The sequence below is a fragment of the Ruegeria meonggei genome, from assembly GCF_900172215.1.
Taxonomy (GTDB): Bacteria; Pseudomonadota; Alphaproteobacteria; order Rhodobacterales; family Rhodobacteraceae; genus Ruegeria; species Ruegeria meonggei.
The window spans coordinates 113,240-168,985 of the sequence record NZ_FWFP01000008.1; the positions used below are offsets into that span (position 1 = coordinate 113,240).

The 55,746-nt window shown below is 58.1% G+C and carries 57 protein-coding genes (2 of these 57 only partly in view); 27 read left to right on the top strand and 30 right to left on the bottom strand.

Translation table 11 applies throughout. The features are described from left to right. Both RUM8411_RS14300 and RUM8411_RS14305 read right to left on the bottom strand, forming a co-directional pair. Positions 1-275, bottom strand: the 5' end (the start) of a protein-coding gene (locus RUM8411_RS14300; protein WP_085823388.1) for an exodeoxyribonuclease III. The gene continues 514 nt to the left of window position 1, outside the view; only the first 275 of its 789 coding nucleotides appear in the window; its start codon is at positions 273-275; the stop codon falls past the left edge of the window. A 199-nt stretch (positions 276-474) separates the two neighbouring features. Continuing rightward, a complete protein-coding gene (locus RUM8411_RS14305; protein WP_143534912.1) occupies positions 475-1,476 on the bottom strand; it encodes a helix-turn-helix domain-containing protein in 1,002 nt (333 codons plus the stop codon). Here RUM8411_RS14305 and RUM8411_RS14310 point away from each other — a divergent pair. The 3 genes from RUM8411_RS14310 to RUM8411_RS14320 all read left to right on the top strand — a co-directional run bounded on the left by RUM8411_RS14310 (position 1,466) and on the right by RUM8411_RS14320 (position 4,982). After that, positions 1,466-3,016, top strand: coding sequence for an amidohydrolase family protein (locus RUM8411_RS14310; RefSeq protein WP_234995243.1), 1,551 nt, complete (start codon positions 1,466-1,468; stop codon positions 3,014-3,016). The genes RUM8411_RS14305 and RUM8411_RS14310 overlap by 11 nt on opposite strands. Before the next feature lie 86 nt (positions 3,017-3,102). Continuing rightward, entirely contained in the window at positions 3,103-3,807 is a 705-nt protein-coding gene (locus tag RUM8411_RS14315) for a DUF3299 domain-containing protein (protein WP_234995244.1), read from the top strand. Then, on the top strand, positions 3,804-4,982 hold the full coding sequence (locus tag RUM8411_RS14320; RefSeq protein ID WP_085823392.1) for a carbohydrate porin: 1,179 nt from the start codon (positions 3,804-3,806) through the stop codon (positions 4,980-4,982). The genes RUM8411_RS14315 and RUM8411_RS14320 overlap by 4 nt, the downstream gene beginning before the upstream one ends. 294 nt (positions 4,983-5,276) lie before the next feature. On the opposite strand, the gene RUM8411_RS14325 is transcribed toward RUM8411_RS14320, so the two are convergent. Then, the gene (locus tag RUM8411_RS14325; RefSeq protein ID WP_068337060.1) at positions 5,277-5,963 is read right to left on the bottom strand and encodes a response regulator transcription factor; all 687 of its coding nucleotides are present in this window, start codon (positions 5,961-5,963) and stop codon (positions 5,277-5,279) included. Between the two features lie 162 nt (positions 5,964-6,125). On the opposite strand from RUM8411_RS14325, the gene ribA reads away from it, so the two are divergent. After that, positions 6,126-7,220 carry a GTP cyclohydrolase II gene (gene ribA, locus RUM8411_RS14330; protein ID WP_085823393.1) on the top strand — a complete coding sequence of 365 codons (1,095 nt, stop codon included), beginning with the start codon at positions 6,126-6,128 and terminating at the stop codon, positions 7,218-7,220. Then, complete coding sequence (locus RUM8411_RS14335) at positions 7,217-7,717, top strand: L,D-transpeptidase family protein (RefSeq protein WP_085823394.1); 501 nt, start codon at positions 7,217-7,219, stop codon at positions 7,715-7,717. Before ribA ends, RUM8411_RS14335 begins: the two co-directional genes overlap by 4 nt. On the opposite strand, the gene RUM8411_RS14340 is transcribed toward RUM8411_RS14335, so the two are convergent. Continuing rightward, entirely contained in the window at positions 7,701-8,360 is a 660-nt protein-coding gene (locus RUM8411_RS14340) for a YggS family pyridoxal phosphate-dependent enzyme (protein ID WP_085823395.1), read from the bottom strand. The two genes, RUM8411_RS14335 and RUM8411_RS14340, sit on opposite strands and share 17 nt — an antisense overlap. 102 nt (positions 8,361-8,462) lie before the next feature. Then, on the bottom strand, positions 8,463-9,473 hold the full coding sequence (locus tag RUM8411_RS14345; RefSeq protein ID WP_085823396.1) for a porin: 1,011 nt from the start codon (positions 9,471-9,473) through the stop codon (positions 8,463-8,465). 284 nt (positions 9,474-9,757) lie between these two features. On the opposite strand from RUM8411_RS14345, the gene RUM8411_RS14350 reads away from it, so the two are divergent. From RUM8411_RS14350 to holA, 4 genes are all read left to right on the top strand, one after another. Further along, entirely contained in the window at positions 9,758-10,243 is a 486-nt protein-coding gene (locus RUM8411_RS14350) for a DUF3576 domain-containing protein (protein WP_085823487.1), read from the top strand. Between the two features lie 72 nt (positions 10,244-10,315). Continuing rightward, positions 10,316-12,853, top strand: coding sequence for a leucine--tRNA ligase (gene leuS / locus RUM8411_RS14355; RefSeq protein ID WP_085823397.1), 2,538 nt, complete (start codon positions 10,316-10,318; stop codon positions 12,851-12,853). Beyond that, on the top strand, positions 12,840-13,331 hold the full coding sequence (lptE, locus tag RUM8411_RS14360; protein ID WP_085823398.1) for an LPS assembly lipoprotein LptE: 492 nt from the start codon (positions 12,840-12,842) through the stop codon (positions 13,329-13,331). The genes leuS and lptE overlap by 14 nt, the downstream gene beginning before the upstream one ends. Then, positions 13,328-14,356, top strand: a complete 1,029-nt coding sequence (gene holA, locus RUM8411_RS14365) for a DNA polymerase III subunit delta (RefSeq protein WP_085823399.1) — start codon at positions 13,328-13,330, stop codon at positions 14,354-14,356. Before lptE ends, holA begins: the two co-directional genes overlap by 4 nt. Here the strand turns inward: holA and RUM8411_RS14370 are convergent. After that, the gene (locus tag RUM8411_RS14370; protein ID WP_085823400.1) at positions 14,353-15,537 is read right to left on the bottom strand and encodes a TIGR03862 family flavoprotein; all 1,185 of its coding nucleotides are present in this window, start codon (positions 15,535-15,537) and stop codon (positions 14,353-14,355) included. The two genes, holA and RUM8411_RS14370, sit on opposite strands and share 4 nt — an antisense overlap. Positions 15,538-15,585: 48 nt before the next feature. Between RUM8411_RS14370 and RUM8411_RS14375 the strand changes: the two genes are divergently transcribed. Next, positions 15,586-15,882, top strand: a complete 297-nt coding sequence (locus RUM8411_RS14375) for a DUF72 domain-containing protein (protein ID WP_085823401.1) — start codon at positions 15,586-15,588, stop codon at positions 15,880-15,882. On the opposite strand, the gene RUM8411_RS14380 is transcribed toward RUM8411_RS14375, so the two are convergent. Genes RUM8411_RS14380 through RUM8411_RS14390 form a run of 3 tightly spaced genes read right to left on the bottom strand, consistent with a single transcriptional unit; the run spans position 15,883 to position 17,965 of the window. Further along, positions 15,883-16,620, bottom strand: a complete 738-nt coding sequence (locus tag RUM8411_RS14380) for a VOC family protein (RefSeq protein WP_085823402.1) — start codon at positions 16,618-16,620, stop codon at positions 15,883-15,885. Continuing rightward, positions 16,617-17,225 (bottom strand): enoyl-CoA hydratase/isomerase family protein, encoded by a 609-nt coding sequence (locus RUM8411_RS14385; protein ID WP_085823403.1) that lies wholly within the window; start codon positions 17,223-17,225, stop codon positions 16,617-16,619. Before RUM8411_RS14385 ends, RUM8411_RS14380 begins: the two co-directional genes overlap by 4 nt. Then, the gene (locus RUM8411_RS14390; protein WP_085823404.1) at positions 17,222-17,965 is read right to left on the bottom strand and encodes an SDR family oxidoreductase; all 744 of its coding nucleotides are present in this window, start codon (positions 17,963-17,965) and stop codon (positions 17,222-17,224) included. Before RUM8411_RS14390 ends, RUM8411_RS14385 begins: the two co-directional genes overlap by 4 nt. Positions 17,966-18,104: 139 nt before the next feature. On the opposite strand from RUM8411_RS14390, the gene RUM8411_RS14395 reads away from it, so the two are divergent. The 5 genes from RUM8411_RS14395 to lpxK all read left to right on the top strand — a co-directional run bounded on the left by RUM8411_RS14395 (position 18,105) and on the right by lpxK (position 24,134). Beyond that, on the top strand, positions 18,105-19,628 hold the full coding sequence (locus tag RUM8411_RS14395; RefSeq protein WP_085823488.1) for a DUF2125 domain-containing protein: 1,524 nt from the start codon (positions 18,105-18,107) through the stop codon (positions 19,626-19,628). Positions 19,629-19,783: 155 nt separating this feature from the next. After that, positions 19,784-21,130 carry a TldD/PmbA family protein gene (locus RUM8411_RS14400; RefSeq protein WP_085823405.1) on the top strand — a complete coding sequence of 449 codons (1,347 nt, stop codon included), beginning with the start codon at positions 19,784-19,786 and terminating at the stop codon, positions 21,128-21,130. Beyond that, positions 21,117-21,917, top strand: a complete 801-nt coding sequence (locus tag RUM8411_RS14405; RefSeq protein WP_085823406.1) for an inositol monophosphatase family protein — start codon at positions 21,117-21,119, stop codon at positions 21,915-21,917. The genes RUM8411_RS14400 and RUM8411_RS14405 overlap by 14 nt, the downstream gene beginning before the upstream one ends. Then, on the top strand, positions 21,914-23,149 hold the full coding sequence (locus tag RUM8411_RS14410) for a 3-deoxy-D-manno-octulosonic acid transferase (protein ID WP_085823407.1): 1,236 nt from the start codon (positions 21,914-21,916) through the stop codon (positions 23,147-23,149). The genes RUM8411_RS14405 and RUM8411_RS14410 overlap by 4 nt, the downstream gene beginning before the upstream one ends. After that, positions 23,136-24,134, top strand: coding sequence for a tetraacyldisaccharide 4'-kinase (gene lpxK, locus RUM8411_RS14415; RefSeq protein WP_085823489.1), 999 nt, complete (start codon positions 23,136-23,138; stop codon positions 24,132-24,134). Before RUM8411_RS14410 ends, lpxK begins: the two co-directional genes overlap by 14 nt. A 41-nt stretch (positions 24,135-24,175) precedes the next feature. On the opposite strand, the gene RUM8411_RS14420 is transcribed toward lpxK, so the two are convergent. Together RUM8411_RS14420 and RUM8411_RS14425 are read right to left on the bottom strand one after the other, a co-directional pair. Beyond that, positions 24,176-24,841 carry a DsbA family protein gene (locus tag RUM8411_RS14420; RefSeq protein ID WP_085823408.1) on the bottom strand — a complete coding sequence of 222 codons (666 nt, stop codon included), beginning with the start codon at positions 24,839-24,841 and terminating at the stop codon, positions 24,176-24,178. 14 nt (positions 24,842-24,855) lie between these two features. Further along, the gene (locus RUM8411_RS14425) at positions 24,856-25,362 is read right to left on the bottom strand and encodes a DUF721 domain-containing protein (protein WP_085823409.1); all 507 of its coding nucleotides are present in this window, start codon (positions 25,360-25,362) and stop codon (positions 24,856-24,858) included. Positions 25,363-25,443: 81 nt separating this feature from the next. Here RUM8411_RS14425 and mutY point away from each other — a divergent pair, with 81 nt between their 5' ends. Together mutY and RUM8411_RS14435 are read left to right on the top strand one after the other, a co-directional pair. Continuing rightward, positions 25,444-26,499 (top strand): A/G-specific adenine glycosylase, encoded by a 1,056-nt coding sequence (gene mutY, locus RUM8411_RS14430; protein ID WP_085823410.1) that lies wholly within the window; start codon positions 25,444-25,446, stop codon positions 26,497-26,499. Between the two features lie 58 nt (positions 26,500-26,557). After that, complete coding sequence (locus RUM8411_RS14435) at positions 26,558-27,694, top strand: alkane 1-monooxygenase (RefSeq protein ID WP_085823411.1); 1,137 nt, start codon at positions 26,558-26,560, stop codon at positions 27,692-27,694. 84 nt (positions 27,695-27,778) lie between these two features. On the opposite strand, the gene RUM8411_RS14440 is transcribed toward RUM8411_RS14435, so the two are convergent. From RUM8411_RS14440 to RUM8411_RS14455, 4 genes are all read right to left on the bottom strand, one after another. Then, on the bottom strand, positions 27,779-29,161 hold the full coding sequence (locus tag RUM8411_RS14440; protein ID WP_085823412.1) for an adenylate/guanylate cyclase domain-containing protein: 1,383 nt from the start codon (positions 29,159-29,161) through the stop codon (positions 27,779-27,781). A 145-nt stretch (positions 29,162-29,306) separates the two neighbouring features. After that, positions 29,307-30,410, bottom strand: a complete 1,104-nt coding sequence (locus RUM8411_RS14445; RefSeq protein WP_085823413.1) for a site-specific DNA-methyltransferase — start codon at positions 30,408-30,410, stop codon at positions 29,307-29,309. Between the two features lie 106 nt (positions 30,411-30,516). Next, a complete protein-coding gene (gene rnhB / locus RUM8411_RS14450; protein ID WP_085823414.1) occupies positions 30,517-31,134 on the bottom strand; it encodes a ribonuclease HII in 618 nt (205 codons plus the stop codon). A 109-nt stretch (positions 31,135-31,243) separates the two neighbouring features. Then, a complete protein-coding gene (locus tag RUM8411_RS14455; RefSeq protein WP_085823415.1) occupies positions 31,244-31,732 on the bottom strand; it encodes a hypothetical protein in 489 nt (162 codons plus the stop codon). Between the two features lie 177 nt (positions 31,733-31,909). Between RUM8411_RS14455 and RUM8411_RS14460 the strand changes: the two genes are divergently transcribed. The 3 genes from RUM8411_RS14460 (at position 31,910) to RUM8411_RS14470 (ending at position 34,538) form a co-directional block, all read left to right on the top strand. Continuing rightward, entirely contained in the window at positions 31,910-32,197 is a 288-nt protein-coding gene (locus RUM8411_RS14460) for a hypothetical protein (RefSeq protein WP_085823416.1), read from the top strand. Continuing rightward, positions 32,169-32,870 carry a winged helix-turn-helix domain-containing protein gene (locus RUM8411_RS14465; protein ID WP_085823417.1) on the top strand — a complete coding sequence of 234 codons (702 nt, stop codon included), beginning with the start codon at positions 32,169-32,171 and terminating at the stop codon, positions 32,868-32,870. The genes RUM8411_RS14460 and RUM8411_RS14465 overlap by 29 nt, the downstream gene beginning before the upstream one ends. 96 nt (positions 32,871-32,966) lie before the next feature. Continuing rightward, on the top strand, positions 32,967-34,538 hold the full coding sequence (locus RUM8411_RS14470; protein WP_085823418.1) for a DUF427 domain-containing protein: 1,572 nt from the start codon (positions 32,967-32,969) through the stop codon (positions 34,536-34,538). A 131-nt stretch (positions 34,539-34,669) separates the two neighbouring features. Here RUM8411_RS14470 and RUM8411_RS14475 read toward each other — a convergent pair whose 3' ends face one another. The 6 genes from RUM8411_RS14475 to RUM8411_RS14500 form a co-directional block, all read right to left on the bottom strand. Then, positions 34,670-35,461 carry a DUF1217 domain-containing protein gene (locus RUM8411_RS14475; protein ID WP_085823419.1) on the bottom strand — a complete coding sequence of 264 codons (792 nt, stop codon included), beginning with the start codon at positions 35,459-35,461 and terminating at the stop codon, positions 34,670-34,672. Then, positions 35,458-35,859, bottom strand: coding sequence for a flagellar biosynthesis repressor FlbT (gene flbT / locus RUM8411_RS14480; RefSeq protein WP_085823420.1), 402 nt, complete (start codon positions 35,857-35,859; stop codon positions 35,458-35,460). The genes RUM8411_RS14475 and flbT overlap by 4 nt, the downstream gene beginning before the upstream one ends. Beyond that, the gene (flaF, locus tag RUM8411_RS14485; RefSeq protein WP_085823490.1) at positions 35,859-36,233 is read right to left on the bottom strand and encodes a flagellar biosynthesis regulator FlaF; all 375 of its coding nucleotides are present in this window, start codon (positions 36,231-36,233) and stop codon (positions 35,859-35,861) included. Before flaF ends, flbT begins: the two co-directional genes overlap by 1 nt. 77 nt (positions 36,234-36,310) lie before the next feature. Next, positions 36,311-37,555: a flagellin N-terminal helical domain-containing protein gene (locus RUM8411_RS14490; protein WP_085823421.1), complete on the bottom strand. Its 1,245-nt coding sequence runs from the start codon at positions 37,553-37,555 to the stop codon at positions 36,311-36,313. 207 nt (positions 37,556-37,762) lie between these two features. Continuing rightward, positions 37,763-38,122 carry a flagellar biosynthesis protein FlgN gene (locus tag RUM8411_RS14495; RefSeq protein ID WP_085823422.1) on the bottom strand — a complete coding sequence of 120 codons (360 nt, stop codon included), beginning with the start codon at positions 38,120-38,122 and terminating at the stop codon, positions 37,763-37,765. Then, entirely contained in the window at positions 38,100-38,387 is a 288-nt protein-coding gene (locus tag RUM8411_RS14500) for a rod-binding protein (protein WP_143534913.1), read from the bottom strand. The genes RUM8411_RS14495 and RUM8411_RS14500 overlap by 23 nt, the downstream gene beginning before the upstream one ends. Before the next feature lie 111 nt (positions 38,388-38,498). Here RUM8411_RS14500 and RUM8411_RS14505 point away from each other — a divergent pair, with 111 nt between their 5' ends. From RUM8411_RS14505 to RUM8411_RS14515, 3 genes are read left to right on the top strand one after another with little or no spacing between them, the layout of a single operon-like run. Further along, positions 38,499-39,710 (top strand): flagellar hook-length control protein FliK, encoded by a 1,212-nt coding sequence (locus RUM8411_RS14505; protein ID WP_085823424.1) that lies wholly within the window; start codon positions 38,499-38,501, stop codon positions 39,708-39,710. A 2-nt stretch (positions 39,711-39,712) separates the two neighbouring features. Next, positions 39,713-40,378, top strand: coding sequence for a flagellar hook capping FlgD N-terminal domain-containing protein (locus tag RUM8411_RS14510; protein WP_085823425.1), 666 nt, complete (start codon positions 39,713-39,715; stop codon positions 40,376-40,378). A gap of 55 nt (positions 40,379-40,433) precedes the next feature. Next, complete coding sequence (locus tag RUM8411_RS14515; RefSeq protein WP_234995245.1) at positions 40,434-41,300, top strand: aminoglycoside phosphotransferase family protein; 867 nt, start codon at positions 40,434-40,436, stop codon at positions 41,298-41,300. 3 nt (positions 41,301-41,303) lie between these two features. Here RUM8411_RS14515 and RUM8411_RS14520 read toward each other — a convergent pair whose 3' ends face one another. The 5 genes from RUM8411_RS14520 to RUM8411_RS14540 form a co-directional block, all read right to left on the bottom strand. Continuing rightward, the gene (locus RUM8411_RS14520) at positions 41,304-42,605 is read right to left on the bottom strand and encodes an NAD(P)/FAD-dependent oxidoreductase (protein ID WP_085823426.1); all 1,302 of its coding nucleotides are present in this window, start codon (positions 42,603-42,605) and stop codon (positions 41,304-41,306) included. Then, positions 42,602-43,420, bottom strand: a complete 819-nt coding sequence (locus tag RUM8411_RS14525; protein WP_085823427.1) for an ABC transporter permease — start codon at positions 43,418-43,420, stop codon at positions 42,602-42,604. Before RUM8411_RS14525 ends, RUM8411_RS14520 begins: the two co-directional genes overlap by 4 nt. Next, positions 43,417-44,307, bottom strand: a complete 891-nt coding sequence (locus RUM8411_RS14530; protein ID WP_085823428.1) for an ABC transporter permease subunit — start codon at positions 44,305-44,307, stop codon at positions 43,417-43,419. Before RUM8411_RS14530 ends, RUM8411_RS14525 begins: the two co-directional genes overlap by 4 nt. Beyond that, positions 44,307-45,434 (bottom strand): ABC transporter ATP-binding protein, encoded by a 1,128-nt coding sequence (locus tag RUM8411_RS14535; RefSeq protein WP_085823492.1) that lies wholly within the window; start codon positions 45,432-45,434, stop codon positions 44,307-44,309. Before RUM8411_RS14535 ends, RUM8411_RS14530 begins: the two co-directional genes overlap by 1 nt. A gap of 69 nt (positions 45,435-45,503) precedes the next feature. Then, positions 45,504-46,589 (bottom strand): polyamine ABC transporter substrate-binding protein, encoded by a 1,086-nt coding sequence (locus RUM8411_RS14540; protein WP_085823429.1) that lies wholly within the window; start codon positions 46,587-46,589, stop codon positions 45,504-45,506. A gap of 140 nt (positions 46,590-46,729) precedes the next feature. Between RUM8411_RS14540 and RUM8411_RS14545 the strand changes: the two genes are divergently transcribed. Both RUM8411_RS14545 and RUM8411_RS14550 read left to right on the top strand, forming a co-directional pair. Beyond that, on the top strand, positions 46,730-47,413 hold the full coding sequence (locus tag RUM8411_RS14545; RefSeq protein WP_085823430.1) for a GntR family transcriptional regulator: 684 nt from the start codon (positions 46,730-46,732) through the stop codon (positions 47,411-47,413). A gap of 75 nt (positions 47,414-47,488) precedes the next feature. Continuing rightward, on the top strand, positions 47,489-48,886 hold the full coding sequence (locus RUM8411_RS14550; protein ID WP_085823431.1) for an aspartate aminotransferase family protein: 1,398 nt from the start codon (positions 47,489-47,491) through the stop codon (positions 48,884-48,886). Between the two features lie 139 nt (positions 48,887-49,025). On the opposite strand, the gene RUM8411_RS14555 is transcribed toward RUM8411_RS14550, so the two are convergent. From RUM8411_RS14555 to RUM8411_RS14565, 3 genes are all read right to left on the bottom strand, one after another. Further along, positions 49,026-50,903: an adenylate/guanylate cyclase domain-containing protein gene (locus RUM8411_RS14555; protein ID WP_159453905.1), complete on the bottom strand. Its 1,878-nt coding sequence runs from the start codon at positions 50,901-50,903 to the stop codon at positions 49,026-49,028. 60 nt (positions 50,904-50,963) lie between these two features. After that, positions 50,964-52,262 (bottom strand): lytic murein transglycosylase, encoded by a 1,299-nt coding sequence (locus RUM8411_RS14560; protein WP_085823433.1) that lies wholly within the window; start codon positions 52,260-52,262, stop codon positions 50,964-50,966. 63 nt (positions 52,263-52,325) lie between these two features. Continuing rightward, positions 52,326-53,039 carry a helix-turn-helix transcriptional regulator gene (locus RUM8411_RS14565; protein WP_085823434.1) on the bottom strand — a complete coding sequence of 238 codons (714 nt, stop codon included), beginning with the start codon at positions 53,037-53,039 and terminating at the stop codon, positions 52,326-52,328. Between the two features lie 82 nt (positions 53,040-53,121). Between RUM8411_RS14565 and RUM8411_RS14570 the strand changes: the two genes are divergently transcribed. Both RUM8411_RS14570 and RUM8411_RS14575 read left to right on the top strand, forming a co-directional pair. Continuing rightward, entirely contained in the window at positions 53,122-53,820 is a 699-nt protein-coding gene (locus RUM8411_RS14570; RefSeq protein ID WP_085823435.1) for a glutathione S-transferase family protein, read from the top strand. Next, entirely contained in the window at positions 53,817-54,203 is a 387-nt protein-coding gene (locus RUM8411_RS14575) for a DUF1801 domain-containing protein (protein ID WP_085823436.1), read from the top strand. The genes RUM8411_RS14570 and RUM8411_RS14575 overlap by 4 nt, the downstream gene beginning before the upstream one ends. On the opposite strand, the gene rnr is transcribed toward RUM8411_RS14575, so the two are convergent. Then, positions 54,194-55,746 carry the 3' portion of a ribonuclease R gene (gene rnr / locus RUM8411_RS14580; protein ID WP_085823437.1) on the bottom strand. It continues 706 nt past the right edge of the window, so 1,553 of the gene's 2,259 nt are visible here — the last part of the coding sequence; its start codon lies beyond the right edge, outside the window; it ends in the stop codon at positions 54,194-54,196. The genes RUM8411_RS14575 and rnr overlap by 10 nt on opposite strands.

The following is a 55,746-nucleotide window of genomic DNA, read 5'->3' on the forward strand; positions in this document are numbered from 1 at the left end:
TGGCGGGCGTGGCCCAGGCTGGCGAAATCCTTGTCACCAACATCCTCGATCGGCAAGCGCGACAGAATGGCGACGCCGTTATATCCCTTTTGCCCGCGCGCAACCATGTGGGTGTAGCCCAGTTCAGCAAACCCTTCGGTCGGAATTTTCTCGACGGGTGACTTGCACTCTTGCAGACACAGGACGTCCGGCGCCTCTTCCTGCAGCAATTTCAGCACGATGGGCTCGCGCAGGCGGACCGAGTTGATGTTCCAGGTGGCAAGGGTGAAGGACATGATTGGGGATTCCTCTGTCGCGATTAGCGCAGGTTAGCGTGGTGCGAGATAGGGTGCCATGAGAAAAGGCCGCTGAGTGATATAGTTTGCTCAATGGCAGCTACGCGGACAATGCTGCCGTCCGATGCTGAACGATAAATGACCGCTCGCAGCCCTAATCGTACGTTCCCAACCAAGTTTTCTTTTGGCTCGACCAAATTTACTTGCTTCGGAACTTAGTCGGTGTCATTCTGGTTTGACCTCGGAAAAAGCGAGTGAAATGGGACTTGTCGGAATAGCCGAGCATCAGACCGATCTCCGCAATTGTCATCTGGTCTTCATTGAGGTGCTCTTTGGCGACATCGACACGCAGCCGTTTGATTTCACGGGGTAGCGTTGTGCCTTGTCGCTGAAGCGCTTTCAGAAACCGTTCCGGTTGTATTCCCAGCATTCCAGCCACCATCTCAGGTCCCAAATCGGTTTCATCTAGTTTGTCGCGTAAGACAGAGCGCAAAGCTGCCACCACGGTTACTTCTTCCTCTTGTTGAGGTGAAGCTATGGGCTTGGCAGAGCCCTCAGAGACATGGTGCAAAAACAACCATCCCACAGGAAAACTAATTTGCATTCCGGGATCAGTCCCAAGGCCAACCTCGATCCCTTTGTAGTCGATAGGCAGCCCATTGATGTATCTGCTTTCCCATCGCACACGCGAAGAATCCCAAGAATCTCCGACGACGGTCTGCAATAGGCGTACATAGATTGCGGCACCAAAACCGGTCACCTGAATGGGTGGGACAGTTGGTTCCTGTTGCCTCTCGATACTATAAATCGCCTTGTCTGCTTCAATCACAAGTCTGTGCCGCACAGAATTGGACTCCTGCGGTACGAGCCCAACAAAGCGGGTAAAAAACTCGAATAGCGTTTTTGTAGATTGCAAGGCTTGAGCGAAGGGCGGCCATCCTTGTAGGTCAAACGCCTCCCCTACATTCAGTCCTAGGTATCGATCCCCTGATACTTCTGAGAAGGCATTCACCAAACCGTAGACCAGCTCTGAGTGAACGAACACGGTTGGGTCAGACAACAGTTCGGCTTTCAATCCGACCTGGTCCAATGCTGGTTGCGGATTGATCTTGCGTTCGGTGAGATATTGCAAAAACGGAGCGGCTAAGGAGAGGCGAATAAAGCCCTCGCTATGCTCTTTAGAGGTGGGGTTGAAAGGCAAGCTCGTCACCCTTGTGATGATTGGTATTTATATTCAGTGGCCATTTTTACGATCACATTCGAACATGCCAATTCGAAAGTGGCAACCGAGGCAAAATTTTCCGGACTACAGTTGGCAAAACATGAATATGAAGGGAGTACCTATGTCCGGTCTACGAATGTCGCTTTGCTCGACGGTAATTGTCGCAGCAGGTCTTTCTTTTTCAGCGTCCGCGCAGGCTCAGGGTCAAGAAGAACCCCAAACTTTGTTTACCAACGTGCACATCTTCGATGGCGTGAATGAACAGCGCATCGAGAATGCCAGCGTATTAGTCGAGGGCAACCTGATTAAGTCCGTATCAACCGATGCGATCGATGCCCCCAATGCTACAGTCATTGACGGAGAGGGGCGGACATTGACCCCCGGGTTTATTGAACTGCACGCGCATCTCATGCTGATGGGGCCGACCTTGCCTGCGATGGAGGCCAACACGACCTGGGAGGACTTTGCCATACACGGTGCGCGGATGGCCGAGATGTATTTGATGCAGGGTTTCACCACTGTCCGGGATGCTGGTGGCGCTAATGGCGGACTACGTAGGGCGATAGACTCGGGGCAAATCGAGGGCCCTCGTTACTATCCATCTGGGGCGTTTATTGGAACACGCGGTGGTCACGCTGACTTCGCGAATTTCACAGCACCACCTGGTTCGGAGACCAACATGGGTCGGCTGAACATGGCTCAGGAGGTCAGTGGTGTTGATGACGTCTATAAATTCGCACGTAACAACTTTCGTATGGGCGCGACGCAATTGAAATTCATGCAATCCGGTGGAGTCGTGTCGGCATTCGACCCTTGGCAATTGCTGGCCGGGTCGCCCGAAGAAATCAGAGCCGCCGTGCAGGTCGCGAATGAATATGGCAGCTATGTCATGGCGCATTCCTATCGTAAGGAAGCTATCCTGAGTGCGCTCGACGCAGGTGTTATGTCAATCGAACATGGTTTTTCTTTTGACTGCGAAATTGCCGAAGTCATGAACGAGAAGGGTGCGTACATTACAACAAACCTAACGGCATTTGACCCCGGCCTTCTCGACATTCCAGCTGTGGCGAATGTTCCGGCGAGCCTTGCCAAGGCAAAGTCTGCCTCGGCCACATTTGCAGGCTATATCGACAATATGAAAGAATGCCCGGTGAAGCGGGGTTTTCAGACAGACTGTGTTGGTTCGGTAGAGGCGTGCAATATCCAGATTGCCTACGAGAAGCACCTGAACAATGATTTTTTCGGCCCCTATACGTCCATGGTGACACTGACATCGACGGGCGGTGAAGTTGTCGCTCTGTCAGGGGATTTTATGAACCCGTATACCGCTGGAAAACTGGGTGTGATCGAGGAAGGGGCCTATGCGGACATCCTGCTGATCGACGGAAACCCACTTGAAGACTTCTCGGTTGTTGGCACGGGTGATCAGTGGTTCGGTGCCGACCCGAGGCCTGAAAGCCCAGATACGATCCGCCTGATCATGAAGGACGGCGTCATCTACAAAAACACACTGGATTGACCTGTCTAAACAGCCGGAGAGTATTTATGCGACATTGCTTCCGCTCCTTAGTATTCGCAGGGTTGGTTTGGTGTGGTCATCCTGTCATGGCGACGCCAGGAACCGCGTTGGACTGGTCTGACCTGCCTGACCCGTCCGCGCAGGTCTTTGAAGACCCCTATCGCGAACTTAGCGCCGAACAGTTCGACGATGTCCTTTACGTCGTACGGCTGCGCGGTAGGCTACAGCAGCATAGTAGCAGCGAAGAAGAGAGGCAGAAATGGCAGGAGCTTCTGACCGAGACTGAGGATGCCTTGGCGGTTGATGGGATTGATGTCGACTGGCTACTCGACCAGCGAGAGGTCGTGACGGAACGGCGAAGAAAGGCTGGAACAAACGGAAATCTGCAATTCGACGGTCAAACAATCACTCTCGCGGGCTTTGCCATTCCTGCTCCGAGTGATCCGGACGGTCGGCCTGTGGCGTATTTAGTGCCAGAAAGAGGGATGTGCAGTCACATGCCTCCACCTCCGCCCAACCAAATGATCCGCGTACGGCTGAATGGCGACTGGACGCCCAGCTATTTCCACGAACCCGTTCGGCTGACGGGCACGCTGACTATCGCCCCTTCTGTTCAGAGTATGATGGTTGTGGACGGCCTCATGCCTATGAATGCGACATTCCAGTTGGAGACGGAACGTGTCGAAACTCTGGAGACTGAAGCAGACAGGCTAGAATGGAAGCAGCGTGCCGCTGATCGCATCCGGGCGGCGGGAGATCGCAAGACCGGCGGGGCAAAGGCGTCTGAATGATAAGACTTCTGGTTGCCACATTGAGTATTGCCTTTGCTGGCGCAGCGTCGGCTCAGGGACTATCCGGGCCATCTTCGGTCGAAGCTGATCTAGAGCCCGGAGATGGGTTAACCGATCCGCAATACCGTTCCGATTTTCCACGCAATATCGCTCCGGGTTGGTTTCAGTGGAAAGACCGGCTGGCTGAGGGAGGGTTTCGGTTCAACATTGATTACTTGGCATTGGGCCAATCCACGAACGCTGATCTGGGAACCGGCGAAGCAGCAAGCGGAATTGCGCGTTTTTACGGTAGTTGGCAGGCAACTGAACGCGGCTCTTTGACATTCAAGATCGAAGACCGGCACAGTTACACCGATGTTGCCCCACAGTTTCTTGGGCTGGATGGCGGAGCACTTTCGATCACTGGGACAGCCTTCAACGATAATGGTTTGCTGCTGACCAACCTGTTCTGGACCCAAAGGGCCGAGAACGGCGCGTGGACGCTGCAAGTTGGGCAGATTGATGTAACGGACTTTGTGGATATCTATGGGTTGGTCAGCCCTTACAGTGGTTTCCAAAACCTGTCTTTTAATACCAATCCGACAATTAACGCGCCCAACCAAGGTCTTGGCATTGCCGGTGGGATAAAGTTGAGCGAAAACATCTACGCTGTTGCGAGCGTCTCAGATGCAAACGCCGACCCGTCTGATCCAAACTTTGATGTGCTTAGCGATGGCAATCTCTTCAAGTCACTCGAGCTTGGTTACACCTCCGGCTTCGATCGCATTTACTTCGACAATATCCACCTGACCCTTTGGCATGCGGATGCAGCCGACGATGGCAGGCGCCCTGAAGACTATGGGGCTGCATTTTCAGCGGCATGGTTTGTTGGCAATAAATGGATGCCATTCTTTCGGGCAGGGGTCTCTAAAGGAACAGCGGCGCTTTACGATCGGTCCATCTCTGCAGGTCTGGGATATTACGGTCACAATACTGACTTGGCCGGGCTGGGCCTGAACTGGGCCGAGGCAAGAGGCATAGACGGTGACCAGTTCACGCTCGAAGCATTCTACCGTTTTTCAATCTCGCCCGGACTGCAGATCACGCCATCCGTACAATTCATTTCCGACCCGCTTCTGAATCCCAATCAGGACCAGATTACTCTGTTCGGTCTAAGAACCCAGATCGTTTTCTAATGCGGGGTGAATGCAATAGGTAAGCGGCAGTGCCAAAGAGCGACTAAGGGAGATCAATAGGACTTTGCAAAGCCTGCTTTCTGCGCGTTGCCACCGTTAGCACGGACTGCAGCACCCGGTAACTTTGGGCTCGAAGCGGACCTAGAAATCTCACCACCCCAACAAAAAAGGCCGGGCCCTAAGGCCCGGCAGTCCAACAGGGAGGTACATGTCATTACCCGGACATGCACGGGTTGGGAGTAACTTAAAGATACGTTCAGAGTATCACTTTGATCCAAGTCAATCCACCACGGATCAAGAGACCAGGCGATATCCACCAGATTCTGTGACCAAAAGGCGTGCATTGGACGGATCAGGCTCGATCTTTTGACGCAACCGATAGATATGCGTTTCCAGCGTATGGGTGGTCACACCGGCATTGTAACCCCAGACCTCGTGCAGCAACACGTCGCGGGCAACAACACCATCTGCGGAACGGTAGAGAAACTTGAGAATGTTGGTTTCTTTTTCGGTCAGGCGGATTTTGCGATCCTCTTCGGTGATCAGCATCTTCATCGCAGGCTTGAACGTATAGGGCCCAAGCACAAACACCGCATCCTCGGACTGTTCATGCTGGCGCAGCTGTGCGCGGATACGGGCCAGAAGAACCGGAAATTTGAACGGCTTGGACACGTAGTCATTGGCGCCCGCATCCAGGCCCAGAATGGTATCCGCGTCGCTGTCATGGCCTGTCAGCATCAAGATCGGGCTCTTGACGCCTTGCTTGCGCATCAGGCGGCACAGCTCTCGGCCGTCGGTATCAGGCAGGCCGACGTCCAGAATGACCAAATCGTAGATCGCTTCACGGGCTCGCTCCATCGCGGATTGACCGTCCTGCGCCTCAAACACATCGAAATCCTCGGTCATCACAAGTTGCTCACTGAGCGCCTCGCGCAGGTCTTCGTCGTCATCCACCAGCAGGATTTTCTTGAGCTGAGCCATGATCGGTTCCTCCTAAGCCTTTTCCATCACTTGCGTGCAGAAGATGCAATCAACAAGGTTTACTGCAATCGTCTCACGCCCTCGTGTCTGACGCGGAGGAAATGTTTCACATTTCCGTCTGATCAGGCTAGGAAAAAGCCAGAACGTTACAGGGTAACACAGATGAGTCTTATCCCCGATATCACGGAATTGCTGGCCCGGGCCCGTGCGGATTTGCGCATGGGGCTGCCGGTGGCGCTGACTGATGGCAGCGGTTTCAGCGTGCTGGCCATCGCGACAGAAACGCTCAGCGCTCAGCGGCTGGCGGATCTACGTGGACTTGGCGGCGAGCCGGTGGTTGCCGTCACTGTGCGCCGGGCCGAAACGCTGAAGGCGCGGGCCTATGATGGCGACCTGGCACGGGTCGTTGTTCCGGCAGATGCCGGGATTGACTGGGTGCAGGCCGTGGCCGATCCGTCGGATGATCTGAGCGCACCAATGAAGGGCCCTCTGATGACCGAGCGGCACGGCAGTGCCAATCTACACCGCATTGCCATTGCCCTTACGAAGTCCGCGCGCCTGTTGCCTGCGGCCGTAATTGTCGCGGTTGAGGAAGGCCGGAACTTTGCCGCCACCCATGGCCTGACCTGCATCGACCACACGCGTGCCGCACCGCATCTGGCGGATCGCAGTGCTTTGCATTCCGTTGTCGCCGCGCGGCTGCCGATGGAAGTGTCCGAGGCCGGACGGCTGCATGTCTTTCGCCCGGAAGACGGCGGGGAGGAGCATTATGCCGTGGAAATCGGGCGCCCTGACCGTGAAATACCTGTTCTGGCGCGGCTACATTCGGCCTGCTTTACCGGTGACCTGATGGGCAGCCTGAAATGTGACTGCGGCCCGCAATTGCGCGGAGCGCTGGCCCAGATGGGGTCTGAGGGCGCCGGTGTCTTGCTGTATCTCAATCAGGAAGGGCGCGGCATTGGTCTGGCCAACAAGATGCGCGCCTATTTCCTGCAGGATCAGGGGTTTGACACGGTTGAAGCCAATCACCGGTTGGGATTCGAGGATGATGAACGTGATTTCCGCCTTGGGTCGGACATCCTCAAATCCCTGGGATTCAACTCTGTCCGGTTGCTGACAAACAACCCTGCAAAGATCGCGATGATGGAGAAAACAGGTATCGCCGTAACGGAACGCGTGCCGTTGAAAGTCGGCGAAACTGCCCATAACCGCGGATATCTGGCGACGAAAGCGGCCAAATCAGGCCATTTGTTGTGACCCTTGATGACCTCGTCCTGACCCCGCGTGGCGTTCGGTTTGCGGGGCGTGTATTTCCCTGCTCAATCGGTAAAGGCGGGGTGAGTGACACCAAACGCGAAGGCGATGGGGCCACACCAACCGGCGTACATCAGATCGTCGGAATGCTATACCGCCCGGACCGGATTGCAAAGCCGGTGCCGTGGGCCATTCCAATCGGTCCGCGCGACCTGTGGTCTGATGATAGTCGGGACAACCAGTACAATCATCTGGTCAGCACGCCCTATGCGTTCAGCCACGAAAAGCTGCGCCGCGCTGATCCGTTGTATGATCTGGTGTTGGTCACCGACTGGAACTGGCCCAATTCCGTGCCCAATCGTGGATCGGCTATCTTTATTCATCAATGGCGCCGTCCCGGTTATCCGACCGAAGGCTGTATTGCCTTTCGCCGCGATCATCTGCGATGGATCGCTAACCGGGTGGACTTGGGCGCGCGGTTGATTATTCCTGCGGTTTGATGCGGTCCCCGAAGATGGCCGAGCCCACCCGCACATGGGTCGCCCCCAGCGCTATGGCTTGTTCAAAATCGCTGCTCATTCCCATCGACAGGCCCGCAAGCCCGTTGCGCCCGGCGATCTTGGCCAGCAGTGCAAAATGCAGCGCAGGTTCCTCATCCACCGGTGGGATGCACATCAAACCTTGGACTGGAAGATCCAGACCCCGGCATTCGGCAATGAAATCATCTGCCTCGGCCGGTAAGACGCCCGCTTTTTGCTCTTCTTCGCCGGTATTGACCTGAAGAAACAGGTCCGGGCAAGTACCGGTCTCCTGTGCCAGACGCGCCAGCGTCTTTGCCAATTTCGGCCGGTCTACGGAATGGATGGAACTGAACAGCTCCATCGCCTGCCGGGCCTTGTTGGTCTGTAACGGGCCGATCAGATGCAGATCGACCTCAGGGAACTGCTCCAGGAAGCCCGGCCATTTGCCCAGCGCCTCTTGTACCCGGTTTTCACCAAAACACCTGTGACCGTCCTGCAGAACGGCCTGAACACGGTCATTGGGCTGCACTTTGGACACCGCAATCAGCTTAACGGACCCTGCGGGTCGTCCAGCGGCGGTTTCGGTTTGGGTGATACGGGCGGTGATTTCCTGCAGCGACATCGGGTTCCTCAACAAGCTTTACGGGCAGAGAAACACCATGTTGGCGCAAAAGAAAAGGGCAGGCCCGAAGACCTGCCCTTAAACCTTACGGTTCAGATCAACTTAGAAGTTGAACTGGGCACCGAAGTCAGCAACCATAGTGGAGTCGCTGCAAACGTCACAATCGTTTACACCAAGACCACCGCGCAGCGATGCGCCGCCGCCCAGGTCGTAGATGGCACCAATAGCAACCTGCTGCAGGTCGGCATCAGCATTACCGTCACCATAGGTGAACAGCAGTGTGGTTGCGGCACCCAGGTTGTAGGAAGCCGACAGACCCCATGCAGTACCGTCAGTTGCGGTAACTTCAGTCGCATCGTCTGCAACAAACAGAGTACCGCCGAAGTCGCCCCATTCACCGCCCAAGGTCAGAACGGTCAGGCTTGGGTCGCTACCAGAGCCAATGGCGTCAGTTTGACCGTACGCAACAGCAGCAGTGATGTTGTTGAACGTATAGGTCGCGCTTACGTCCCAACGGTCTGCATCGGTTGTGTTGCCACCGCCGGTGAAGATTGTCGCCTGGTCATACGATGCACCGAAAGCGAAATCACCAACTGCGTACTGGAAGAACACAGCGTTCGCGCCCGAACCTGTCGACGAATAAGCCAGGAAGTTGTAGTTCACGCCAGAGTACTGACCAGCGAACAGTTCCAGACCAACTTCGTTACCGTAGTAGTTTGCCAAGTTGTCGAAGGCACCTGCAACGTTGCCCGCGTCAACACGCAGACCGCCGTAGATGACCGAGAAGCGTGCGCCGTTCAGGCCAGCCGAGTTGGCTTCGCCGGTTCCGGAGTCTTCGTCAGCCTGCAGACGAACACGACCAGAGAACTCTACGCCGCCGTCGGTTTCTACGTTTGCGTCAATGTTCAGACGGAAACGCGAGACCAGGATGGCATCGTCGGTTTCAGGGTTGTTTACGTTGATTGCACCACTTGTGGTAGTGGTAGTGGTGATGATCGAACGATCTTCCACGTAACCAATACCAAAACGGCCGTAACCGCTAAAGCTTACTTCGGCCGCTGCAACACTACCGGTTGCGATCAGTGCGGTCGATGCGAAGAGAACTTTTTTCATCTTGTTTCCCTCGGTTTCAAAAGTTTTTCTACTCGACACATGCCTCAGCACATGTCTCAGCACGGGAACCGTTTCGCTCTTTTTGCCCCCATTACGCAAGCTTGGCATAAACGCATGGTCCGCATTCGACCTAAATTGGTGCAAGGATGTCACAGTCGTTTTTTCGCCTTTGGGACAGCATCCGCCCTACCTATTAGTGACAAGAATGGGGTTGTTGCTGAACGGGACCTTGTCTAGGAGTATCAGGGAACACCATATGCCCAATGAAACAGGACCTGTCGACGATGCGCCTGATAAAGATTTTCGGTTTGATTTCACTGGCCGCCGCGCTTGCTGCCTGCTCCAACAACCGAAGCACCCCGACCACTTACAACCAGAATCTTGTCGGCGGCAATTCTGAAGAGCGTGAATTGAACGATCCGAATCGTTCAACGATCTGGGACGTGTTCGACACTGGAAAAAACGAACAAGTCACTAACGTGAACCGGTATTTGTGGTCTGCGTCTTTGGATGTGCTGAATTTCCTGCCCGTGCAAGAAGTTGATCCGTTTACAGGCGTGATCGTAACAGGTTACGGCAAACCACCTGGTGGTGGCCGGTCTTATCGCGCCACCGTGCACATCAGCGACCCGGCGCTGGCGGCGCGGTCCTTGTCAGTTTCACTGCTCACCAGCGGCGGCGCGCCGGTCAGTGCCGCAACCACGCGCGCAGTCGAGGATGCGATCCTGTCCCGCGCCCGTCAGTTGCGCATTGCGGACAACAAGCTCTAGCCACCCGCCGAAAATCACAATATTACCACGCCGGGTTCTTACCCGGCGTTTTCATTCACGAAGGACCGCACGATGTCGCGCTATTCGGCCACCGAAATCGAAGCAAAATGGCAAGAGGCCTGGGACAAAGCCGGGATATTCACCGCCAACCACAAGGCGGACAAGCCGAAATACTATGTGCTTGAGATGTTCCCCTACCCCTCGGGTCGCATTCATATGGGGCATGTGCGCAACTATACGATGGGTGACGTGATTGCGCGTCACAAGCTGGCGACCGGGCATAACGTACTGCACCCGATGGGCTGGGATGCCTTTGGTATGCCTGCGGAAAACGCGGCGATGGCCATCGGCGGCCACCCCAAGGATTGGACTTACGGCAATATCGCTGACATGCGCGGCCAGATGAAGCCGCTGGGCCTGTCCATCGACTGGTCCCGTGAATTTGCCACCTGCGACCCTGAATATTACGGCCAGCAGCAGGCGTTGTTTCTGGATATGCTCGGTGCTGGGTTGGTTTACCGCAAGAACGCTGTGGTGAACTGGGACCCGGTCGACATGACGGTTCTGGCAAATGAGCAGGTTGAAGGCGGGCGCGGCTGGCGCTCGGGCGCTTTGGTCGAGCGGCGCGAGTTGACCCAGTGGTTCTTCAAAATCTCGGACTATTCCGAGGAGCTGCTGGACGCACTGGATACGCTTGAGAACTGGCCCGCCAAGGTGCGCCTGATGCAGGAGAACTGGATCGGCAAGTCGCGCGGCCTGCAATTTGCGTTCGACCGCACCGATGATGGTGAGCCGATCACTGTATATACAACCCGCCCCGACACGCTGCTGGGCGCAAGCTTTGTCGGCATCTCGCCCGATCATCCGATTGCGCGGAAGCTTGAGGCGGAAAACCCAGAGGTCGCTGAATTTGTTGCCGAATGCCGCAAGGGGGGCACCACGGAAGAGGCCATCGAGACGGCGGAAAAGCTGGGCTATGACACCGGTATCCGCGTCAAACACCCGCTGGATCCGAATTGGGAACTGCCGGTCTGGATCGCCAATTTCATCCTGATGGACTACGGCACCGGCGCGATTTTTGCCTGCCCGGCCCATGACCAGCGTGACCTGGATTTCTGCCGTAAATATGGCCTGCCGGTGATCAACACCTTCTATGCGCTGGATGACGACACCCCAGTCGACAAGATCGCCTTTGTTCCACCGAAAACCGAAAAGGTGCGTTGGGTGGATCATTTCGCTGGCCTGACCGAGGCTACCGGCGACGAGGCCATCAACGCCACCGTCGATTTCGCCGAAAAGGCAGGTTGGGGCGAAGGTGTCACCAAATACCGTCTGCGCGATTGGGGACTGTCGCGTCAGCGCTATTGGGGGTGCCCAATTCCCGTTGTGCATTGCGACAGCTGCGGCGTGGTGCCGGAGAAAAAGGAAAACCTGCCGATCCGCCTGCCCGACGATGTCACCTTTGACAAACCGGGCAATCCACTGGACCGCCACCCGACCTGGCGCGATTGTGCCTGCCCATCCTGTGGCGCGCCCGCCAGGCGCGAAACCGACACGATGGACACGTTTGTCGATTCGTCGTGGTATTTCGCCCGCTTCACCGCGCCCAACGCGGAATCACCCACCGATCTGGCCGAAGCTGAATACTGGATGAATGTCGACCAGTACATCGGCGGCGTCGAGCATGCGATCCTGCACCTTCTCTATTCTCGCTTTTTCGCGCGGGCGATGCAGATCACCGGCCACCTTCCGGAAAAGGCGATCGAGCCCTTCGATGCGCTGTTCACCCAAGGTATGGTGACCCACGAGATCTATCAGACCCGCGGTGCCAATGGCCGCCCGGTCTATCACCTGCCAGAGGATGTAACCGACGGCAAACTGGCCGACGGTACCGAGGTCGAGATCATCCCCTCGGCCAAGATGTCCAAATCCAAGAAGAACGTGGTCGATCCGGTCAGCATCATTTCGGCCTTCGGTGCCGATACCGCGCGCTGGTTCGTCCTGTCCGATTCGCCGCCCGAGCGGGACGTTGAATGGACCGCCGCCGGGGCCGAAGCGGCCTTTAAGCACCTGAACCGGGTCTGGAACCTGTGCGACAAGATCGGTGCCATGAATCCCGGTGCGTCAGGCGATGGCGATCAGGATCTGCTGCGCGAGATGCACAAATCCATCCGCGACGTGACACTTGGTGTTGAAAGCTTTGGCTTCAACGCGGCGATTGCAAAGCTCTATGCGTTCACCAATACGCTGGCCAAATCCAAAGCCGGTGCCGCAGCTCAAAAGCAGGCGATCAAAACACTGGCACAGCTGATGTCACCGATGACACCGCACCTGGCCGAAGATATCTGGGCCCATCAGGGCGGCGAAGGTCTGGTTGCCACCGCTCCTTGGCCGGTCGCAGATGAGGCGATGCTGGTCGATGACACCGTCACTCTGCCGATACAGATCAACGGCAAACGCCGGGCCGAAATCAGCGTGGCCAAAGAATTGGACAAAGCCGAGGTTGAAAAAATCGCGCTCAGCACCGAAGCTGTGCAAAAGGCGCTGGATGGTGCCACACCGAAGAAAGTGATTGTTGTCCCAGGCCGGATTGTAAATGTCGTTGTTTAATCGCAGAACCCTGTTGATGGTGCCGCTGGCGCTGGCCGCCTGCGGCTTTGAACCGGTCTACGCCCCCGGTGGGGCCGGCGCGGAGCTGAACGGAAAAGTTGAGGTCTCTGCCCCGAACACGGTTGAGAGCTATCTTCTGGTTCAGAATCTGGAACAAAGGTTGGGACGCAGCGCCAATTCGGGCAAGGAATACGCGTTGGATGTACGGGTCTCGACCGTGTCCCAGCGCGCAGCGATCACAACGTCGAACGAAACCAGCCGCTATACGATAAACGGGCGCGCCAACTATACGCTCAAGTCCAATGAAACAGGGCAAGTGCTGGCGTCGGGCGATGTTTCCAACTTTGTTGGCTATTCTGCCGCGGGATCGACTGTGTCGACGCTGGCCGATGAACGCGACGCCACCGATCGGTTGATGGTGATTCTGTCTGACCAGATCGTCACCCAGCTTTATGCCTCAGCGAGATTGCCCAAATGAAGCTCAGCCCGCGCGAGGCTGACGGGTATTTCGCCAAGCCGGATGCGGATAAGGCCGGGCTGTTGATCTACGGCGCGGATGCGATGCGTGTGGCGCTGAAACGTCAACAGGTTCTGACCGCATTACTGGGCCCCGGAGCCGAAGAGGAAATGCGCCTGACCCGCATGCCGGGGGCTGACTTGCGCGGCGATCCTGCCCTGCTGTTGGACGCGGTCAAGGCGGTGGGGTTTTTCCCTGGACAACGCGCCGTGTTTGTCGAAGACACCACCGATGTCGCCGCCCCTGCGATCATCGCAGCGTTTCAATATTGGACCCCCGGTGACGCGCAGATCATTGTCACGGCCGGACAACTCAAGCCCAGCTCGAAAATCCGCAAAGCGTTTGAGGCAAACCCGGCAGCCTACTCCGTTGGCATATATGACGATCCGCCCTCGCGCGGAGAAATTGAGCGGGTCCTGACCCAGGCCGGGTTGCAGAACATCCCGCAGGAAAGCATGTCGGCCATCGCTGAGTTGGCCACCGGCATCAGCCCCGGCGATTTTGCGCAAACGATTGAAAAGCTGTCTCTCTATAAACGCGGGGATGATTCCGAGCTGACCATCGACGATATCGAAGCCTGCGCGCCTGGCTCGACCGAGGCCGCGTTGGACGATGTTCTGAACGTGGTCGCCGAAGGCCGCGCCGGTGAGATCGGGCCGCTGATCCGTCGGTTGCAATCCCAGGGCACAAATGCGGTCAGCTTATGTATCGGTGCCACCCGGCATTTTCGGACGCTTTATGCCTGCGCCTCTGATCCCGGCGGCGCGGCGCAGGGCATCGGCAAATTGCGCCCTCCGGTTTACGGCAAACGCCGCGACCGGATTGTGCGGCAGGCACAAGGATGGGGTGCACCCAAGCTGCAGACGGCTTTGACGGTGCTGACCGATACGGATCTGTCGCTGCGGTCCGCAGGGCAAACCGCCCCGGCCATGGCGCTGGTCGAACGCGCGATGATCCGTCTGGCAATGCTGGCGCGGTCCCGCTAACCGGCGCGCTGCACCCAATCGGCTGCCGCCCGCCCGGCCCAATGTCCCGTCGCCAGACAAGCGGTCAGTAGATAGCCACCGGTCGGGGCCTCCCAATCCAACATCTCTCCAGCGCAGAACACGCCCGGTTTTGACCGCACCATCAGCCCGTCATCCAGTGCAGTGCGTGGGACGCCTCCGGCTGTTGAAATTGCTTCATCCATAGGGCGCAGCCCGGCGTGAAGGATCGGCAGCTGCTTTAACGCGGCCATTTGTTGGGACTGCGGCACAGCGCAGCGCCTGACCATCTCATGAAACAGCGCGATTTTCTGCGGCGACAGGTGCAGGGACTTTTTCAACCACTGGGACAGCGTCGTCTTGGGTTTTTTAGCTGTAAGCCGCGCCCGCAAGGTCTGCTTGTCCAAATCAGGAGCCAAATCGACAAACAGCGGATCACCGTTGCGCAAAGCCGGGGTCAGTGAATATAGGCCACCGCCCTCTAGCCCGGAAGTGGAAATCGTCGCCTCACCCCGGCTGTCCAGCTCTCCGGCCATCCAGCGGACCGATTTCAGCGCAGCGCCAAAATGAGGCTTCATGTGATGGCTCCAATCAACCGACAGGGCCGAGTTCGCGGGCTCAAACGGGGCAAGCGCAACGCCCTGTTCGGACAAGATATGCGACCATTTTCCGTCAGACCCCAACCGGGCCCAACTGGCCCCGCCCAGTGCCAACACGGTGACATTCGCCGCGATGGTCTGACGGCCATCCTGCGTGTCGAACACCAGTGCATCATCGTCCCAGCCCTGCCACCGCCACCGGGTTTTGATCTGCACGCCTGAACCCTCAAGCCGTGCAAGCCAGGCGCGCAATAACGGAGAGGCTTTCATCGCAGTGGGAAACACCCGACCGGTTGAGCCGGTAAACAGCGTTTGGCCCAGGTCCCGCGCCCAGATCTGAACCCCGGCAGCGTCGAGCTCTGCAATCATCGGGCGCAGCCAGTCAGCCGCGCCACCATAGGATCGCATCAACATCTCGAACGGTTCATCCTTGGTCAGGTTCAAACCGGATTTACCTGCCATTAGAAATTTGCGCGCAACAGAGGGTTTGGCTTCGGCCACCATCACGCTGTGCCCAGCGCGAGACAGCTCTTGCGCGGCCATCAGGCCTGCGGGTCCGGCCCCGATTATCACTGCCTGCGCCATTGCTGCCCCCTTGCCTTCCGCGCTGCCTGGCGCGACCTTACCTTTACCATGACTGACAGCGATCCGATCTGCCCGCTTTGTGACCGCCCGATCCCCGATGGGGGTGGCAGCCTGCACCATCTGATCCCAAAACTCAAAGGGGGCAAGGGCGGACCCACGGTTTTGCTGCACGTGATCTGCCACAAAGAAATCCACGCCACCCTGACCGAAGCCCAACTGGCGCGCGAGTTCAACACGGTCGAGGCGCTGCGCAGCCATCCACGGTTAGAGACATTCCTGAACTGGGTTCGCAAACGCCCGCCCGGCTTTCGGTCGAAAGTACCGGGCAAGCGGCGCGGACGGTGATCAGCCCGGCCGGACCGGATCGCCAAAGGCATCGCGGACAGTGTCCTTCAGCCCCTGAAATTCAAGCCCACGATAATCCGGTACTGGCGCGAACCGGGCTCCGGCGACGTGCTGAAACTCTAACGTGGTGTAAGGGCGTTTCCACAGCCATTCGCGGTTTTCGACTGACCACAGATCCGCGACGGGCGGAGCCTCGTCCGTGAACGCATAGAAATGCAGATCGAACCCGTATTGCGAGACATCCTGCATCGACAATAACCGCATGCCCTGCGCGCGACAAAAAGCATCCTCGGCTGCGATATCCCCGGTGCGCAGAGTGATCTGGCCAATACAAGCCCCCGCAAAGGGATCGGCAGGGTCTGCAGCACCTGCAGGGCGGTTGTCCTGAAAATCATGTTGCAGAAGCTCGATCACAAACCCTTCGGGGTCCTGCAGATGGCACATATACCCGATATCCTGAAACTGCTTCGGGTCCGAGACTTTTACTCCCTTCTGGCGCAGGTATTCCACCGCAAGATCGACATCCGGCAACGTGATCCCGATCTTCCAATAGCGCTGCCCCGGGTCCTGCGCATACCCGCCGCCGCCGTGCATCAGCAACAAGTCGGCATCCGGCCCACCATAGCCAACGCGCTGGTTCTGCCGGTGCCCATGTACAGACATCCCCAGAATGTCCCGGTAGAACCCGGCCAGGCGATCGGGGTCGGTGACACGCAGGTACAGCGCAGACAACCTCATCGACATAACTGCCCAATACCAGCCGCGATCGCCGGGTCGGCCGCAAGACTGTCGGCAACCAGATCCTGCGCCGTATGCATCAGCATGTCAGGGTCTACCACCCGATCCACCAGACCAAAGCGATACGCCTCATCCGCTGTGATCTTTTGCCCCGCCATCAGGATCATCCGGGTCCGGGACGGCCCGATCAGGGCCGCCATGCGCACTGGGTCCGAAGGTTGCGGCAAGAACCCCAGCTTCATAACCGGATAGAAAAATTTGGCAGACGGCACAGCGATACGCATGTCGCAGGCCAGCGCCATCCCGTTGGCACCCCCCGCCAACGTCCCGTTCAGGGCCGCGACCGTTAAACAGGGCAACGCGGCGATTGCGCCGGACAGGCGTTCCCACAGATCAGAGGTCGCAAGACCGGCGCGCACCTCATCCAGATCAGCACCAGCGCTGAACACCTTGCCCGCGCCAGTTAAAATCAACGCACGCGCCTCGGTTGCAGCCTCGGCAATCTCCGACAGTTCGGCCAGCATCGCGCCCGTCAGCGCATTGGCTTTTTCCGGGTTGTTCAGCGTGACCGTCCACAACCCGCCTGCCTTGGTCAGTTCAATCACGTCAGTCCAATCCTTTGGCGTATTTCTTCACGCCGCAATGAAATCTCGGATCCCAAAAATTCATCTGCGTCGCTGGTACACATCCACAACAGCGCCCGTGCGGGCCAGTCGGCAGGGATGTGATCGCTCCAATCCAGCTGGCTGACGGCATTGATACCACTGGCCTTGATCACCCGTTGCATATCCGTGGCGACGGTTCCGGGGGACAGGCCCAGGGCGCGGATGCCGTGAATGGCTTCTTCAAGATGTAAACATTCAGTCAGCATTTTCGCCCCTGCTTTTGAGGCACAGTAATGGCTCCACGCTTCAACCGGGTTTGACGCCGCACCCGACGAAACCGTCAGCACTGTTCCCCCACCAGCGGCCCGCATGACCGGTAAGGCGGCACGCATTCCGTGGAAAACACCCTTGAGGTTTATGTCGATCGCCGTGCCCCAAGCCGCGACATCCGCGTTCGACAGGTGAAAGATCGGATCGATGACGCCTGCGTTTCCAATCAGCACGTCCAACTCACCGAATCGGTCAACGCAATCAGCAACGGCCTGTTCTACTTGCGCGAACTGGCTGACATCACATTCCAGCGCGATGGCATTGTCGCCCAGCGCATCCGCCAGCGCCGAAATCTGGTCTCGGTTGCGCGCGACCAAAGCGACATTCGCCCCGGCTGCGGCAAATACGCGCCCCGCCTCGGCCCCGATGCCGCGGCTGGCCCCTGTTATCAGTACGGTTTTGCCCTGCATTGGGACGCTGTACCTCCGTTGGTTTTAGATTGTGTGAATCTCTAACGCGTGAACGGGGAAAGGGTCCAGCCCTTGCCCCTTGACGCCCGACGCCGCAGGCACGACCATGCCGGCAAAATTGATCAAGAAGGGTTCTCTAATGTCCGTTTTCCTTCGCCGCAGCTGCGGCGCAGTTTTGGCTTATGCCGTTGTCACCCAGGGTGCGCTGGCAGACGTTACCGCCCAAGATGTCTGGAACGATTGGCAGGCCTATCTGTCCCAGATGGGTTACACCGTGTCCGGTGAACAATCCGTTGCCGGAGATGTGACAACCATCGCCGACATGACCATGTCGGTGGACCTGCCGGAAGAAGACGGACAGTTCCAGATGACCATCCCCGAGATGACGCTGACTGAAAACGGCGACGGCACGGTCAGCATTGCAATGCCGGAAAACTTCCCCATGATCATTGCGGGAGAAGCTGAGGGCGAGACGTTTTCCGTCAATATCGGCTATTCCCAGACCGGTCTGGACATGGTCGTTTCGGGCACCCCGGACGAGATGACCTATGACTATACAGCCGACACCCTTGGCATCACGCTGGACGAGTTGATAGTCGACGACGAGGTCATGCCCGACGATGTTCTGGGTGTGAACTTTGAGATGACCGAAGTGACCGGCAGTTCGCGCATGAAAATCGGTGAGATTCGCGATGTGGATCAGGAATTCACCGCGGCGGGCCTGACCTATGATCTGGCATTCGTCGACCCTGAGTCCAATGATACCGGCAAGATCGACGGATCGGCCAACCAGCTGACCTTTGAAGGCAACAGCCTGATCCCCGAGGATTTCGACTTTTCCGATCCTCAGGCCTTTTATGGCAACGGTTTCTCCTTCTCGGGCGTGTTCACCTATGCCGCTGGTCAAACCGCAATCGCGGGTACCAGCGAAGGCGAAGCGTTCACGATGGGCAGCGAATCCGAGGGCGGCCGGTTCGGCGTCGGCCTCGATTCCGAGCGTTTGGCCTATGATATCGAGCAAAACAGCGCGAAACTGGCGATCACCACGGCTGATTTACCCTTCCCGATCGAAATCGCCATGGCCAATGCCGGGCTCAAGTTCGAATTCCCGGTACAGCAGTCCGAAGAAATTCAGCCCTTTGGTTTCGCAATGAACCTGACGGATTTCACGATGTCGGACATCCTGTGGAGCATCTTTGACCCCGCAGGCGCCCTGCCTCGCGATCCGGCAACCATTGCGCTGGATACCTCCGGCACGGCCAAAATCCTGACCAATTTCTTTGACCCCGAAGCGATCGAGGCCATGGAGTTTTCGGAGGAGGCACCGGGTGAGCTGCATTCGCTGAAAATCAACGAATTGCTGGTGTCTTTGGTTGGTGCTGAACTGACCGGTGACGGCGATTTCGCTTTCGACAATTCCAACACCGATGAATTCGACGGCATGCCCGTCCCTTCAGGCGTTGCGAACCTGAAACTGGTTGGTGCAAACGCGCTGATCGATAAGCTCATCGGCATGGGTCTGCTTGGCGAAAGTGACGCCATGGGCGCACGCATGATGATGGGTCTGATGGCCGTACCGGGCGAAGAGCCGGACACGCTGAACTCGAAAATCGAGTTCACCGAAGATGGCCAGATCCTGGCCAATGGTCAGCGCATCAAGTGAGGAAACCCTGGAAAGGCGGCTTCGGTCGCCTTTCCACCCTCACGGGTTCTCAACCCTTGTCCCTTTCACCTTATTTTGCACCATCCAATAAGGCCGTAGGTCTTGCGGGACCGGCGGTCCAAGGCTAGGTCCAATGCAACAGGACCGGAGGCCACATGACCCTTACACCCGAGAAAATCAGCCAAAACCTGCTGCACGCAGCCCGCACGGCCGGGGCAGAGGCAGCGGATGCGATTGTGATCGATGGCTCTTCGGTGTCGGTCGAAGTGCGTGGCGAGGCGTTGGAACATGCGGAACGTTCAGAAGGCACCGATCTTGGCCTGCGGGTATTTCTGGGCAAAAGGCAGGCCATCGTATCCAGTTCGGACAGCCGCCCTGAAACGCTGACCGCGATGGCGGAACGCGCGGTCGCCATGGCCCGCGAGGCGCCCGAAGACCCGTTCACCGGATTGGCTGATGCTGACCTGCTGGCCCAGGACTGGGACCTGCAGGCGTTGGAGTTGTTTGACCCAAGCCCGGAACCCGCGGCCGAGGAATTGCTGCGTGATGCGCTGGCTGCCGAGGCCGCCGGGATGGCGGTTCGCGGCGTGTCGCAGGTGTCAGACGCGGCGGCCAGCTATGGAACCCATCGCGTGCATCTGGCGGCAAGTAACGGTTTTTCCGGCGGCTACATGCGCAGCAGCCGCTCGACCTCTTGCGTGGCAATCTCAGGCCAAGGCACAGGGATGGAGCGTGACTATGACGGCGACAGCCGTACCTTTCAAAGCGACCTCCGTAGCCCGGATGAGATCGGCCGAACCGCAGGCGAACGCGCCGTGGCACTGGTTGGGGCGCGAAAACCCGCAACCGGCACTTTCCCGGTTCTGTTTGACGAACGCATCTCATCCTCGTTGATCGGTCACTTGCTGGGGGCCAGCAACGGGGCGGCCATCGCCCGTGGTGCCTCGTGGTTGAAAGACAGCCTGGGCGAGCAGGTGCTGCCCAGCCACTTGTCCCTGATCGAAGATCCCCACCGACCTCGCACCTCAGGTTCGCGCCCCTTTGATGCCGAAGGATTGGCGACCCGGCGCAGAGCTGTTGTTGAAAACGGCATCCTGACCGGCTGGACACTGGATTTGTCCAGCGCCCGCAAACTGGGCATGACCTCAACCGGCAATGCCGCGCGTGGCGTGTCTGGGCCGCCCTCGCCCAGCAACTGGAATCTGAGCCTGACGCAAGGCGACCAAAGCCGCGCAGACCTGTTGCGCGATATGGGAACGGGCCTGCTCGTTACCTCGATGATCGGATCGACGATCAACCCAAATACGGGCGATTATTCGCGCGGGGCCTCGGGTTTTTGGGTCGAGAATGGTGAAATCACGCACCCGGTCAATGAATGCACCATTGCAGGCAACCTGCGCGACATGCTGAAACGGATCATCCCGGCAAACGATGCCCGCACCCACCTGTCGCGCGTTGTCCCGTCGGTGCTGATCGAGGGAATGACACTTGCCGGCACCTGATCTGCCCCTTCTGATCGACGCGGCGCTTGAAGCCGGAAAGATCGCCACCCAGTTTTCGGGCCGCACAGCGCAACGCTGGGACAAACCCGATGGTGCAGGCCCGGTGACCGAGGCTGATCTGGCCGTCAATGCGATGCTGGAACAGCGCCTGCCTGCCGCCCGCCCGGGATATGGCTGGCTAAGCGAAGAAACCGAGGACACCAGTGACCGGCTGACAAAAAGCCGCGTGTTCATCATTGATCCGATCGACGGCACCCGCAGCTTTGCCGAAGGCTCACGCACCTGGGCGCATTCGTTGGCTATTGCCGAGCAAGGCGAGGTGACCGCCGCAGTGATCTACCTGCCCTTGCGTGATCTTCTCTATGCCGCCGCCAAGGGGCAAGGTGCGACGCTGAACGGCGCGCCAATTGCCGTGTCACATGTGCCTGACCTGGAAATGGCCGAGATTCTGGCCGCCAAACCCAACCTGGACGCCCACCATTGGCGGCAGGGTCAGGTGCCGGATTTCAAACGAAATTACCGCCCGTCGCTGGCCTATCGCATGGCGCTGGTCGGGCAAGGCCGGTTCGACGGAATGCTGACCCTGCGACCCAGCTGGGAATGGGATATTGCAGCCGGGGATCTGATCATCCGCGAGGCCGGCGGCATTTGTTCCAATCGACAGGGTCAGCCCTTACGTTTCAACAACGCCCATCCACGCCTGAATGGTGTCCTCGCCGCCAGCACTGGCATACATGCGGCGCTATATGCGCAACTCGATCCAGACAGTTCCGGGATCGCCTCATGAGCAAACCGCGCTCACTTAGCCTGGCCGCTTATCGCGTTCTGTCCTGGGGGGTGCAAAACAGCGCCGACACGCCCTATATCCCACGCCCCGAGGGTGAGTTGATATGGGTTCACATCAGCACGCAGGATCGCCAGCGCGCGGTTGTTGATTTCTGTCGCAGACTGCAACAGGCCCGACCCAGCCTGTCGGTGTTGCTGACTGCCCCGCCTGACGCCAACCTGACCCGGTGGGAAAGCGGGGGCTACACACTGATAAACCTCCCGTCCGAACAGGGCGGTGCGGCGCGGGCATTTCTGGATAACTGGCGCCCGGATCTTGGATTGTGGGTCGGTGGCGCGCTGATGCCAAATGTCATCACCCGGGCCGAGGAACACGGCATTCCCCTGATTCTGATCGAGGCTGGCACGGATATTCAGGTCGCGCGCGGGGGTCGATGGCTGCCTGACATCACGCGCTATACGTTCGACTGTTTCCAGACGATTCTGGCTACCACCTCTGAGACGACCCGAAACATCCGGCGGCTTGGAGTTGCCTCTGCCAAGGTAAAGCAAGCGCCCCCGTTGCATGTCAGCCCAAACCCCAAACCCTGGCCCGAAGACGAGTTGATCGAGACCAATCACGCCCTTGCAGGCAGGCCTGTCTGGCTTGCGGCATGGGTGCAAGACAAAGAGTTCATCTCGGTCCTCAGCGCCCACCGGCAAGCGACCCGGATGTTGCCCCGGCTGGCTCTGGTGTTGCAGGTTGCAGACATGACCGAGGCCGAGCCATTGAGGCGGCGGTTGGAAACCATGGACCTGCGCTGCGCCAACTGGGATAGCAGCGGTCAGATTGAAGACACGACCCAAGTCATCCTGTCCGCCATGCCCGAGGATCTGGGCCTGTGGTATCGGGTTTCTGCCGTGAGTTTTCTGGGCAGCTCACTGGAACGTGGTGCCGGGGGGCACGATCCGCTTTACGCCGCAGCCTTGGGATCGGCGATCATTCACGGACCTTTTGTACACCGTCACCAGCAGCTATACGATCAGCTGAACCACGCAGACGCCGCCCGTGCCGTCAGAACGGCCACCGAACTGGGTGACGCGGTGGTCGAACTTTTGGCCCCGGATCGGGCCGCGGATATGGCGCTGTCCGGGTGGAAAATCGTGTCCGAGGGTGCCCCGCAGGCCGATCAGCTGATTGATCTGGTGCAAGACTGTCTGGATGAACGGAGCGCCGATCATGCGAGCACCTGATTTCTGGAATACCGCCCCGGATCACCTGGACCTGCGCGCCCGGGTGCTGGCCCCGCTGGGGCGTCTCTATGGGGCGGCAACTGCGCGTCGGATCGCATCAAAACCTGGTCTGAACCCCGGCGTGCCCGTCATCTGTGTCGGCAATCTTAACGCAGGTGGCACCGGCAAAACGCCGACCGTGATCTGGATAATCGAACAGCTGCGTGATGCCTGGCATCAAACCCATGTTGTCACCCGCGGCCATGGCGGATCACTGGAGGGTCCCGTTCGCGTCGATCCCGGTAAACACACCGCCGCACAGGTGGGGGACGAGCCGCTGTTGCTAGCTGCATTTGCTGATGTTTGGGTGGCCAAGGATCGCGCGGCTGGCGCACAGGCTGCCGCAGCGGCCGGAGCCACCGTGATTGTGTTGGATGACGGGTTTCAGAACCCGTCGGTGGCCAAGGATTTTTCGGTGATCGTTGTGGACGCGGTCAAAGGTTTTGGCAACGGGCTGTGCCTGCCAGCTGGCCCCCTGCGGGAACCGGTCGATATTGGCTTGCAACGCGCCGATCTGGTTCTGTCACTGGGCGAGGCCGAGGCGCAGGACCAGTTCTCAAGGCTCTGGCAAAACAAGCTGACTGTCCCACACGCAACTGGTGCTGTCGCGCCGTTGCAAACTGGCATGGATTGGAGCGACACGCAGATTCTGGCCTTTGCCGGCATCGGCCACCCCGAGAAGTTCTTTGCAACGCTGCGCGGCCTGGGTGCAACCCTGCTGCGAGCCGAAGCGCTGGACGACCACCAGCCGCTGACCCCGGCGCTGATGACACGGTTGGAAAGCGAATCCCGGGTGTTGGGGGCGCAGATGGTCACAACAGAGAAAGACGCTGTGCGCCTTCCGGCAGCGTTTCGCAGCAAGGTGATCACTCTGCCCGTGCGTCTGGAAATCGATGAGGCTGACATGGTCCGGGACATGCTGTTGCAGATCGCCCCGTCGCCCTGATTGGTGGAAAACGACCGGCCCGATAGGCCGGTCGCAAAAGCTTAGCTGCCCAGTTCAGCTTCGATAAGCTGCTTGAACTCTTCATAAGATTGGTTGTCGACCTGCTTGCCGTTCACGAGGAAAGACGGGGTCGCCTGAATACCATCACGCTCGGCGTTTTCCTGATACCAGGCCACCAGCGTTTGCGCGCGGGTGCCGTCCTGAAGGCAGGCCTCAAGCTGGTCATTGTCGATCCCGGCCAGACGGCCGATCTTGCGCAGCTCGTCCACGATTTCAGCCGGGCCCCCTGCTTTGGTCCATTCCGACTGGCCATCATAGATCAGGTCGGAAATGCCAAAGAATTTCTCGGGACCATCGCAGCGCGCGACCATTGAAGCCCACAGGCCATAGCGGTCAAAATACACTTCGCGATAGATGAACTTCACCTTGCCCGTGTCGATGAAATCCTTCTTGAGCTGTTTGAACGGCCCGGTGTGGAAATTCGCGCAATGCGGGCAGGTATAAGACGCATATTCGATGATCTCGACCGGCGCGTCGTCGGCCCCTTGCACCATTTCGACGACGGTCGAGGTGTCCAGTTCAGCTTCTTGTGCCTGGGCGCTGCTGATCAGCGGATAGGAGGCGGAATTGGAATTTGACGTCGACAGCCAATAGCCGCCAGCGGCCACGGCGACGGCCGTACAAATTCCGGTTGCAATACGGCTCATTACTCAGCCCTTTCTTAGCGTTTTTGCTTGGATAAAACGTTACGGCCCAGACGTTCAAGGGCTGCGCGCAGATCACCATCGTGAACATCCTGCGCGGCCCGGTCCGCCTGGGCGGCGACTTCTGGTTCGGTCTTGGGTTTCGCTTGTTTCGGCTGGTGGTCGAAACTGGCCTGCCCCTCGGCAAATCCGGTCGGCGCGGTCTGGGTGATGCGCACCCGGCTGATCGCGTTATAGCCATAGACGGCATTCACCTTGCTGCGCAGCTGTTCCTTTTGCATCTCAAGCACCGGGGCCTGCGGTCCGGTGGTCAGAACGGTCAGGGTCGCGCCCATGCCGCCCTTGCCATAGCCCACCTTTACGGGGCTGGCGATGGCGGCCATATCCTGACCGACGATTTCAGCCCATCGGGTCAGCAGACGCGACACTGCAAAGCCCCGGCTTTCCCCGGCGCGCCTGATCTGGTCGTTCAGCAATGTCGCGGTGCGTTTGAACCCGCGGGTCGAAGAACGTCTGCGCTGCATCTGGTTTCCAACTCCTGCCCCACTATTGTAGAGGGCATATGAACAGGCGCCAGCGAAACCCGACAGGGAGATAGATAAAACTTGCGTGAAACCAGTGAAATTGACCTGAGCCGAACCCTGCTGAACTGGTACGACCACCACGCCCGTTCGATGCCATGGCGCGTGGGCCCGGCAGATCGGGCTGCAGGCGTGGTGCCGGACCCCTATCGCATCTGGCTGTCCGAGGTGATGCTGCAACAAACGACAGTGGCTGCTGTGCGCGAGTACTTCCTTCGGTTCACCTCGCGCTGGCCAACGGTTCAGGCCCTTGCGGCCGCGCCTGACGACCAAGTCATGGGCGAATGGGCCGGGTTGGGCTATTACGCCCGCGCCCGAAATCTGCTGAAATGCGCGAGGGTTGTGACCGATGACCATGGCGGAGCATTCCCCGACACTTATGACTCCCTTCTGAAACTGCCGGGCATTGGCCCTTACACGGCCGCTGCGATCTCGGCCATTGCCTTTGATCGCTCGGAAACCGTTCTGGACGGCAATGTCGAAAGGGTCATGGCCCGGTTTTTTGACATCCACGACCCTCTGCCCGGTTCCAAACCACAGCTCAAGGAAAAAGCCGCTGTATTGACGCCGCGCCAGCGCCCCGGCGATTACGCGCAGGCAGTGATGGATCTGGGCGCGACGATCTGCACGCCGAAATCCCCGACCTGTGGGATTTGTCCGCTGCGCGACCCTTGTCAGGCCCGTATGGCCGGAACGCAGCCTGACCTGCCGCGTAAAACACCGAAAAAGCCCAAACCAACCCGCTATGGGCATATCTACATCGCGCAAGCAGAGGACGGAGCGCTGTTGCTGCAGCGTCGCCCAGACAAAGGGTTGTTGGGTGGCATGCTGGGCTGGCCCGGTTCCGACTGGTCAGAGGCACCAGCCGAAACGCCGCCTTTTTCGGCCCAGTGGCATTCCCTTCCAGGCGAGGTGCGCCATACCTTTACCCATTTCCACCTGATCCTGCGCATCTGGACAGCGCCCTTGCCTGAAAACACTATTCCAAACGGCCTACTTGTGATGGCGAAACACGCTTTTCGACCCGGCGATCTGCCGACGGTCATGCGCAAGGCCCATGATCTCTGGCGCAATCGGTAACCCATTGTGACGATGTCGGTCTGGGACTAATCTCGGCGCAGTTGTACGGAGCCACTCGATGATCGCACCTGAGACCCTGTCACGCTGGCAATCGGCCCTTCCGTTCTGGGTCTCTTTCCTGCTGATTCCGTTGATCTGGGCCGCTGCCTTTGCCGGCGGCTGGTGGGTTCTGCTGGTGCCGCTGTCGACCTGGTGGGCCTTTGCTCTGCTGGATCGGTTGACTGGGCTAGCGCTGAACAACGCCGACCCCGACACGCCCGACACTGCGTTGCACTGGTATGTGCTGCTGACCAAAGCCTGGGTCCCAACACAGTTCCTGACGCTGTATGGACTGATCTGGTACACAACCCATACGGATCATCTGACCACACTGACCAAAATCGGGCTGTTCTTTGGCATGGGCGTGATATCCGGGACCATCGGCATCAACTACAGCCATGAGCTTATGCACCAGAAAGGGCGATTGGAACGCTGGCTGGGGGACATCCTGCTGGCTATGGTCCTGTATTCGCATTTCAGGTCCGAGCACTTGCTGGTGCATCACCGCTATGTTGGCACCCCGCGCGACCCGGTCACCGCACGGTACAACGAGGGGTTCCACCGGTTTTACCCCCGTGTCTTGATACAATGCCTCGTCTCGGCCTTCCGGGCCGAGCGTGACAAACTGGCGCGCAAGGACCGCCCCTGGACCGACCGCGCCAACCCATTCTGGCGCTACTGGGCATTGCAGCTGGCCATGCTGGTGCTGGCCTTCGCGATCGGAGGCCTGCTCGGCGTTGCCCTGTTTTTGATTCAGGCAGGTGTCGCCATCTGGCAGCTTGAGCTGGTCAACTACGTGGAGCACTACGGCTTGACACGGAAGCATCTGGGTCAGGGAAAATACGAACATGTTCAGCCCCGTCATTCGTGGAACGCGTCACAAAAGGCGTCAAACTGGCTGCTGATCAACTTGCAACGACACTCGGACCACCACTACAAACCCAACCGCCGCTTTCCGCTGTTGCAACACCATTCCGAGGATGCCGCGCCGCAACTGCCCTATGGCTATCCGGTGATGACGGTTGCCGCGATGATCCCACCGCTCTGGCGGCGGGTGATGAACCCGCGCGTGCGGGCCTGGCGTCGACAGTACTACCCTGAAATCTCAGACTGGAAACCTTACAACCGGTCGCAAAACCCGACGCCTGGGACCTGACCGCAGCACGCGCCAGCGTGCTGCCTGGCCCAACGATCCGCATTGCATCTTTGATGCAGGGCAGATCGGCGGGAGCACCCTGTGCTACATCACCCAAACATCCATCGGGTATTCAACGCCGCGCACCGCCTTGTTGATATGCGCCTCGAACCCGGCCATGAGTTCGGCCGCGGTGTTGCCCTCCTGCTCCAATTGCACCCGCACCGCTTCGCTCAGGACAATCCGGGCCCGGAATTCGCGTGTCAGCGCCTCTAGCTTGGCGGCAACGTTCACCGCATCTCCTATCACCGCAAACTCCAGACGATTGGCCCCAATATCGCCCAAAACCACCGAGCCATAGTGAACCCCGACCCCAACATGGATCTCGGGCTCGCCGGCCCTACGCCGCTCCAGATTCCAGCGGTTGATAACAGTAATCATATCCCGCGCGCAGGCCACCGCGTTGCTGGCATCCGACGGTGTCGGCACTGGCGTGCCAAACGTGGCCATCAGACCATCGCCCAAGTATTTGTCCAATGTACCGTGATGGCGGAAGACCTCAGCCTCCATGCGTGCATGAAACCCGCGCAGAACTTCGATCACCTCATAGGGATCGCGACCGGCCGCATATTTGGTGAACCCGACAATATCGATGAACAGAACCGCTACATTCTCTTTGCGCACCTGCTTGAGAGGGTCGTCATTCTGGCTCAACTCCTCAACCACATTGGGTGAAAAGTACCGCGATAGATTAGCCCGTTCACGTTCCAGCCCCGCATTTGTCATCAACAACAGATTGAGCCGCCGCATCGACACACCCAAAGTCACGGCCACCATCATGAACACAACCACCTGCTGAACGCGTATGGAGGATCTGAAACTATTAGGATCTAGGATTTGAGCCATATCCGGGTATCCGGTCAGAGCGTCAGTCAATCGGGTGCTTATCTCTGGCATCGGTGTGGACACCCACCAGGCGATGATCCAACCTACCGTCCACATCATGGCAGTCCAGGACCCGATAGCAATCACCGTCCGCCAGGAATAAGCCAGCGTACCCGCGGCCAGGATGATGAAAAAATACTGGAAATTGTCGAACCGGTATTGCATGGCCAACGGCCGCACATCGTCGCTGAACGGGTTTGGCACGATCATGCCCAAGGTCATGATCAGCAGATCGGCAAAGATCAGCAGCAGCTCGGTCCGGGACTGGCCTACGCGACCTGCACGCTGGATTAGCCAGCCATTGGCGCAGATCAGCACCAAGATGAAGTGATACCAAAGCACATCCCAATGCGGGTTGAGATAGATCAGCAAAACCCCGGTCAGCCCCATCGCGATCCAGCGGGCTCGAACAGCCAGTTCCAGCCCTTCGCGCTTATGCCGCTCCAATGCAGCCTCGGTGTATTTGTTTTCCACCTCGACCCTGTCGGGCTGCGTTCCAAAGAACCGCCCAAAACGGGAAACGCTGGCTGTGGTATCCGACATGGCTGGGGCTCCTTCACTGGGCCGTAAAGTATAGAAGGCTCATATCGAAACCTGGGGCGGATGAAAACAAAAGACCCCGCCGAAGACGGCGGGGCAAGGCTTAGTGCCGTGTGTCAGGCCACAGGCACCGGCGGTATTGGTGTAATCAGTTGTGCATTTCGGCCCGTATCTGCTGACGCAGCACGTCGATCGGCACGGTTTTGCCGTCGCGCTTAAAGCACCAGTAGGTCCAGCCGTTGCAGGACGGCGCGTTTTCCAGATGCGCGCCCACCTGATGGATCGAGCCTTTGACGTTGTCGCCCACCAGCGTGCCATCGGCACGCACCTTGGCCTTGTGGCGCTGGTTCATGGAATACAGCTCTTCGCCCGGGCGCAGCATGCCGCGTTCGACCAGCTGACCGAAGGGCACGCGCGGTTCAGAGCGTTTGCTGGCGCTGACCTCCAGCGCCTCGCGATCAAACTTGCGGACCTTGGCGATGCGTTTCTCGGCCACCTTGCGATAGCTTTCCTCGCGCTCGATCCCGATGAATTCGCGGCCCAGCATCTTGGCCACAGCCCCGGTCGTGCCGGTGCCAAAGAACGGGTCCAGGATCACATCACCGGGATTGGTCGACCCGATCAACACCCTGTGCAGCAGCGATTCCGGCTTTTGCGTCGGATGTGCCTTGTCGCCGTTTTCGTCCTTCAGACGCTCATGCCCAGTGCAAATTGGCAGGACCCAGTCGCTGCGCATCTGAATGCCTTCGTTAAGAGCCTTCAGCGCCTCATAGTTAAAGGTGTATTTCGCACCTTCGCGTTTGCTGGCCCAGATCATCGTCTCATGCGCGTTGGTGAACCGTTTGCCGCGGAAGTTTGGCATCGGGTTCGATTTGCGCCAGACAACGTCGTTCAGAATCCAGTATCCGGCGTCCTGCAGGGCTGTACCGACGCGAAAAATGTTGTGGTAGGACCCAATCACCCAAATCGCGCCATTGGGCTTGAGCAGACGATGCGCCGCTTTCAGCCATTCGCGGGTGAATTGGTCATAAACACCAAAGCTTGAAAACTGATCCCAGTGATCGTCAACCGCATCCACCTGGCTGTTATCCGGGCGGTGCAACTGACCTTTGAGTTGAAGGTTATAGGGTGGATCGGCGAAAATCAGGTCTACCGACGCCTCGGGGAGACCGTTCATCACTTTGATGCAGTCCCCGGATAGAATCGTGTTTAGAGGGAGCGCTGCTGCGCCCTTTGTCTTGGTCGTTGTCATATCACTGCCTCAAGTTCCACGGCGCTTTTGCGCTCATTTGGTTGAGACAAGGATGAGTCATCCTGGATTCGCCGTCAATTTCTTTTTTGAATCAGCGACTTACAATTTACTCTTGATACAAGATATTGTGCACAGGCTTGAACGAACGTCTATGGTGTGGGGTCACACCAAGATTTTGCAGCGCTTGCTTGTGTTGTTTTGACGGATAACCGGCGTTTGTCTCCCAGCCATATCCGGGATGCTGTTGCGCCAAATCCACCATCAGTTGATCGCGCCAGTTTTTGGCGACGATCGAAGCGGCCGCAATCGACACCGAATAAGCATCACCTTTGACCACCGCCTGCGCCGGAAGCGCTAGATCGCGCGGAATCATGTTCCCGTCGATCAGCAAGTAATCCGGCGGTGGGTCCAGCGCCGCCACCGCGCGCTCCATCGCCAGATGAGAGGCCCGCAAGATGTTGATCTCATCAATCTCGGCGACCGAGGCTTGGGCTACGGCAACCTCAGCCCTATCGTGCAGGGCTGCCCCCAGGACAGCGCGCTTTTTCGCGGCCAGCTTTTTGGAATCGTTCAGCCCTTCGGGGATATCGTCGGGGTTGAGGATAACGGCGGCTGCAACCACCGGGCCGGCCAGTGGTCCACGGCCAACTTCATCGACGCCGGCAATCCGAAAATAGCCCTTCGCCACGGCGTCTTGTTCAATAGAGTAATCCGGAGATGTCATAGATCAGGAAAAACGCGTTTTACCGCCCATCGCAAGAAAAAAGAGAGGGCAGCTTGCGCCACCCTCTCCTGCGCGGCACTTCTGCGGTGCCGCTCCTGCTCGAAGACCGTTACCTGTAACTCACGCGGTATCCCTTTTGGCGCAGGCAACCGGGATGGTACGCCCGTCTGGACTTTTTGCCGTTCCAGAACTTGACCTTGCACTGGTTCGGCAGGCTTTTGCTGTATTTGTAGTGTTTGTTGAGGCAACCCGCCCCCAACAGCGGGCGTTTGTGGGAATACGCCTTGAAGGTGCGCAGGCAGCGCTGCGGCAGGTCGTATTTAGCGATGTGTTTCGGCAGCGGGCGCACATGATGCGGCCTGATTGCAGGCTTGGGGTGCGCGTGGTGCTTGGGCGGTTGGTACACATGATTGTAGTTATGCGTCACCGTGTTTTTCTTGTTCTCATCGCTGAAATGCTTCACGGCAGCGCCGATCAGCGCAATGGCGGCCAGCCCGCCAAGGATGTCCCCGGCATCTGCGGCCCGCGCCTGTGAGGCCGAGACGCCGGTGACTGCAACCGCTGTTGCCACGATCAGGGCGATAAATTTCTTATGCATGGTGCGTGTCCTTCAATAGTCTCAGATAAGGCCCGGGGCGGGCCGTGTATTCGATGTCCCGACACTGGCTGTCCCCCTGTCAGACAAGCAATAACGCCCCGGTGTTATCCGATAGCAGACCCGCGAAACCCCTTAGGTTATTGAATATCGGACCATCCCATGCGCAGGATGCGGCCTATGAAACAGATCCTCTCTTCTCTGGCCGTTATGGCCCTGATATCGCTAGGCACTGCGGCGCAGGCGGCCGACTGCTATGCCGACTACAAGGCCAAGCAGGACAATCCGTTGCGCCTGCACTATGGCGTCATGCAAGTCTCGGCCTGTGACAAAGGGCAGGCCAAAAAAGAGGTTGCCCAACGCCTCAAGGGGTCGGGCTGGACCTTGCTGAACGTCATGTCCGTGTTCGGACCCGAAGGGTTGGATAAAAGGAAGGCCAATGCCGGAAAATTCTATCTCCGTTACTGAGGCCAGACGCTCGGGCGTGCGACTGGTTGGCGCGGGCATCGTTGCAATCGTCCTGATACTGGTGACGGCGGCCATTTTCCTGTTCTGGACTCTGCCCGACGCCAATGCCTTCAATGCCCGGGTCGAGCGGCTGTTTATCGAAAGCGACCTGACCTCACAGACCGAAATTCGCCTGCTTGAGATTCTGGCCCAGTCAGGCACGGCTTTTGCCGACACCTTGTCCAGCTATCGGATGGTGATCTTCGTTCTGCTGGTCTTTGCCAGCGCGATGCTGGTGACGGCGCTAGTGTTTCTGGTGATGCTGGTGCTGTTGAACCGACGCATGGCACAGATCGAACGCACCGGTATTCAGGTGACTTCGTTGTTGATCAGCCGCGAGGAAAACACCGTTTACCTGAACAACATGGATTTCAAACTGACCCCGGCGGCGATGGAAACCCTGTCTGTTCTGGCCGAATCCCGGCTGGATGACGAGGTTCTGTCCGGCGCGCAAATCGAAGGCATGATTTCCGGCCGTGACGCTGCCGATTGCGATGAAGCCGCAGGGGCCACGCGCATAAAACGGCTGCGGGATACACTTGGCAACCAGATGGTCAGCGAGCTGCTGGTCAAGAACATCGCCAAAAAGGGCTACATGCTGTCCATTGAAAAAGACGTGATCCAGATGGTCTGAGCGCACAGGGTCTGTGTGATAAAATAACGCTCACCCCCCTTGGAAAACCTCAGCCAAAGGCCCATCCTATAGGGACCCGCGCCAGGGAGGTTGATGATGAACGTTCACACCACACCAAAAGTCAAAGGCTATGGGATCTCAGTTGAACCGTTGAAAGGTCGGGTTGCGATCTACCGGGATGAGATTCTGCTGGCCGAAAGCACCAATGCCAAGGTCATGTATGAAACGCGGTTGCCGCCGGCGATCTATATCCCGCGCAAAGACGTCTGCATCGATCTGAGCGACGAAACCGAGTTGCAGACCTTTTGCCCATTTAAAGGAACCGCGACCTATCACGACGTCAGTGTTGGCGGCACGCAAATTGCAAATTCCGTCTGGGCCTATGAAGAAGCCCTGCCTGAAAGCGTCGCCATTCAGGGTCATATCGGGTTTATGTCCGGCGTCTATACCCGGCTGGATCTGGGTGAGAACACGTTACGCGACCCCGAAGATGGCAATATCAGCGGCCCCCTGATCGATTGGCTGATGCGCGGTGCATCCAACAATGACACGCCCGAAGCCTTCACCAAAGCACTGGCCGAGAAGATGCTGGAACATGGCATCGCCATTCAACGCCTGAGCATCCTGGCTTGGTCGCTGCATCCACTGATCGCAGGCAAGCACTATATTTGGGAAAAGGGTGTGGCCGAAATCTCGACCAATGTCCCGACCTATGAAATTCATGACCATCCGGCTTACCTCAACAGTCCACTGCGGCATGTGTCGAACGGGCTGGGCGGCGTACGCCAGCGTCTGAATGACGAAATTCCTCAAAACAGCTTTCCGATCATGGAGGATCTCAGGGCAAAGGGCGCCACCGATTACGTCGCCATGCCGCTGCCGTTCTCGGACGGGCGGACCAATGTTCTGACGCTGACTTGCGATCACCCCGACGGGTTCACCACGGAAAACCTGGGGCTGGTGTTCGAGTGCTCCTCGGTCATTGCTCGGTTTTACGAAGTTTTTATGCAGCGTGAAAACGCACAGGTCCTGCTTGAAACCTATGTGGGCAAACGTTCAGGTGCCCGCGTTCTGGGTGGCGAGATTCGACGCGGTGATGGGGATGAGATCGACGCAGCCATCATGTTCTGCGATCTGCGAAACTCTACCAGCCTCGAAGAACAACTTGGCCGAACCGCTTATATCAGCGTGCTGAACGACTTTTTTGAAACCGTGTCCGGTATCGTGCATGAAAATGGCGGTGAAGTGCTGAAGTTCATCGGCGACGCGGTATTGGCGGTTTTTCCAGCTGGCGAGGATTCAATAGCCGCGCGCGAAAATGCGCAACGCTCGGCGACTGAAATTGTAGAAAAGCTGGGTGAACTGCGTTCGTCAGGGTCAGACATCCATTGCGATTGTTCGATTGGCGTGGCCTATGGGCGGGTCACCTATGGTAATGTCGGATCGCGCGAAAGGTTGGACTTTACCGTGATCGGGCAGGCCGCGAATATCGCCGCCCGGCTGGGGGAATACGGTAAAACGGTCAGCCATCGTATTGTCGTGTCTGCCGATATCCTGCCTGCATGCGCCAATGCTATACCGCTGGGGGATGTAAAACTGCATAACGTGTCGCAGCCAGTGACGTCCTTTGCCCTCAGAACATCGGCGGATGCAGTGCTGGACGCCTGAACCCGGCACCTGTTGTGCGCATCAATACCTGCCTAACCGCGTTCGACAGTTTCATTCCGCGGGTTCTTCGGACCCCGATACATACCGATAAAAAACCTACGCTCCAAAATGCGCCGGAACCTTGGGCCTTGTTACCCACCCAGCAGGATCAAAGCGGTTTGCGCGGGCGAAATCGCGCTTTGCAATTGGGCAATCTGGCTGCGCGCAAGGAATCGATCTGTCAGCTGTGCAACTGCGGCCTCATCCTTAAACTGTGCCAGATCATCAGAGCCAGTCACACTTGACAGCCGGTCTTTGAAAACCTCTAACTGCCGATCGATATCCAGCCGTCCAAAACTGGATGGAAGTCCAAGCGCAGTTTCCATCATACTTCGCAGCGGCGGCAGTCCCATCAGATCAAACCACTTGGTGTCCGCGCTGCCAGTTTGAGAGGCCAAATCAGACAGGGCATGCTGCGCGTAAAGGGAAATGCGCATCGTCTCATCTGATTCACCAACGGATATTTCGAACCGCGAGACGACATTGTCACGCGCGATCTCTTCCATATTGGTGATCAACCCCGTCTTGCGCACATCCCCCGGTCCCAACCCAAACGCCGCAGAAAACTCACGGTATCTTTTGTCGGACAGACGGTTGGACAGCGCATCATCTGCGTTAGTGCCATCTGACAGCACCTTCTGAATGAAATAGCGGTTGTTTATGTCATCTTCCAAACCAAACGCACCCAATGCCACTTGCAGCAAACGACGATCAGACACCAGATCTTCTGCCGATTGCACCTTTGCGATCTTCTCCAGAAAATACTGCGTCTCCCTTTCGTTGACGGCCGAAGACGCATATCTGTCGAGCTGTGTATCGTAGTTACGCTGCAGAAAGCGCCAGCCGACAATGCCGCCTGTGGGGATGACAGGCTGGAAAGTCATTGCTGATAGGCCATCAATCGCTCTTCTCTGGGCAACAAGGCACGCAGAGATTTCAGACATTTGTAATACTGTTCAGCCAACAAAGCTTCGGTGGCCTCGGACAGCACCCGGTGACTGTCGGCGTCGGTGAACACCCGGCTTAGTTCCTCGACCCGCCGCAGCAGTTGCTGACGGGCCTGGTCCGGCTCCATATCACCTGACAGCACAAGCTGGGCAGCGTAACATACACGCCGCACAGGCGTATTAACTTCGTCAGGATGAATGGCGTCGCGCAGTCGCAGGACGTTCGCTTGTGGCGTCATGATCGAGAACCGGCTGCGGCGGTCCCCGTTTTCCACGACCACGCCATTGATCAATACCCTCTCTTTCGGGGCCAGCTTCAGAACCAGGCCCCCCATCAGCTTGCACCCATCTGTCGCAAGCCACGCAGGACAGCCATATTGATTTCAAGCAAGGGCTCCACCGTTGCCTTGTTACCCAAAATCTGGCTGCTGTGCTGCTCGGTGAATTCAGCCAGATAGAAAATCCGTGCACGCAATTCATTTGGTAACGCGTTGTCTGAATCCGCGACACCGCTGGCCAGAACGGTCCATAGGCGGCGGTTTTCATGCAGTGCCTGTACGAACCCTCCGAAATCGGTCTTTTGCCGGGTGGCCGCGGCTTTGAGTCGGTGCGTGATTTTTGAAATAGCCTCGTACTCGGTGTCGCGCGGGGTGCGCGCGGGGGCTGCGGTCTGAGCGTAGGCCCGATGTGCAAGAGATTGCGGTGTCACTTGAAATCCTTCCAATGGTCCGTCTTCTGGCGGTCAGGATCGGGGCGCGTTTCCGCGCCCCGGTTAGGTTTCGAAACTTAACGGAACAGCGACAGGATCGACTGCGGTGCCTGGTTAGCGATCGACAGAGACTGTGTGGCCAGCTGCTGCTGTACCTGCAGGGCCTGCAGACAGGCCGAGGTCTCTTCCACGTCGGCATCAACCAGCGAGCCAATACCCGACTTGAACGAGTCCGACAGGTTCGAGATGAACTCTTGCTGGGTCTCAATCCGCCCCTGTGCCGAACCAAACGCTGCCGATGCGTCGATGGCGGTGTCGATCAGGCCTTCGATGGTCCCCAGCGCAGCAATTGCTCCGGCACCTGTTGAAACGTTAATCGATGACAGGGCACCAAGTCCGCCAGAACCCGCGTTGGTGAACTGAGCCGACACCGTAACGTCTTGATTTGCATCCGCACCGGCCGCAGCAGTACCCGTTGCAAAGGACAGCGTATTCGGTGCACCGGAAGAATCATAATCGACAGCAACACCCGTAATACCAAGCGCATCCACCTGGTTCTTAAGGCCAACGGCGACAAGTGCGTCAGTGTAGTTCGCGTCATAGGTTCCCGATGGATCAAGATCGCTGCCCTGAATTGTATAGGACACTTCCTGATCGCCAACTCTGATCGAAATACTGTCACCAACTACAAAGTTGGCCGCTGAGCTGTCGATTACGATATCACCAGTACCCGCGGTACGGTCCATGGTGAAACCGGCCACATCGCCATCGGTTGTCACACCATCCGAAGTCGCAAGAACGTCTTTGGCGACGTAACCACCAATGGACAGGTCTTGTCCGGCAACAGCAATCGACGACGCCGTCACGGCACCGGTGTTGTCACGATCCAACGAAGACAGGATCGACGCAGATCCCCCGTTAACCAAGTTGAGCCCGTTGAACTGAGCAGCACCGACAACCGAGTTGATCTGCTCCCGCAAAGCGGTCACATCCGTCTGGATTTTATCGCGGTCAACGTTGTCTTCCTGTGCTGCGACGATCTTTTCCTTCATCTGGGTCAGAAGGTCCGTCACGGTTTCCGACGCGTTTCGCGCCACTGCAACAGTTGACTCACCCAGTGCCAGGCTGTCTTTGATCGCGTTGAAGCCCTTGACGTCAGACTCCATGACTTTGGAGATCGCCCAGACGGCTGAGTTGTCCTTGGCAGTTGCAACGTCCTTACCGGTCGAGATCGCGCTCTGGGTTTGCGCCAGGTTCTTGTTGACTGATTTCAGGGTCTGCAGCGCAACCATTGCGCCATTATTGGTCAGAATGCTGGACATAGCTTTCTTCCTTTTCCGTTCGGGCCCTTTGCGCCCATGCTTTCCCGCACCACATGCGGGCTTTGACATCTTTCTGATCACTGCGACCCGCCGTCGGGCTGTTCGCGCCACCTGCTGTTCAGGTGCCCGACCACCTTTGACGTCGATCTCCTAACGGAGTGCTAAGGTGCCGCGGCCAGAAAATTCGGATTTGATTTAAACCCGTGGCTATGCCCGTTTCTCCAGCTTCTTATTGCCACGCACCGAAAACCCGCTGCGTTGACCGTCCGCGCCATAGGTGCAGAACTCCTGCCGCACACGCCGAAGTTCCGCCATACGACCGGCAACAGCGCGAATCCCTTCGGCCGCACTGTTCAACTGGGCCTGATTTCGTGTGACCTTTTTCTGAAGACGCATCAAATCGTCGCTATCAAAAACCTGCATGTCATTGACCGCACCGATCAGCTTTTCTTTTTCGGGCGCCATTTGGTTCAGCCGATCAAGGTCACCATCGACCAGCGCGGTACGTTCAAGATCCAGCACTTCTTCGAGGGATCTGATCAGGTCAGTTTCGGGTTTGGTCGGCATCGGCTTTCTCCATCAAGGACTGGAACAGGATTTCGGACAGGCCCACACCGCCGGATTTGGCCAGCTGTTGCGCCTGTTGCTGCACAAGGAACGAGGAAAACTGGTCTTCCCCCTCGCCTCCGCCCAAGGACTGGCGCGCCTTGCCCAGCCCTGCGGACTTGAGCATGACTGTCAGAAACGCAGCCTCCAACTCGACGGCTGCGGTCTGCATTCGCTCGGCCGTTGTGGGGGCCTGCGCGGGGGGCGGGGTCGCAGAAATCTTCATCGCTTTCTCCGAAATTTGCATCGAACTTTCTTGATCAAAGGCGAAAGCAGTTAAAATAAATGTAACTTCCTGCAGGCAGGTTTCCGGTCACATAATCGGAGCCGGAGCAAAATGCCCAACCCTCTTTCAGTGATGCTGTCATCGCCCAATGCCACCGCAAAATCCGAGGCGAACACGCAGGAACGCCCCGATTCGCAAGCTGCGGCTTCGTTTCAAACGGTCATGGAGCAAGAGGCCGAACAGCCTTCTGAATTGTTAGAACCGTCAGCGGTTCAGGTCCCGGAACCCGAGGCTGAAGCGGATCTCACGGAAGAAGGTGACGCGGCGGAAATCGCCGTTGCTTCAGAAGATTCCCTGCTGCCAGAGGTGCCGGTTTCAGCGACACCCGCCCAGAATGAGACCGTTGAGAGACGCGTTGAGTCTGCCTTGGTTACGACGCAACCCCCTCAAAAGACCCAGGCTGATGTTGAACCATCACACAAGCGACCTGCCGAAGCGCCTGCCGGGCAGGAAAACCAACCGCAGCTAACTGTCCATTCCGCCTTTCAGATACTTGGGCAGGGACATGCACATCCAAGAGCGATGCAGTCCGCAGCACCCCGACCAAAAGACGGATCTGCGGTGTCGATCAGTCCTGAAACGCGCCCGCAAGGTGTGCCCGATTTGGGCACCTCCTTTGACCCGGATCGCGACTCGCCCCGCATCCAAACCTCCGCAGGTGTCACGCCAAAACAGCCGACCGCGCAGGATCGCGCGCCGACCTTTGTTCAGATGCAGTTGCTGGCGACGGAAAAGACCGCATCCCAGACAGACGCCTCGTCGTTACGCGAGGTTGAAGACGTTCAGCCAATGCGCGACTCGCAGTTGTTTTCGCCGACCCGCGACGCCGGGCCAACCGTACAAGCCATGACGGCAACGGCCCGGGCGGAAGTCGCGCGTGCGATCGCGGGACAAATGGCAACGGCCATCACTGCGCGTCCCCACTCTGGCGCCATCGAAATCGCGCTGAATCCAGAGGAGCTGGGGCGTGTTTCAATCGTTCTGAACGGGCGCGACGACGGGCTGCATCTGGCAATTGCGGCAGAGCGTCCGGAAACCCTTGAAATGATGCGGCGGCACCTGTCGGTCCTTGAGGCCGAGTTCCGCAATCTTGGTCTGGGGGACCTGTCCTTTGATCTGGGCACGTCGTCCGATGCCCAGCATGACGGATCACCGAGCGAAGACACCACAGCGTTTTCCGCCCCACCCCCGGAAAACAGAGCCGAAGACGGCCCGACCCTGGCCCGCATGGGGGCTGACGGGCGTATCGATATAAGGATGTGAGTATGATTACCCCAACGCAACAAACAACCCAGACCAATACGCCGACCGCATCAGCAGCGCAGTCAAAGACTTCGGGCCTGGCTTCGGACTTTGAGACATTTCTGCTGATGTTGACGGCACAAGCACGTAATCAGGACCCGCTCGAACCGCTGGATTCCTCGGAATATGCGTCGCAACTGGCGCAGTTCTCGATGGTAGAACAGCAGGTTCAGACCAATGATCTACTGTCCGATCTGGCCCTGTCTTTGGGCAGTGTGAATCTTGAGGAACTGGCCAGCTGGGTCGGCATGGATGTACGGGCCGCAGCCGCGTTTCAATTTGATGGCGCTCCCGAAACATTGTTCGCTCAGGCCGAGCCCGCAGCGACAAGCGCCGTTATGGTTATCCGCGACAGCGACGGGACGGTGATCGACCGGATCACGGCTCCCACCAATGAAACCGAGTTTGTCTGGGCAGGCACGGCAAGTGATGGCAGCCCGTTGCCAGACGGCACTTACGCGGCCACATTGGAAAGCTATGACGGCGACGAGCTGCTGTCAGAACAGCTGGCAGCTACCTATCATCAGGTTGTCGAGGCTCAGGTCGGAGAAGATGCGGTGCTGTTGACACTCGACAGTGGTCAGATTGTACCGGCAGGAACAGTGACGGCGGTTCGAACCGGAACTTGATCTGCTGGGCGGGACAGGCCAAACCTGTGCAACCTGCGACTCGATTGCTCTACCGGTGACCCCTCTGCCTGACTCCATCGCCCCACCTTTGGATCTTGTTGACGACCTGCGCGGCCAAGGCCTTGTCGCAGCCAGGGCGCAGTTTCAAACCCTGTATGGTGGGCGTACCAATCAGGTCTGGAAAGTGATCGGGGAAGATGGCGGCAAGGTTCTGAAACTTTATCGCGCCGGAATCCACAATCCGTTGTTTCGCAACGATGCCACACTGGAAGCCCAGTGCCTGAGGGCGTTGGACCACACCGGATTTGTTCCCCGCCTGCGCGCCACCGGCCGGCATAAATTGGGCCAATGGGTGTTTTACGACCATGCGCCGGGTTCACCCTGGCGGGACGGGTCTGCCCTTGCCGCTGTGCTGCTGCAAACCTTCCATCGGCTCAACCTGCCTATTGAGGCACCAAAGGGCTGCAACGGCAGCACGGATCTGCAGCGACACGGTCAGCGTATTCTTGATGGCTGCACATCCCCTGCGCGCCAGCGTCTGGAGGAATTGCGCCCCACTGAACAGGTTGCCCCAACCCTCCATACCTGCCTCATCCATGGTGACCCGGTGGCCGGTAACATTCTGGTCGCGCAGTCGGGGCTGACCCTGATTGACTGGCAATGCCCGATGCAGGGCGATCCGACAGAGGACTTGGCGCTGTTCTTGTCCCCTGCCATGCAGCATGTCTATCGCGGTGCGGCTTTGCGTCGGGAAGAAGAGGATCAGTTTCTGGCCGCCTATGACAACGCCCATACAGTCGAACGCTTCAAAGCGCTGCGCCGCTGGTATGCGTGGCGAATGGCAGCGTATTGCTTGTGGCGGGTCGAAAACGGCGCCGCGGATTATGCCGCAGGTTTGGAACTGGAAATCGCCACTCTTTAATCTCTACAAATCCCAGAGCCCCATGACTGCATAGGCCGGTGGCATCAACACACGCCGCCAGAGCCCAAGTGGAAATCGGCCCGGTGCGCGCGCAATCGGTTCCGGAAGTTCGGCATCCTTCCCCAGAGCCAACCGGGCCAATGCCCGCCCGCAATAGGTTCCCATCGCCACCCCGTTTCCGTGATAAGCAAAGCCAGCATACAGGCCCGCCCGACCCGCGACGGGCCCGGCAAATGGCACCAAATCCCGCGACAGACACACCATTCCGGACCACATATGGGTCACGTCGACATCTGCCCAGGCCGGAAACATCCGCGCAAAGTCTTTGTGCACCTTGCGACGAATCGCAACCTCGGCCCCCGAAGACGAGCGCAGCCCGCCGCGCATGCCGAACAAAAACCGCCGGTCAGGCATCAGACGGAAATAATGCAGAAGGTTGCGGGTGTCGTAAGACATCTGGTCGGTGGTCCAACCTTGGGCCAATAGCTCGGCCTGCGACAAAGGGCGCGTAACCAGCACTGTGGATTGCGCGGGCATATAGCGGCCAGCCATCCAGGGCGGCACATCCTCGCTGGAATAGCCGTTGGTGCAGACCAGCACGTTAGCCGCTGTAACGCGGCCCGACACCGTCTGAACAGCATACCCGGATTGACCATGTATGATCCCCTGAACAGCACTGTTCTGAAACAGCTGCGCACCATGAGATTGGGCGGCCTGCGCCAACCCGAACAGATATTTTCTGGGATTCAGACCAAAGCCGACGGGATTGGTGTACCCGCCATGAAACCCGCCACTGAAACCCGATCCCGGTAGGTCGCCTGGTTCATGCAATATGCCCGACGTATCAGCGTCCCGACGCAACTTTTCCATCGCGCGCGGCGTGTGAGCCAGCTGAGTTTCGCCTTTCGAATGTACATCCGCATCGATTTGGTGCGTGGCGAGAATATCCGCGACAAGATGAACCGCGTCCGCTTCGGCCTGGGCATAGTGTTGTGCGGCAACGACCCCGTATCGGCGCGTCATGGCCTTGTGGCTCAGCTTTGAACCGCCAAGGCAGCAGAATCCGCCATTGCGCCCAGAGGCCCCCCATCCAGGTGTTTCAGCCTCAAACACAGCGACCGACGACCCGGCCCGAGCCAGATGCAACGCGGCGGACAGGCCGGTGAATCCACCACCGACAATTGCAACGTCAACACGTTGATCGCCCTGATGAACCGGCCAGACCGGGCGGCCAATTGTATCGTCCCACCAGCACCCGTCGCGTGGGCCGGGGCCATAGGTATAGTGCGGGTACAGCCGTTTCATTCAGCGCGCGCGGCGGCCATTTCGTCCTGCTTTTGCCGCACCATCGCACGTTTCGTGACCAGTGACGCGGTAATGACCCCCACTGTCACAACCGCAATCATAAGCGTGGACAGCGCGTTGATCTCGGGGCTAACCCCCAAACGCACCGCTGAAAAGATCTTGATTGGCAAGGTCGTGGCCGAGGGGCCCGACGTGAACGACGCAATCACCAGATCGTCCAGTGACAAGGTAAAGGCCAGCAACCAGCCCGAGATCACCGCAGGCGCAATGATCGGCAGGGTAACCAGACGAAAGGCCTGTGCCGCCGTGCATCCAAGATCTAGCGCGGCCTCTTCCAAGGACTGATCAAACGTAATCAGCCGCGAGGATACGACAACCGAGACGAAGCACATCGAAAAGGTCGTATGCGCCAGAACGATGGTCAAAATGCCCCGATCCAGCCCGATCCCGATAAAGAGCAGCAGCAAGGACAGGCCGGTGATCACTTCGGGCATCACCAGCGGCGCGTAGATCATGCCGGAAAACAGGGTGCGTCCAAAGAACCGCCCCCCGCGCACCAGAACATACGCCGCCGCTGTGCCGAGAATGGTCGCCAGCGTTGACGAGAACACCGCAACCCGAACAGTGACCCAGGCCGCATCCAGAAAGGCCTGGTTCTGCAGCAACTCACCATACCATTTAGTCGAGAACCCGGCCCAGACCGTGACCAGCTTGCTTTCGTTAAAGCTGAAGATGATCAAAATGATCATCGGGATGTAAAGAAACGCAAACCCCAGTGTCAGCGAAACCGTGTTGAACCAGCTCATCCTGTTCATTGCTCGGCCTCCGCCTGTTTTTGCTGATTGCGCTGGAACAACACGATCGGGACCACAAGGATCAGCAGCAGAACCACCGCCACGGCGCTGGCCACCGGCCAGTCGCGGTTCGAGAAGAACTCCTCCCACAGCACCTTGCCGATCATCAGCGTACCGGATCCGCCCAAAAGCGATGGGATCACGAACTCTCCAATAACCGGGATCATCACAAGAAAGCACCCTGCAATGATGCCGGGGCGTGACAGCGGGATGGTCACCAACCAGAACGCCTGAACCCGCGAACAGCCCAGGTCCTCGGCCGCTTCGATCAGGGATTCGTCCATACGCTCCAGCGCCGAATAGATCGGCAGGATCATGAAGGGCAGATAGGTGTAGACGATGCCGATATAGACCGCCGTATTGGTGTTCAGAATGGTCAGCGGGGTCGAGATGATGCCCGTCCACAGCAGAATCTGGTTCAGATACCCTTCATTCGACAGGATACCCATCCACGCATAAACCCGGATCAGAAACGAGGTCCAGAAGGGCAGAATTACCAGCATCATCAGTGTCGGTCGCCATTCCGTAGGCGCGCGCGCCATGCCATAGGCGATGGGATATCCGACAATCAGCGTCAGAACGGTAGAGATCAGCGCGATCTTGACGCTGGACAGGTAGGCTTTCCAATAGAGGTCGTCCTCGGTCAGCCAGACAAAGTTCTCAAAGTCGAGCTGGCTGAAAAAGTCTCGGATCCCGGCCCAGCCCTGCGACAAATCCAGCGTCGGCGTATAGGGTGGGATGGCCAGCTCGATATCCGACAGCGAGATTTTCAGGACAATGAAAAACGGCACCAGAAACAGCGCCAGCAGCCAGACATAGGGAATGGCAATCAGAAGAGCGCGGCGCATCAGTCTGCCAGCAAAACCGCGGCCGTTGCTGTCCAGGACAGCCAGACCGGGTCTTCCCATGTGAACGACCGGCGCGAGATACGGCGGGTATTGGCCGTCTGCGCCTTCATGATCGTGCCGTTTGCCAGTTCAACATAATAGGTCGACAGATTGCCCAGATAGGCAATGTCATGCACCTTTCCCTGAACGGCGTTGATCGCCTCTGACGGGCGTTCGGCGGAAATCGTCACCTTTTCGGGACGGATTGCCAAATGGCAGGATTGCCCATTCGAAACCCCGCTTGCGGAAGACGCCGTCAATGGCGTCTGCCCTTCGGCCCAATCGATCTGGTAGGTTTCATCGCCGTTTGCCGTCGCCCGGCCGGCGATAATATTCACATCACCGATAAAGTCGGCCACATAGACGGAGTTGGGGTTCTCATAGATTTTGTCTGGCGTCGCCACCTGCATCAGCTTGCCCTGATCCATGACCGCGACACGGCTGGCGACGGTCATGGCCTCTTCCTGATCGTGGGTGACAATCACAAAGGTGGTGCCGGTTTTCTCTTGGATATCCATCAGTTCAAACTGCGTATCCTGCCGCAGTTTTTTGTCCAAAGCTCCCAAAGGTTCATCTAGCAACAGCAGCTTTGGTGCTTTGGCCAGGGATCGCGCCAAGGCAACCCGCTGTCGCTGTCCGCCTGATATCTGATGCGGCTTGCGGCGGGCGAATTGCTCCAGCCGGGTCAGGCGCAGCATCTCTTCGACCCGCTCTTCAAGGTCATGTTTGGGCATGTTGTCCCGGCGCAGGCCGAAAGCGATGTTTTCCCAGATGCTGAGGTGAGGGAACAGGGCGTAGGACTGGAACATCATGTTCACCGCCCGTTTGTTCGGCGGGATCGGATCGATGTCCTGACCACCCAACAGAATATGCCCTTCGCTGGGTTTTTCAAACCCGGCCAGCATCCGCATCATGGTCGTCTTGCCGCAGCCCGAAGGCCCCAGCAAGGCAAAGAATTCCTGCTCGAAAATATCCAAGGACAGGTTGTCGATGGCCGTAAACTCACCAAACCGTTTGGTGACATTCTGGAACTGGATCAAGGGTTTCGCCTGTGGATCTTCCCACGGCGCAAAGACGGTAGAGTTCAAAACGGCCCCCGTTCGACGGACTGGAAAAAGGGGCAAGGCGGGCACGCCGCCTTGCGCAGATACATCGGATCAGGTGCCCGATTTGATCTTGGTCCACAGGCGGGTCACGGTCCGCTGCGTTTTCGCTGGATAGGGCGTCGTGATGTACAGGTTCTGCATGGTCGCATCGTCCGGATAAATTGCCGGATCACCGATCACATCCTCTGCAAGGAACTCTTGCGCGGCTTTGTTGCCGTTGGCGTAGTACACATAGTTCGACGCAGCCGCCATATTGCTGGCATCAAGGATGAAATTCAGGAACTTATGCGCGCCTTCCGGGTTCGGCGCATCCACCGGAATCGCCATTTGATCGAACCACATCAATGAACCTTCGGCAAAGGGGTGGTATTCGATTTCCACACCGTTGTCGGCCTCAGCCGCACGGTCGCGCGCCTGCAGGATGTCACCTGACCAACCGACGGCCACACAGATGTCTCCATTGGCCAGCGCGTTGATGTACTCTGAGCTATGGAACTTTTGGATATGCGGGCGGACACTGGCCAGAACCTCTTCGGTCTTGGCAATAACGTCTGTGTCGTGGCTGTCCGGGTCCTCACCCATAAACTGTAGCACCATCGGGATGATTTCGGCCGGTGCATCCAGGAAATGCACGCCACAAGCAGCCAGCTTTTCCATATTCTCGGGCTTCAGAACCAAATCCATACTGTTCAGAGTAACATCATCACCCAGGGCTTCTTTGACCTTAGCGACATTTACACCGATGCCAGTGGTGCCCCACATGTAGTTGATCGAGTAAGCATTGTTGGGATCATACCCCGCAGTCCGTTCCTGAATAACGTCCCAGAGATTGCCATTGTTCGCCAGTTTGGCCGCATCCAGTTCCTGAAACGCACCGGCCTGAATCTGCCGTTGAAGGAATGTGCCGGACGGCACCACAACGTCATAGCCCGAACCGCCGGCGAGCATCTTGGTCTCCAGCACCTCGTTGCTGTCGAACACGTCATAGATAAGTTCCAGACCGGTTTCTTCTTCGAATTTGGTCAAAAGGTCTTCGTCGATATAGTCGGACCAGTTGTAAACGCGCACTTCGTCGGCAAAGGCTGCCGACGCCCCTAGTGCGATGACCGCTGTCATGGTCAGCGTTTTGATTGTCATTTTTATCTCCCTGCAAGTGTACGGGTATTTTCCCGTTTTTTTGGATTTGATCAAGTTTTGCGTTTTCCATCGATCTTTCGTATGGTTTCACGGGGTCAGGCACCTGGCAAGGAAACAACAGTGGAATCAGGGCAAACCAATTGGATTTGATCAAAAATAAGTCATCGGACACAAAGGCTGAGGCGGAAAAACGTCCCGCTCACGAGCAGGTCTATCACACTCTCAAATCAAAGATCATGTACGGGGAACTGGTGCCCGGACAGCCCGTTACCATCCAAGGGTTGACTGATTCGCTGGGTGTCGGAATGACCCCGGTGCGCGAAGCAATCCGGCGCCTGATATCCGACGGCGCGCTGGTGTTTCAGGGAAACCGCAGGGTCAGCGTTCCGCTATTGTCCGGCAGGGATGTTGAACAGATGATTTTTGCTAGAATCTCAATAGAATCAGAACTTTCCAGACGCGCGGCGACGAATATGAACACCGAGGATATCGACCGTCTTGAACATATCGATCAGCGGCTGGACCGAATGATCACCGAAGGGGATGTCGGCGGCTATCTGCATCTCAACCACAAGTTTCACGAAATGCTGTATTCCCACGCGGATGCTCTGATTCTCAGCGATCTGGCCGAGCGTCTGTGGCTGAGGTTCGGCCCGTCGTTGCGCGTTGTATGCGGCCGGTTTGGCACGCAAAGCCTGCCGGATCGTCACAAGGACATTATCACCGCTCTGCGCGCCCAGGACGCCGAGAAGGTGGCAAAAGCCACCGCTCAGGACATTGCGCAAGGGATGGAACTGATGATGGACGCGCTGGTCAGCGGTTAGAATCGCCCGATTCGATTGACAGGGAAAAATTTGATCATATTGTGATTGGCAAACGCCCATGCAGGAGATTCTCCGATGTCCACCATCACAAATCACATGCCGACAGCCGAATTGCAGGCGCTTGATGCGGCGCATCACATGCACCCGTTCTCTGCCAATGGACCGCTTGGAAAAGAAGGCGCACGCGTTATCACCCGCGCCAAGGGCGTGTACCTGACAGACAGCGAGGGCGAAGAGATTCTGGACGCCATGGCAGGCCTGTGGTGCGTCAATATCGGTTACGGCCGCGATGAACTGGCCGACGCTGCTGCCCGTCAGATGCGCGAGCTGCCCTATTACAACACGTTCTTCAAAACGACCCATGTGCCCGCCATTGCTCTGGCCGCGAAACTGGCCGAGCTGGCACCGGGCGATCTGAACCATGTGTTCTTTGCCGCTGGCGGCTCCGAGGCCAACGACACCAATATCCGCCTTGTGCGCACCTATTGGGCCGAAAAGGGCCATGCCGACAAGAACATCATCATCAGCCGAAAAAACGCCTATCACGGGTCCTCGGTGGGGTCTGCCTCACTGGGGGGGATGGTCGGCATGCATGCGCAGGGCGGCATTCCGATCCCGAATATCCATCACATCAACCAGCCGAACTGGTGGGCCGAGGGGGGGGACATGACCCCCGAAGAATTCGGCCTGGCCCGCGCGCGTGAACTGGAAGAGGCCATTCAAGAGCTGGGCGAAGACCGGGTCGCGGCCTTCATCGCAGAACCGGTGCAGGGCGCGGGCGGTGTGATTGTCGCGCCCGAAACCTACTGGCCCGAGATTCAGCGAATTTGCGACAAATACGATATTCTGCTGATTGCGGACGAAGTGATCTGCGGCTTTGGCCGCACCGGCAATTGGTTCGGTTCGCAAACGGTGGGCATCCGCCCGGATATCATGACCATAGCCAAGGGTCTGAGCTCGGGCTATGCACCCATCGGTGGGTCGATCGTCAATGACGAGATCGCCGAGGTGATCGGCAACACCGAGTTCAACCACGGCTACACCTATTCCGGCCACCCGGTTGCAGCTGCGGTGGCGCTTGAGAACCTGCGCATTCTCGAAGAGGAAAAAATCGTCGAACACGTCCGCGATGTGGCCGCGCCCTACCTGAAACAAAAGTGGGAAGCGCTAGCTGACCACCCTCTGGTCGGTGAGGCCAAGATCGTCGGTATGATGGCCTCGATTGCACTGACCCCGGACAAGGCAAGCCGCGCCAAATTCGCGTCCGAGCCGGGCACAATCGGCTATATCTGCCGTGATCGGTGTTTCGGCAACAACCTGATCATGCGCCATGTGGGCGACCGGTTGATCATCTCACCCCCGCTGGTCCTGACGCTTTCGGACATTGATGAGATGTTCGAGCGTATCCTCAAATCTCTGGATGAGGCGCAGGCTGATATCATCGAACAGGGTTTGATGAAGGCAGCATCCTAGGGCTGTGTCCGATACCAAGTTTCTCAGGGGCGGCTTGAAAAGGCAGCCCCTTTTTGCGCGCTAACGCTTCGACCTGAAACTTATCCGGCAGCGGTCTGCCCACCGCTGCGGCACTCGCTTTACGAAACCGGGATTGCGTTCATTCCTTAACCTCCGGCACGCCCAATTCCCGCAAGTCTTCCACCCATCGGGCCAGATATGCCTCGCTTTTGAACGGCGCTTGTCGAGCTTCTTGAATGGTGAAATCGGGATTGGCCGTCAAAAACGCATCAATGACTGTTTGGGCCTCATCGCTGAGCCCAAGGCGCAACAAGACCGGCGCATAAGTGCGCTTCAACCCGTCCGGGATTTCGGCCATCTGTTCGATGGACGCTTTGGCCTCTTGATAATCCCCGGCGAAGTACTGCGCCCAGCCCAGGTTCCAAAGATACCAGTCCTGATGATGCGGGTTCAGGCGGATCGCCAGTTTCATGCGCTCAACAGCTTCGGGCGCGTTGCCGCCATAGACCACGGGGTCGATGGAATCCGCCAGCACAGACGCCGAGTTCGGGTTGAGAGAAATCGCTTTGTCATACAAAGCCGCCGCGCTCTCCAGGTTGCCGCTTTGGGTCGTTGCGTTGGCCAAAGCCCAATGGCCCTTGAAATTGAACGGCTCCAGTTCAATGGCTTTCCGAGCCATCTTAAACGCGCGTTCAAGAGATGCCTCGCGCGTCAGGGTGTTTGCCCACCCCCAGCGATACCCATTTATGTGCGCCCAGGCGTTTTCCACATAGGCACCTGCATAGTTTGGGTCGAGCTCGATTGCCTTCGCGCTCAGCTCTTCGGCCCGGATATTGCCGTCCTTGGTAAAGGTAAACCATTCCTCCTGCGCGCGCTTGCGCAACTCATATGCGCCAAGGCTTTCGGTTGGCTGATGTTTCAAACGGTTATATTCAGCCAGGTCGATATTCGTCGACAAAAGCGATGCCACAGTGCGCGTAATCTCATCCTGGACCGAAAAAATGTCCTGCAGGTCGCGGTCATAGCTGTCGGCCCAGATATTCTGACCGGTTGTCGCGTCGATCAGCTGGGACGTCACACGCAGGCGATCCCCCGCAATCTGTACGCCGCCTTCAACGATGTAGCGGACGCCCAGTTCCTGTGACACATGCTGGATGTCTGCCGGATTGTCCTTGTACGAAAACGTCGAATTGCGTGCGACAACAAAAAAGTCAGAGAACCGGGACAACGCCGTCAAGATGTTTTCGCTCAGCCCGTCGCTGAGGTAATCCTGGCTGGGATCGTTGTTGAGATTGTCAAACGCCATGACCGCGATAGAGGGTTTGCCCGAGATCGGCGCAGCCAGTTCCCCAGAGGCACTAGATTGCGTCGAAGACCACGGTTGCCACCAAGCGGCGATACTCAAGATCAGGGCAAAAATAATGCTGGCCCCGATGACCAGCCGACCTTTGCCAGGCTTTTCCGCAATGGGCGCAATGGAGGACACGATGGCTGTGGCTTTGTCATCCATGATCAGGCTGAACACGTGCACAGGCTCGGTGATGTTTTTCACCCTATGCATCCCTGTGTCTTTGAAGGTCAGATCAAGCTTGGCCTTCACCTGCTCAAAAACACTGGCTGACATGAAGATGCCATCGGGCTCGGCCAGGCTTTCGATCCGTGCCGCGACATTGACGCCATCACCGTGAATATCGCCTTGATCCACGACGATGTCGCCGACATTGAGGCCGATTCGGTATCGCACCCGGTCATCTTGCGGCACGTCCATGTTGTCAGCCACAACATAGTGCTGCATCGTCACGGCACAGCGCACGGCCTCGACCGCGCTGGCGAACTCGATCAGCAAGCCGTCGCCCATCAGTTTCACGATGCGTCCATTTCGAGCGGTCAGAACGGGTTCGAAGAACCGTTCTCGATGGGCTTTGACCGTCGCCAGAACGCCTGTCTCGTCGTTGCGAATCAGGCGGCTGTAGCCGACGACATCGGCAGCAAGTATCGCAGCGAGACGTCTTTCCAATCGCTTACCTCCCAGAACAGCCATCACGCTAAACAGAAAGTCGCAGCGAAACCAGACGCCTTACCGCAACCGCTCCAACAGATTCAGACTGGCATAGCCGTCAGGCAGCAAACCCTGCGCCAACTGATACGCCCGCACGGCGTTGATCGTGTTTGGACCAATGCGCCCATCAATGCTCTGCGTGTCGAACCCGATTTGGGTCAGGCGGGTTTGCAGTTCCTTGCGTTCCGTAAAGCTCAGCACCCTGTCGCCGCGCGGCCAGTCGGCCTGAAACGGGGTATGTCCGGCCAGACGGTCAGACAGGTGGCCGATACCAATTACATAGGCATCAGCGCCATTATATGCCTCAATCACCTTGAAATTATCAAAGATCATCAGTGCCACGCCCTGACCACCTGCAGGCAACAGGATCGCGGCCTGCCCGTGGTCGGGCACAGACCGGCCATCCGGTGTCACCACACCGCGCGCGGCCCATTCTGATGGGGTCAGCGTGTAGTCCCGTTTGGCCGTGGCATAGTCGAACCCCTCGGGCAGGCGCACTTCGACACCCCATGGCTGCCCTTTGGTCCAGCCGTGTCGCGCCAGATAGGCGGCAGCCGATGCCAACGCGTCGGTCGGGTTCTCCGACCAGATGTCGCGTCGCCCGTCGCCGTCGAAATCAACCGCGTGGTCCAGATATGAGGTCGGCATGAACTGCGTGTGCCCCATTGCGCCGGCCCAGCTGCCAACCATGTTGGTGGGACTAACATCCCCGGCCTGAACGATCTGCAACGCAGCCACCAGCTGTGTCTCAAAAAACTGTGCCCGGCGCGCATCAAAAGCCAACGTGGCCAGTGACTGTATGGTCTGATCGCTGCCCCGAAAAGTTCCGAACGAGGTCTCAAGACCCCAGATCGCAGCCACCACCTCTTTTTCAACGCCATACTGCGCTTCAATCCGGGTCAGAGTCGTCTGATACTGTTCCAACCCGGCGCGACCATTGGCAATCCTTGCATCCGAAACAGCGGTGTCCAGATACTCCCAGATCGGTTTTGAGAATTCAGCCTGGTTGCGATCCCGCGCGATGATCTTCTTGTCATAGGTCAGTCCCGCCAGCGACCGGTCCAGAGTGGACGTAGAAATGCCCTGCGCCCGGACCCTTTCACGAAACGCCCCCAACCACGCCTGAAACCGCGCGTTTCCTTCGGTAGACACCCGGTACTCCTTAAATTGCGGCCGCACCACCGGCCGGATAGACACCGCAACACCGGCCGAGGCCAGTTGAATGGACCCCAGCCCATCCGGGGTTTCAAGGGATTCCGCCTGTACAACGGATGCCCATAGTGCTGCGGTCATAACGCCGCTTATGCATCTATGCATTCCGAATTTTCCTGATCACTGCTCAATCACAGGATAGCGCAAGACACCGATTTCTCAAAGCACTCAAGACGCGGATTCACCTTCTGCGGCCTCACGATCCGCTCGGATACGGGCCAGCGCCTTACGCAACATCGGGATGCGATTGGGTCTAAAGCTTTCATCTGTCACAGACATTTCGCCCATGCGATCCAGCCGAAAGACGCGGAAATCCTGCCTTAAATGGCACCAACTCAGCAACACGCTGGCACGGTCCATGTAAACGATGCTCAGCGGGCTGACCCTTCGCCGGGTGTTGTCACCTTTCGCATCGGTATACGCAAATTCAATGGCCCGCTCATCCCAGGTGGCCTGACGCAGATCAGCCACATTGATGGTCGGCTGGGGTGGGCGGTTAAGACGCGTAGCGGCCAGGACCGCGTGGCTCAGGCGATGCGACTGGCGTTGTGGCAGGCGGCCCTGCAGTTTGTGCAATACGGCGCTGGCCGCTTCGACGAGGCCGGGATCCCCGATGGATTGAACTTCGCGCAATCCCAGAACAAGGGCTTCCAGCTCATCGTCGGTAAACCCGAGCGGCGGCAGGGTTGCGTCTTCGATCAGGGTGAACCCAAAACCCGCCTCGCCATCTATCACGGCGCCCAGGCCACGCAGCGCATCTATATCGCGGTGAACAGTGCGGGGTGAAACGCCCAGATCCTGCGCCAATTGGACCGAGGTTTTCGGCGACGAGCCCGAGCGCAGGGCTTGCATCAGTTGGAACAGGCGGGCGGTGCGGGACATATCGCAGACTACCCTAACCCTAATGACAGAAACTGTCATTAGTTACGGATACCCATCACTCATCCCAAAACCGGAGCCCCTGATGTTGACCCTTCTGACCTACCCTTCTGCATTTGGCCTGTTCAGTGCCAGCCCCTTCTGCGTGAAAACCGCGTACATGCTGCAAAAATCCGGGCAAAACTGGCAGCGTTCAGACATGCTTGACCCCCGCAAGATGCCGCACCAGAAATTGCCGGTTCTGCGCACCCCCGAGCGTCTGTTGCCCGACAGTGACCTGATCCGAGACTGGCTTGAGGCGCAGGGTGCTGATTTCGACACAGGCCTGAGCGATGTACAAAAGGCCCAGTCGCGGGCTTTGATCCGCATGGCTGAAGAGCATCTGTATTTCCAGATCGTTCTGGATCGTTGGGGCAACGATGAAGTCTGGCCGATACTGTACGATACGTTTTTTACCGGGATCCCAGCGTTGATCCGCAGACCCGTTTCAAACTCGGTGCGCAAATCTGTTCTCAAGGGTATTGTCACGCAGGGTATTGGACGGTTCTCATTGGCTGAGCGTTTGGACAGGGTCGAACGCGATCTCGAAGCGATCTCGGCCTATCTCTGGCAATCGAGCTTCTTGTTGGGCGACCACCCCACCGCTGCAGATATGAGTGTCGGTCCAATTCTGGCCGCCATGCGCGCAACACCCGCAGATACCCCCCTGACCCGCCGGATCAAACAGGATAACCTGTTGAACAGTTACATAGACCGAGTGGAACAGGCGATCCCGTTGTCATGACCCCCTTTGACGACCCCGCAGTCGAGGCCGCGTTCAACGCCTTCCCCCAGAGCACCCGCACGGGTGTTCTGGCATTGCGCGATCTGGTGCTTGAAACCGCCGGATCGCTACCGAAGGCGCGACCTTTGCAAGAGGCGCTGCGCTGGGGGCAACCTGCCTATCTGGCACCCAAAGGATCAACGATCCGATTGGGCGGGCACAAGGCTGCATCCTTTGCCCTGTTCGTCCATTGCCAAAGCCGGTTGATGGGTGATTTTACCTCGGCCTTTCCGGGTGAGGATCGGATCGACGGCAACCGGGCCATCTTGTTCGATGACCCGGGTCAGATCGACAACACCCGTCACGGCTGGTTGATTGCGCGGGCGCTGACCTATCACTTCTGACGGCGCTTGCGTTCCACTTTACGTTTGATCTTGTCTTTCTTGCGCTTGGTGCTGACCGCCTTGCGCCGGGTTGGTCGGCCCTTTGATCCGCGTCCGCGCGGCAGGGCCTGATCATCGATTGACAATAGTTCCAACTCTAACCCGCCGGTCACTGGGGTGGCGGCGGTCAGACGCACCGTGACCCGTTGACCAATCGCAATGGTCAGACCGGTATCTGACCCCATCAGCGTGCCGGCCTCGCTGTCGAAATGAAAGAACTCGCGACCCAATGATCGCACTGGCACCAGCCCGTCCGCTCCGGTTTCGTCCATCTTCACAAATGCCCCGAACCGGGCAATGCCGCTGATCCGGCCTGAGAATTCATTGCCCACCCGCTCGCTCAGATAGGCGGCCAAGTAGCGGTCGGTCGTATCACGCTCGGCCATCATCGAACGGCGCTCGGTGTCCGAGATATGGGTGGCGGTTTCGTCCAGCCGGTCGATTTCATCCTCTGTCAGACCATCGGTGCCCCAGCCATGGGCCGAGATCAGCGCTCGGTGCACGATCAGGTCGGCATAACGGCGGATAGGCGAAGTGAAATGCGCATAGTTCCGTAGCGCCAGCCCGAAATGGCCGAAGTTTTCCGCGTTGTAATAAGCCTGCGCCATTGACCGCAATGTGCTGAGGTTGATCAGCTCTGCATCCTCGGTCCCGGCGGCGGCGTTCAGCAGCGCGTTCAGATGGCGGGTCTGCAACACCTGCCCTTTGGCAAGGTTCAGCCCGGCCGCCTGCGCCGTTTCCCGCAGGCTTGCCAGTTTCTCCTGCGCAGGTTCCTCGTGGACACGGAACAGCAAAGGTCTGCGTTTCGCGATCAGCGTTTCAGCGGCGGCCACGTTGGCGAGGATCATAAACTCTTCGATAAGTTTATGTGCATCCAGGCGATCCCGAAAAGCCACGCTTTCGACCTCACCCGCATCGCTGAGGATGATCTTGCGCTCGGGCAGGTCCAACTCCAGCGGTTGCCGCTCTGACCGCGCCTTTTTCAACGCGGCATAGGCGGCATAAAGCGGGTTCAGCACCGGGTCCAGCAAAGGTCCGGTCCGGTCGTTGGGATTGCCGTCAATCGCATCCTGCACCTCGGCATAGTGCAGCGACGCGGCCGAGCGCATCAGCCCCCGCACGAACCGGTGACCGATCTTGTTTCCGTCGGCGTCGATCTGCATTCGCACGGCGATACAAGCACGTGGGACGCCCTCGTGCAGTGAACACAGGTCCCCCGACAACCGGTCGGGCAGCATCGGCACCACGCGGTCGGGGAAATAGCTGGAATTGCCGCGCTTGCGGGCCTCACGGTCCAACGCGGTGCCGGGCTGCACATAGGCAGCGACATCCGCGATAGCGACCCAGATCACATGCCCACCCGGGTTTTTGGCGTCATCATCGGCATGGGCGTAACAAGCATCATCATGATCCCGCGCGTCCGAAGGGTCGATGGTCAGCAGCGGCATGTCCCGCAGATCTTCGCGCCCTTTCAGGCCAACGGGCTTGGCCTTGTCGGCCTCAT

Bases quoted from the DNA above. Each gene is read 5' to 3' on its own strand.
- RUM8411_RS14315 (WP_234995244.1), top strand. From the start codon at position 3,103: ATGGCGACGCCAGGAACCGCGTTGGACTGGTCTGACCTGCCTGACCCG.
- RUM8411_RS14320 (WP_085823392.1), top strand. From the start codon at position 3,804: ATGATAAGACTTCTGGTTGCCACATTGAGTATTGCCTTTGCTGGCGCA.
- RUM8411_RS14325 (WP_068337060.1), bottom strand. From the start codon at position 5,963: ATGGCTCAGCTCAAGAAAATCCTGCTGGTGGATGACGACGAAGACCTG.
- ribA (WP_085823393.1), top strand. From the start codon at position 6,126: ATGAGTCTTATCCCCGATATCACGGAATTGCTGGCCCGGGCCCGTGCG.
- RUM8411_RS14340 (WP_085823395.1), bottom strand. From the start codon at position 8,360: ATGTCGCTGCAGGAAATCACCGCCCGTATCACCCAAACCGAAACCGCC.
- RUM8411_RS14345 (WP_085823396.1), bottom strand. From the start codon at position 9,473: ATGAAAAAAGTTCTCTTCGCATCGACCGCACTGATCGCAACCGGTAGT.
- RUM8411_RS14350 (WP_085823487.1), top strand. From the start codon at position 9,758: ATGCGCCTGATAAAGATTTTCGGTTTGATTTCACTGGCCGCCGCGCTT.
- leuS (WP_085823397.1), top strand. From the start codon at position 10,316: ATGTCGCGCTATTCGGCCACCGAAATCGAAGCAAAATGGCAAGAGGCC.
- lptE (WP_085823398.1), top strand. From the start codon at position 12,840: ATGTCGTTGTTTAATCGCAGAACCCTGTTGATGGTGCCGCTGGCGCTG.
- holA (WP_085823399.1), top strand. From the start codon at position 13,328: ATGAAGCTCAGCCCGCGCGAGGCTGACGGGTATTTCGCCAAGCCGGAT.
- RUM8411_RS14370 (WP_085823400.1), bottom strand. From the start codon at position 15,537: ATGGCGCAGGCAGTGATAATCGGGGCCGGACCCGCAGGCCTGATGGCC.
- RUM8411_RS14375 (WP_085823401.1), top strand. From the start codon at position 15,586: ATGACTGACAGCGATCCGATCTGCCCGCTTTGTGACCGCCCGATCCCC.
- RUM8411_RS14380 (WP_085823402.1), bottom strand. From the start codon at position 16,620: ATGAGGTTGTCTGCGCTGTACCTGCGTGTCACCGACCCCGATCGCCTG.
- RUM8411_RS14390 (WP_085823404.1), bottom strand. From the start codon at position 17,965: ATGCAGGGCAAAACCGTACTGATAACAGGGGCCAGCCGCGGCATCGGG.
- RUM8411_RS14395 (WP_085823488.1), top strand. From the start codon at position 18,105: ATGTCCGTTTTCCTTCGCCGCAGCTGCGGCGCAGTTTTGGCTTATGCC.
- RUM8411_RS14400 (WP_085823405.1), top strand. From the start codon at position 19,784: ATGACCCTTACACCCGAGAAAATCAGCCAAAACCTGCTGCACGCAGCC.
- RUM8411_RS14410 (WP_085823407.1), top strand. From the start codon at position 21,914: ATGAGCAAACCGCGCTCACTTAGCCTGGCCGCTTATCGCGTTCTGTCC.
- lpxK (WP_085823489.1), top strand. From the start codon at position 23,136: ATGCGAGCACCTGATTTCTGGAATACCGCCCCGGATCACCTGGACCTG.
- RUM8411_RS14420 (WP_085823408.1), bottom strand. From the start codon at position 24,841: ATGAGCCGTATTGCAACCGGAATTTGTACGGCCGTCGCCGTGGCCGCT.
- RUM8411_RS14425 (WP_085823409.1), bottom strand. From the start codon at position 25,362: ATGCAGCGCAGACGTTCTTCGACCCGCGGGTTCAAACGCACCGCGACA.
- RUM8411_RS14435 (WP_085823411.1), top strand. From the start codon at position 26,558: ATGATCGCACCTGAGACCCTGTCACGCTGGCAATCGGCCCTTCCGTTC.
- RUM8411_RS14440 (WP_085823412.1), bottom strand. From the start codon at position 29,161: ATGTCGGATACCACAGCCAGCGTTTCCCGTTTTGGGCGGTTCTTTGGA.
- RUM8411_RS14445 (WP_085823413.1), bottom strand. From the start codon at position 30,410: ATGACAACGACCAAGACAAAGGGCGCAGCAGCGCTCCCTCTAAACACG.
- rnhB (WP_085823414.1), bottom strand. From the start codon at position 31,134: ATGACATCTCCGGATTACTCTATTGAACAAGACGCCGTGGCGAAGGGC.
- RUM8411_RS14455 (WP_085823415.1), bottom strand. From the start codon at position 31,732: ATGCATAAGAAATTTATCGCCCTGATCGTGGCAACAGCGGTTGCAGTC.
- RUM8411_RS14460 (WP_085823416.1), top strand. From the start codon at position 31,910: ATGAAACAGATCCTCTCTTCTCTGGCCGTTATGGCCCTGATATCGCTA.
- RUM8411_RS14465 (WP_085823417.1), top strand. From the start codon at position 32,169: ATGCCGGAAAATTCTATCTCCGTTACTGAGGCCAGACGCTCGGGCGTG.
- RUM8411_RS14470 (WP_085823418.1), top strand. From the start codon at position 32,967: ATGAACGTTCACACCACACCAAAAGTCAAAGGCTATGGGATCTCAGTT.
- RUM8411_RS14475 (WP_085823419.1), bottom strand. From the start codon at position 35,461: ATGACTTTCCAGCCTGTCATCCCCACAGGCGGCATTGTCGGCTGGCGC.
- flbT (WP_085823420.1), bottom strand. From the start codon at position 35,859: ATGGGGGGCCTGGTTCTGAAGCTGGCCCCGAAAGAGAGGGTATTGATC.
- RUM8411_RS14490 (WP_085823421.1), bottom strand. From the start codon at position 37,555: ATGTCCAGCATTCTGACCAATAATGGCGCAATGGTTGCGCTGCAGACC.
- RUM8411_RS14495 (WP_085823422.1), bottom strand. From the start codon at position 38,122: ATGCCGACCAAACCCGAAACTGACCTGATCAGATCCCTCGAAGAAGTG.
- RUM8411_RS14500 (WP_143534913.1), bottom strand. From the start codon at position 38,387: ATGAAGATTTCTGCGACCCCGCCCCCCGCGCAGGCCCCCACAACGGCC.
- RUM8411_RS14505 (WP_085823424.1), top strand. From the start codon at position 38,499: ATGCCCAACCCTCTTTCAGTGATGCTGTCATCGCCCAATGCCACCGCA.
- RUM8411_RS14510 (WP_085823425.1), top strand. From the start codon at position 39,713: ATGATTACCCCAACGCAACAAACAACCCAGACCAATACGCCGACCGCA.
- RUM8411_RS14520 (WP_085823426.1), bottom strand. From the start codon at position 42,605: ATGAAACGGCTGTACCCGCACTATACCTATGGCCCCGGCCCACGCGAC.
- RUM8411_RS14525 (WP_085823427.1), bottom strand. From the start codon at position 43,420: ATGAACAGGATGAGCTGGTTCAACACGGTTTCGCTGACACTGGGGTTT.
- RUM8411_RS14530 (WP_085823428.1), bottom strand. From the start codon at position 44,307: ATGCGCCGCGCTCTTCTGATTGCCATTCCCTATGTCTGGCTGCTGGCG.
- RUM8411_RS14540 (WP_085823429.1), bottom strand. From the start codon at position 46,589: ATGACAATCAAAACGCTGACCATGACAGCGGTCATCGCACTAGGGGCG.
- RUM8411_RS14550 (WP_085823431.1), top strand. From the start codon at position 47,489: ATGTCCACCATCACAAATCACATGCCGACAGCCGAATTGCAGGCGCTT.
- RUM8411_RS14560 (WP_085823433.1), bottom strand. From the start codon at position 52,262: ATGCATAGATGCATAAGCGGCGTTATGACCGCAGCACTATGGGCATCC.
- RUM8411_RS14565 (WP_085823434.1), bottom strand. From the start codon at position 53,039: ATGTCCCGCACCGCCCGCCTGTTCCAACTGATGCAAGCCCTGCGCTCG.
- RUM8411_RS14570 (WP_085823435.1), top strand. From the start codon at position 53,122: ATGTTGACCCTTCTGACCTACCCTTCTGCATTTGGCCTGTTCAGTGCC.
- RUM8411_RS14575 (WP_085823436.1), top strand. From the start codon at position 53,817: ATGACCCCCTTTGACGACCCCGCAGTCGAGGCCGCGTTCAACGCCTTC.